This window comes from Streptomyces sp. NPDC051576, from assembly GCF_040681835.1.
In the GTDB taxonomy this organism is placed as follows: Bacteria; Actinomycetota; Actinomycetes; order Streptomycetales; family Streptomycetaceae; genus Streptomyces.
The window spans coordinates 620889-674934 of record NZ_JBFAZO010000004.1; the positions used below are offsets into that span (position 1 = coordinate 620889).

Annotated in this window: 59 protein-coding genes, 1 tRNA gene and 2 pseudogenes (1 of these 62 running past the window's edge); 29 read left to right on the forward strand and 33 right to left on the reverse strand. The window is 70.3% G+C overall.

Features of this window, described 5'->3' with window-relative positions; genetic code table 11:
* Both AB0M63_RS16480 and AB0M63_RS16485 read left to right on the forward strand, forming a co-directional pair.
* A protein-coding gene (locus tag AB0M63_RS16480; RefSeq protein ID WP_366019837.1) for an amino acid adenylation domain-containing protein crosses the window boundary here: on the forward strand, nt 1-1505 show its 3' end. Its footprint begins 1786 nt before the window's first position; the window shows 1505 of its 3291 coding nt (coding positions 1787-3291); the start codon falls outside the window, past its left edge; it ends in the stop codon at nt 1503-1505.
* Between the two features lie 4 nt (nt 1506-1509).
* Nucleotides 1510-2346, forward strand: coding sequence for a leucyl/phenylalanyl-tRNA--protein transferase (locus tag AB0M63_RS16485; RefSeq protein WP_366019838.1), 837 nt, complete (start codon nt 1510-1512; stop codon nt 2344-2346).
* Nucleotides 2347-2363: 17 nt separating this feature from the next.
* On the opposite strand, the gene AB0M63_RS16490 is transcribed toward AB0M63_RS16485, so the two are convergent.
* Nucleotides 2364-2437 (reverse strand) — tRNA-Thr (locus AB0M63_RS16490).
* Nucleotides 2438-2673: 236 nt separating this feature from the next.
* Here AB0M63_RS16490 and ugpC point away from each other — a divergent pair.
* From ugpC to AB0M63_RS16505, 3 genes are all read left to right on the forward strand, one after another.
* A complete protein-coding gene (gene ugpC / locus AB0M63_RS16495; RefSeq protein ID WP_355910176.1) occupies nt 2674-3810 on the forward strand; it encodes a sn-glycerol-3-phosphate ABC transporter ATP-binding protein UgpC in 1137 nt (378 codons plus the stop codon).
* A 206-nt stretch (nt 3811-4016) separates the two neighbouring features.
* Nucleotides 4017-4472: a hypothetical protein gene (locus AB0M63_RS16500; protein WP_355910173.1), complete on the forward strand. Its 456-nt coding sequence runs from the start codon at nt 4017-4019 to the stop codon at nt 4470-4472.
* A 96-nt stretch (nt 4473-4568) separates the two neighbouring features.
* Nucleotides 4569-5300 (forward strand): nucleotidyltransferase family protein, encoded by a 732-nt coding sequence (locus tag AB0M63_RS16505; protein ID WP_355910170.1) that lies wholly within the window; start codon nt 4569-4571, stop codon nt 5298-5300.
* 139 nt (nt 5301-5439) lie between these two features.
* Here the strand turns inward: AB0M63_RS16505 and AB0M63_RS16510 are convergent, their stop codons facing one another.
* The 7 genes and pseudogenes from AB0M63_RS16510 to AB0M63_RS16540 all read right to left on the reverse strand — a co-directional run bounded on the left by AB0M63_RS16510 (nt 5440) and on the right by AB0M63_RS16540 (nt 12364).
* Nucleotides 5440-7080, reverse strand: a complete 1641-nt coding sequence (locus tag AB0M63_RS16510) for a DoxX family membrane protein (RefSeq protein WP_366019839.1) — start codon at nt 7078-7080, stop codon at nt 5440-5442.
* A gap of 283 nt (nt 7081-7363) precedes the next feature.
* Nucleotides 7364-7523: pseudogene (locus AB0M63_RS16515) on the reverse strand (23S rRNA (guanosine(2251)-2'-O)-methyltransferase RlmB); the annotation flags it as partial.
* Nucleotides 7524-7801: 278 nt separating this feature from the next.
* Nucleotides 7802-8746 (reverse strand): 23S rRNA (guanosine(2251)-2'-O)-methyltransferase RlmB, encoded by a 945-nt coding sequence (gene rlmB, locus AB0M63_RS16520; protein WP_355910164.1) that lies wholly within the window; start codon nt 8744-8746, stop codon nt 7802-7804.
* A 121-nt stretch (nt 8747-8867) separates the two neighbouring features.
* A complete protein-coding gene (cysS, locus tag AB0M63_RS16525) occupies nt 8868-10268 on the reverse strand; it encodes a cysteine--tRNA ligase (protein ID WP_366019840.1) in 1401 nt (466 codons plus the stop codon).
* A gap of 88 nt (nt 10269-10356) precedes the next feature.
* On the reverse strand, nt 10357-10854 hold the full coding sequence (gene ispF / locus AB0M63_RS16530; RefSeq protein WP_355910158.1) for a 2-C-methyl-D-erythritol 2,4-cyclodiphosphate synthase: 498 nt from the start codon (nt 10852-10854) through the stop codon (nt 10357-10359).
* Nucleotides 10844-11596 (reverse strand): 2-C-methyl-D-erythritol 4-phosphate cytidylyltransferase, encoded by a 753-nt coding sequence (gene ispD / locus AB0M63_RS16535; protein ID WP_355910155.1) that lies wholly within the window; start codon nt 11594-11596, stop codon nt 10844-10846. Before ispD ends, ispF begins: the two co-directional genes overlap by 11 nt.
* A gap of 285 nt (nt 11597-11881) precedes the next feature.
* Nucleotides 11882-12364, reverse strand: coding sequence for a CarD family transcriptional regulator (locus AB0M63_RS16540; RefSeq protein ID WP_003953493.1), 483 nt, complete (start codon nt 12362-12364; stop codon nt 11882-11884).
* 611 nt (nt 12365-12975) lie between these two features.
* On the opposite strand from AB0M63_RS16540, the gene AB0M63_RS16545 reads away from it, so the two are divergent.
* Complete coding sequence (locus tag AB0M63_RS16545) at nt 12976-13608, forward strand: DUF461 domain-containing protein (protein ID WP_355910152.1); 633 nt, start codon at nt 12976-12978, stop codon at nt 13606-13608.
* A 94-nt stretch (nt 13609-13702) separates the two neighbouring features.
* Here AB0M63_RS16545 and AB0M63_RS16550 read toward each other — a convergent pair whose 3' ends face one another.
* Both AB0M63_RS16550 and AB0M63_RS16555 read right to left on the reverse strand, forming a co-directional pair.
* Nucleotides 13703-14383 carry a response regulator transcription factor gene (locus AB0M63_RS16550; RefSeq protein WP_009340348.1) on the reverse strand — a complete coding sequence of 227 codons (681 nt, stop codon included), beginning with the start codon at nt 14381-14383 and terminating at the stop codon, nt 13703-13705.
* Nucleotides 14380-15633: an ATP-binding protein gene (locus AB0M63_RS16555; RefSeq protein ID WP_355910149.1), complete on the reverse strand. Its 1254-nt coding sequence runs from the start codon at nt 15631-15633 to the stop codon at nt 14380-14382. The genes AB0M63_RS16550 and AB0M63_RS16555 overlap by 4 nt, the downstream gene beginning before the upstream one ends.
* 260 nt (nt 15634-15893) lie before the next feature.
* On the opposite strand from AB0M63_RS16555, the gene phoU reads away from it, so the two are divergent.
* The 5 genes from phoU (at nt 15894) to AB0M63_RS16580 (ending at nt 19346) form a co-directional block, all read left to right on the forward strand.
* Nucleotides 15894-16583: a phosphate signaling complex protein PhoU gene (phoU, locus tag AB0M63_RS16560; RefSeq protein WP_366019841.1), complete on the forward strand. Its 690-nt coding sequence runs from the start codon at nt 15894-15896 to the stop codon at nt 16581-16583.
* A gap of 251 nt (nt 16584-16834) precedes the next feature.
* The gene (locus tag AB0M63_RS16565; RefSeq protein ID WP_355910143.1) at nt 16835-16990 is read left to right on the forward strand and encodes a hypothetical protein; all 156 of its coding nucleotides are present in this window, start codon (nt 16835-16837) and stop codon (nt 16988-16990) included.
* A 249-nt stretch (nt 16991-17239) separates the two neighbouring features.
* Nucleotides 17240-17488: an SCO4226 family nickel-binding protein gene (locus tag AB0M63_RS16570; protein ID WP_355910140.1), complete on the forward strand. Its 249-nt coding sequence runs from the start codon at nt 17240-17242 to the stop codon at nt 17486-17488.
* 127 nt (nt 17489-17615) lie between these two features.
* A complete protein-coding gene (locus AB0M63_RS16575) occupies nt 17616-17801 on the forward strand; it encodes a hypothetical protein (protein ID WP_366019842.1) in 186 nt (61 codons plus the stop codon).
* A 165-nt stretch (nt 17802-17966) separates the two neighbouring features.
* The gene (locus AB0M63_RS16580; RefSeq protein ID WP_366019843.1) at nt 17967-19346 is read left to right on the forward strand and encodes a S53 family peptidase; all 1380 of its coding nucleotides are present in this window, start codon (nt 17967-17969) and stop codon (nt 19344-19346) included.
* A gap of 67 nt (nt 19347-19413) precedes the next feature.
* Here the strand turns inward: AB0M63_RS16580 and AB0M63_RS16585 are convergent, their stop codons facing one another.
* Nucleotides 19414-20010 carry a hypothetical protein gene (locus AB0M63_RS16585; RefSeq protein ID WP_366019844.1) on the reverse strand — a complete coding sequence of 199 codons (597 nt, stop codon included), beginning with the start codon at nt 20008-20010 and terminating at the stop codon, nt 19414-19416.
* Nucleotides 20011-20113: 103 nt separating this feature from the next.
* Here AB0M63_RS16585 and AB0M63_RS16590 point away from each other — a divergent pair, with 103 nt between their 5' ends.
* The gene (locus AB0M63_RS16590; RefSeq protein ID WP_366019845.1) at nt 20114-21388 is read left to right on the forward strand and encodes a lanthionine synthetase LanC family protein; all 1275 of its coding nucleotides are present in this window, start codon (nt 20114-20116) and stop codon (nt 21386-21388) included.
* On the opposite strand, the gene AB0M63_RS16595 is transcribed toward AB0M63_RS16590, so the two are convergent.
* On the reverse strand, nt 21371-21574 hold the full coding sequence (locus tag AB0M63_RS16595) for a hypothetical protein (protein WP_366019846.1): 204 nt from the start codon (nt 21572-21574) through the stop codon (nt 21371-21373). The genes AB0M63_RS16590 and AB0M63_RS16595 overlap by 18 nt on opposite strands.
* Nucleotides 21575-22044: 470 nt before the next feature.
* Entirely contained in the window at nt 22045-22806 is a 762-nt protein-coding gene (locus AB0M63_RS16600; RefSeq protein ID WP_355910119.1) for a phosphoglyceromutase, read from the reverse strand.
* Nucleotides 22807-22975: 169 nt separating this feature from the next.
* Here AB0M63_RS16600 and AB0M63_RS16605 point away from each other — a divergent pair, with 169 nt between their 5' ends.
* Nucleotides 22976-24256 (forward strand): MFS transporter, encoded by a 1281-nt coding sequence (locus AB0M63_RS16605; protein WP_366019847.1) that lies wholly within the window; start codon nt 22976-22978, stop codon nt 24254-24256.
* Nucleotides 24257-24334: 78 nt separating this feature from the next.
* On the opposite strand, the gene AB0M63_RS16610 is transcribed toward AB0M63_RS16605, so the two are convergent.
* Both AB0M63_RS16610 and AB0M63_RS16615 read right to left on the reverse strand, forming a co-directional pair.
* Nucleotides 24335-24544, reverse strand: coding sequence for a hypothetical protein (locus tag AB0M63_RS16610; protein ID WP_355910113.1), 210 nt, complete (start codon nt 24542-24544; stop codon nt 24335-24337).
* Nucleotides 24545-24884: 340 nt separating this feature from the next.
* On the reverse strand, nt 24885-25322 hold the full coding sequence (locus AB0M63_RS16615; protein WP_366019848.1) for a DUF2000 domain-containing protein: 438 nt from the start codon (nt 25320-25322) through the stop codon (nt 24885-24887).
* Between the two features lie 49 nt (nt 25323-25371).
* On the opposite strand from AB0M63_RS16615, the gene AB0M63_RS16620 reads away from it, so the two are divergent.
* Together AB0M63_RS16620 and AB0M63_RS16625 are read left to right on the forward strand one after the other, a co-directional pair.
* On the forward strand, nt 25372-26196 hold the full coding sequence (locus AB0M63_RS16620; RefSeq protein ID WP_355910107.1) for an AraC family transcriptional regulator: 825 nt from the start codon (nt 25372-25374) through the stop codon (nt 26194-26196).
* Between the two features lie 18 nt (nt 26197-26214).
* Entirely contained in the window at nt 26215-26859 is a 645-nt protein-coding gene (locus AB0M63_RS16625; RefSeq protein ID WP_366019943.1) for a class I SAM-dependent methyltransferase, read from the forward strand.
* Nucleotides 26860-26870: 11 nt separating this feature from the next.
* Here AB0M63_RS16625 and AB0M63_RS16630 read toward each other — a convergent pair whose 3' ends face one another.
* The 3 genes from AB0M63_RS16630 to mshA all read right to left on the reverse strand — a co-directional run bounded on the left by AB0M63_RS16630 (nt 26871) and on the right by mshA (nt 30455).
* Complete coding sequence (locus AB0M63_RS16630; RefSeq protein ID WP_366019849.1) at nt 26871-28499, reverse strand: glycosyl hydrolase family 28-related protein; 1629 nt, start codon at nt 28497-28499, stop codon at nt 26871-26873.
* A gap of 110 nt (nt 28500-28609) precedes the next feature.
* Nucleotides 28610-29125, reverse strand: coding sequence for a YbjN domain-containing protein (locus AB0M63_RS16635; protein WP_355910101.1), 516 nt, complete (start codon nt 29123-29125; stop codon nt 28610-28612).
* Entirely contained in the window at nt 29118-30455 is a 1338-nt protein-coding gene (mshA, locus tag AB0M63_RS16640; RefSeq protein ID WP_355910099.1) for a D-inositol-3-phosphate glycosyltransferase, read from the reverse strand. Before mshA ends, AB0M63_RS16635 begins: the two co-directional genes overlap by 8 nt.
* Nucleotides 30456-31051: 596 nt before the next feature.
* Between mshA and AB0M63_RS16645 the strand changes: the two genes are divergently transcribed.
* From AB0M63_RS16645 to AB0M63_RS16665, 5 genes and pseudogenes are all read left to right on the forward strand, one after another.
* The gene (locus AB0M63_RS16645; RefSeq protein WP_355910096.1) at nt 31052-31267 is read left to right on the forward strand and encodes a hypothetical protein; all 216 of its coding nucleotides are present in this window, start codon (nt 31052-31054) and stop codon (nt 31265-31267) included.
* A gap of 261 nt (nt 31268-31528) precedes the next feature.
* Nucleotides 31529-31642 (forward strand): annotated as a pseudogene (locus tag AB0M63_RS16650) (hypothetical protein); the annotation flags it as partial.
* 74 nt (nt 31643-31716) lie between these two features.
* Nucleotides 31717-32529, forward strand: coding sequence for a class I SAM-dependent methyltransferase (locus AB0M63_RS16655; RefSeq protein ID WP_355910093.1), 813 nt, complete (start codon nt 31717-31719; stop codon nt 32527-32529).
* Nucleotides 32530-32774: 245 nt separating this feature from the next.
* Nucleotides 32775-33848: an NlpC/P60 family protein gene (locus tag AB0M63_RS16660; protein ID WP_355910089.1), complete on the forward strand. Its 1074-nt coding sequence runs from the start codon at nt 32775-32777 to the stop codon at nt 33846-33848.
* A 282-nt stretch (nt 33849-34130) separates the two neighbouring features.
* On the forward strand, nt 34131-35558 hold the full coding sequence (locus AB0M63_RS16665) for a fused response regulator/phosphatase (protein WP_355910086.1): 1428 nt from the start codon (nt 34131-34133) through the stop codon (nt 35556-35558).
* 31 nt (nt 35559-35589) lie between these two features.
* Here the strand turns inward: AB0M63_RS16665 and AB0M63_RS16670 are convergent, their stop codons facing one another.
* From AB0M63_RS16670 to AB0M63_RS16680, 3 genes are all read right to left on the reverse strand, one after another.
* Nucleotides 35590-35925 (reverse strand): DUF2516 family protein, encoded by a 336-nt coding sequence (locus tag AB0M63_RS16670; RefSeq protein ID WP_355910295.1) that lies wholly within the window; start codon nt 35923-35925, stop codon nt 35590-35592.
* A gap of 130 nt (nt 35926-36055) precedes the next feature.
* Nucleotides 36056-36712, reverse strand: coding sequence for a hypothetical protein (locus AB0M63_RS16675; protein WP_355910083.1), 657 nt, complete (start codon nt 36710-36712; stop codon nt 36056-36058).
* A gap of 56 nt (nt 36713-36768) precedes the next feature.
* Nucleotides 36769-37209 carry a helix-turn-helix transcriptional regulator gene (locus AB0M63_RS16680; RefSeq protein ID WP_366019850.1) on the reverse strand — a complete coding sequence of 147 codons (441 nt, stop codon included), beginning with the start codon at nt 37207-37209 and terminating at the stop codon, nt 36769-36771.
* Nucleotides 37210-37296: 87 nt separating this feature from the next.
* On the opposite strand from AB0M63_RS16680, the gene AB0M63_RS16685 reads away from it, so the two are divergent.
* The 4 genes from AB0M63_RS16685 (at nt 37297) to AB0M63_RS16700 (ending at nt 39511) form a co-directional block, all read left to right on the forward strand.
* A complete protein-coding gene (locus AB0M63_RS16685; RefSeq protein WP_366019944.1) occupies nt 37297-37809 on the forward strand; it encodes an NUDIX domain-containing protein in 513 nt (170 codons plus the stop codon).
* 81 nt (nt 37810-37890) lie between these two features.
* Complete coding sequence (locus AB0M63_RS16690; protein ID WP_366019851.1) at nt 37891-38487, forward strand: nucleotidyltransferase family protein; 597 nt, start codon at nt 37891-37893, stop codon at nt 38485-38487.
* Nucleotides 38488-38585: 98 nt separating this feature from the next.
* Nucleotides 38586-39041 carry a DUF6228 family protein gene (locus AB0M63_RS16695; protein ID WP_366019852.1) on the forward strand — a complete coding sequence of 152 codons (456 nt, stop codon included), beginning with the start codon at nt 38586-38588 and terminating at the stop codon, nt 39039-39041.
* Nucleotides 39038-39511: a hypothetical protein gene (locus AB0M63_RS16700; RefSeq protein ID WP_366019853.1), complete on the forward strand. Its 474-nt coding sequence runs from the start codon at nt 39038-39040 to the stop codon at nt 39509-39511. Before AB0M63_RS16695 ends, AB0M63_RS16700 begins: the two co-directional genes overlap by 4 nt.
* 57 nt (nt 39512-39568) lie before the next feature.
* Here AB0M63_RS16700 and AB0M63_RS16705 read toward each other — a convergent pair whose 3' ends face one another.
* Nucleotides 39569-40690, reverse strand: coding sequence for an NAD(P)/FAD-dependent oxidoreductase (locus AB0M63_RS16705; protein WP_366019854.1), 1122 nt, complete (start codon nt 40688-40690; stop codon nt 39569-39571).
* 53 nt (nt 40691-40743) lie between these two features.
* On the opposite strand from AB0M63_RS16705, the gene AB0M63_RS16710 reads away from it, so the two are divergent.
* On the forward strand, nt 40744-41436 hold the full coding sequence (locus AB0M63_RS16710; protein ID WP_366019855.1) for a TetR/AcrR family transcriptional regulator C-terminal domain-containing protein: 693 nt from the start codon (nt 40744-40746) through the stop codon (nt 41434-41436).
* Between the two features lie 37 nt (nt 41437-41473).
* Here AB0M63_RS16710 and AB0M63_RS16715 read toward each other — a convergent pair whose 3' ends face one another.
* Complete coding sequence (locus AB0M63_RS16715) at nt 41474-42031, reverse strand: DUF6817 domain-containing protein (RefSeq protein WP_366019856.1); 558 nt, start codon at nt 42029-42031, stop codon at nt 41474-41476.
* A 226-nt stretch (nt 42032-42257) separates the two neighbouring features.
* Here AB0M63_RS16715 and AB0M63_RS16720 point away from each other — a divergent pair, with 226 nt between their 5' ends.
* Nucleotides 42258-43208, forward strand: a complete 951-nt coding sequence (locus AB0M63_RS16720; RefSeq protein ID WP_366019857.1) for a LysR family transcriptional regulator — start codon at nt 42258-42260, stop codon at nt 43206-43208.
* On the opposite strand, the gene sigJ is transcribed toward AB0M63_RS16720, so the two are convergent.
* The 3 genes from sigJ to AB0M63_RS16735 are packed head-to-tail and all read right to left on the reverse strand — an operon-like array spanning nt 43153 to nt 45370.
* Nucleotides 43153-44061, reverse strand: coding sequence for an RNA polymerase sigma factor SigJ (gene sigJ, locus AB0M63_RS16725; protein ID WP_355910033.1), 909 nt, complete (start codon nt 44059-44061; stop codon nt 43153-43155). The genes AB0M63_RS16720 and sigJ overlap by 56 nt on opposite strands.
* Nucleotides 44062-44068: 7 nt before the next feature.
* Nucleotides 44069-44845, reverse strand: coding sequence for an NAD(P)H-binding protein (locus AB0M63_RS16730; RefSeq protein WP_366019858.1), 777 nt, complete (start codon nt 44843-44845; stop codon nt 44069-44071).
* A gap of 60 nt (nt 44846-44905) precedes the next feature.
* Complete coding sequence (locus AB0M63_RS16735; RefSeq protein WP_366019859.1) at nt 44906-45370, reverse strand: GNAT family N-acetyltransferase; 465 nt, start codon at nt 45368-45370, stop codon at nt 44906-44908.
* An 80-nt stretch (nt 45371-45450) separates the two neighbouring features.
* Between AB0M63_RS16735 and AB0M63_RS16740 the strand changes: the two genes are divergently transcribed.
* Nucleotides 45451-46503 carry an aminoglycoside phosphotransferase family protein gene (locus AB0M63_RS16740; protein ID WP_366019860.1) on the forward strand — a complete coding sequence of 351 codons (1053 nt, stop codon included), beginning with the start codon at nt 45451-45453 and terminating at the stop codon, nt 46501-46503.
* 29 nt (nt 46504-46532) lie between these two features.
* Here AB0M63_RS16740 and AB0M63_RS16745 read toward each other — a convergent pair whose 3' ends face one another.
* Both AB0M63_RS16745 and AB0M63_RS16750 read right to left on the reverse strand, forming a co-directional pair.
* Nucleotides 46533-47018 (reverse strand): HAD domain-containing protein, encoded by a 486-nt coding sequence (locus AB0M63_RS16745; RefSeq protein WP_355910024.1) that lies wholly within the window; start codon nt 47016-47018, stop codon nt 46533-46535.
* A 42-nt stretch (nt 47019-47060) separates the two neighbouring features.
* Complete coding sequence (locus AB0M63_RS16750) at nt 47061-47684, reverse strand: RraA family protein (RefSeq protein WP_366019861.1); 624 nt, start codon at nt 47682-47684, stop codon at nt 47061-47063.
* A gap of 189 nt (nt 47685-47873) precedes the next feature.
* Here AB0M63_RS16750 and AB0M63_RS16755 point away from each other — a divergent pair, with 189 nt between their 5' ends.
* Nucleotides 47874-48707 carry a nitroreductase/quinone reductase family protein gene (locus tag AB0M63_RS16755; protein ID WP_366019862.1) on the forward strand — a complete coding sequence of 278 codons (834 nt, stop codon included), beginning with the start codon at nt 47874-47876 and terminating at the stop codon, nt 48705-48707.
* Nucleotides 48708-48718: 11 nt separating this feature from the next.
* Here AB0M63_RS16755 and AB0M63_RS16760 read toward each other — a convergent pair whose 3' ends face one another.
* The 4 genes from AB0M63_RS16760 to AB0M63_RS16775 form a co-directional block, all read right to left on the reverse strand.
* The gene (locus tag AB0M63_RS16760; RefSeq protein WP_366019863.1) at nt 48719-49822 is read right to left on the reverse strand and encodes an aminoglycoside phosphotransferase family protein; all 1104 of its coding nucleotides are present in this window, start codon (nt 49820-49822) and stop codon (nt 48719-48721) included.
* A gap of 23 nt (nt 49823-49845) precedes the next feature.
* Nucleotides 49846-50889: a phosphotransferase gene (locus tag AB0M63_RS16765; RefSeq protein WP_366019865.1), complete on the reverse strand. Its 1044-nt coding sequence runs from the start codon at nt 50887-50889 to the stop codon at nt 49846-49848.
* A 127-nt stretch (nt 50890-51016) separates the two neighbouring features.
* Complete coding sequence (locus AB0M63_RS16770) at nt 51017-51751, reverse strand: HAD family hydrolase (protein ID WP_366019866.1); 735 nt, start codon at nt 51749-51751, stop codon at nt 51017-51019.
* On the reverse strand, nt 51751-52629 hold the full coding sequence (locus AB0M63_RS16775) for a GntR family transcriptional regulator (protein WP_355910007.1): 879 nt from the start codon (nt 52627-52629) through the stop codon (nt 51751-51753). The genes AB0M63_RS16770 and AB0M63_RS16775 overlap by 1 nt, the downstream gene beginning before the upstream one ends.
* Before the next feature lie 166 nt (nt 52630-52795).
* Between AB0M63_RS16775 and AB0M63_RS16780 the strand changes: the two genes are divergently transcribed.
* Nucleotides 52796-52984, forward strand: a complete 189-nt coding sequence (locus AB0M63_RS16780; protein WP_019062567.1) for a hypothetical protein — start codon at nt 52796-52798, stop codon at nt 52982-52984.
* Nucleotides 52985-53030: 46 nt separating this feature from the next.
* Here the strand turns inward: AB0M63_RS16780 and AB0M63_RS16785 are convergent, their stop codons facing one another.
* The gene (locus tag AB0M63_RS16785) at nt 53031-53864 is read right to left on the reverse strand and encodes a winged helix-turn-helix domain-containing protein (RefSeq protein WP_366019945.1); all 834 of its coding nucleotides are present in this window, start codon (nt 53862-53864) and stop codon (nt 53031-53033) included.
* Nucleotides 53865-54046: the final 182 nt, after the last annotated feature.

Consider the following 54046-nt stretch of genomic DNA (forward strand, 5'->3'; position numbering starts at 1 on the left):
ACCGTCCGGTGCCGCAGGGGATGGCCCAGTTGTGGGGCCAGATCCTGGGTGTGGAGTACGTCCGTCCGCACGACGACTTCTTCGAGCTGGGCGGCAACTCGCTGCTGGCCATGGAGATGCTCGCCCGGACCCGCGTCGTCTTCGGCATCGGCGTCGGCCAGATCCGCGACCTGACCCGTTCACTGCTGCGGCATCCGACGCTCACCGCGTTCGCCGAGTCCGTGCGCCGGGCACGGGCCGGCACCCTGGCCCACCCGGACGGCGGGAACGTCGACTTCGCCGCCGAGACCGACCGGCGCGTCCCGGCGGTGGGCCGTGAAGCGCCGGCTCCGCTCCCCGGCAACCCCGGCGACGTCCTCCTCACCGGGGCGACCGGGTTCTGCGGCGCGTACATGATCGACGAGCTGCTGCGCAGGACGACGGGACGGATCCTCTGCCTGGTCCGGGCCGACGACGAGCGGCACGCCATGGAGAGGATCCGCGGGAGCCACCGGCGGTACGTCGGCAGCGATCTGTCGAGCGCGCGCGTCAAGCCGGTCGTCGGCGACCTGGGCAAACCAGGACTGGGGCTGTCATCGGGCCGGTTCGACGAGTTGGGATCGACCGTCGACGCCGTCTACCACTTCGGCGGACAGGTCAACTTCATCTACCCGTACCACGAGTTGCGCGCGGCCAACGTCGACGGAACGTACGAGATCATCCGCCTCGCCGCCCGCAGGGCCGTCCCCGTCCACTTCACCTCCAGCATGGCGGTGTTCGCCGGATTCGGGCCGGCCGGCGTGCACGAGGTGACGGAGAGCACGCCGCCGCGCTTCCCCGACTATCTGTCGGTGGGATACGTGGAGACCAAATGGGTCGCCGAGGCGCTGCTGAAGAAGGCGTCCGACGCGGGCCTGCCGGTCACCGTCTACCGCCTGATGGACATCACGGGCGGCAGCGGAACCGGCGTGATGAACACCAGCAGCGAGATGGCCGCCCTCATCGACTTCATCGCGCGGACCGGGCTGTGCCCCGAAGTCCGGCTGTCGCTGGACTTCCTGCCGGCCGACCACCTCGCCCGCGCCATCGGGCACATCTCCACCCGCCATCCCGCTCGCGGCGAGGCCTACCACCTCACCAACCCCCGTCCCGCGCTGCTGGAGTCGCTCGCCGAGCGCCTGCGCCAACGGGGTCACCCGGTCCGGCAGATCCCGTACGCCGAGTGGATCGCCGATCTGGTGAAGTACGCGGCCGGGCACCCCACCGACCCGATCACCCCGTTCGTCCCGCTCTTCGTCGACCGGTGCTCCCGCGCCGACATCACCGTGAGCGAGATGTACTTCCAGGGCGTCTTCCCGGAGTTCGCGCGCGCCAACGCGGAACGAGCACTGAGCGAGGCCGGCATCGACGTACCGCCGATCGACGCGGAAGTGATGGACCGCCACATCGACTTCCTCCAAAAGGCGGACTATGACCGGCCGGTGGAGAGCGGAGAGCACGGAGCGGCCCGAACGGCACGGTGGTGAGCCGATGCCCGGCTGGGAGGAGCTGGACGTGCAGGACGCGGCGCCCGACGGTCCGGTGGCCTTCTGCGCCGACCTCAGCCCCGCCGGTCTCCTGGCGGCGTACCGCGCCGGCGTCTATCCGTTCCCGGCATCCGACGAGTACACCCGCGCCCTCAACGAGGTGGTCTTCGCCGACCAGGTCCGGGACGGCCGCATCCGGCTCGTGGAGAAGGACGCGGGAAGGGACGCGGGACAGGACTCAGAGGAGGACCCGGAGGAGGACCCGGCCGACCCCTACGCCGTCTCCTGGTGGTCGCCCGACCCCAGGCCGGTGCTGCCCGTCTCGGCCGCGCACCTAGGCCGGAGCCTGGCCCGGCGGCTGCGCAACCGGCTGCCCTGGTCGACCAGCCTGGACCGCCGGTTCGAGCGGGTCGTCCGCGAATGCCGCGTCGGCCGCACCCCCCGATGGCTCACCGAAGAGCTGATCGCAAGCCTGGTCCGCCTGCACGAACTGGGCCACGCCCACAGCGTCGAGGTGTGGGAGGACGGCGAGCTGATCGGCGGCGTCTTCGGCCTCCGGGTCGGTTCGGTCTTCAGCATGGACTCGATGTTCTTCCACCGTCCCGGTGCCTCGAAAGTCGCGGTGACCGACCTCGCGGCCCGCTTCGCACAGGCCGGCGGCGTCTTGCTCGACGCACAGCGGGACAGCCCGCACGTCCGCGCCCTGGGCGGCATCCTCCTACCGCGGGAGCAGTACCTACGGCACCTCCGCCGCACCGCGCACGACACCTTCCCGATGCCCACCGCCGCCCTGCCCGCGCACCGCCTCGCCCCGCCAGGAAACCCCAGGCCAAAGCCCTGACCTGGGGTTCACCACGGAGCCCCCTGTCGGATTCGAACCGACGACCTACGCATTACAAGTGCGTTGCTCTGGCCATCTGAGCTAAGGAGGCCTGCACGAAATGACCACGCGCGATGATCACGCGCGCGATCACGTGCCCGTGCAGTGTACCCAGGTCCCCAGCGTGCCCTGTCGAAAATTTCCGCGAAGTTCACATGCCTTCGGGTACTGACAGACCGGGCGAACGCCAGGTACCGTCCGTATCCAGTTCACTCGTGTGGACTACACCACCACCTTCCTACAACGGATCGTCCGGCACGTTCCTGCCGGTAGAAGGGGGCCCTCACCATGGCCACTGTTTCGTTCGACAAGGCGACCCGGATCTACCCGGGCACCGAGAAGCCCGCCGTAGACGGACTGGAGATCGAGGTCGGGGACGGCGAGTTCCTCGTCCTCGTCGGTCCGTCCGGCTGTGGCAAGTCGACCTCGCTCCGGATGCTCGCGGGGCTCGAGGACGTCAACGCGGGCGCCATCCGCATCGGTGACCGCGACGTCACGCACCTGCCGCCGAAGGACCGGGACATCGCCATGGTGTTCCAGAACTACGCGCTGTACCCGCACATGACGGTCGCCGACAACATGGGCTTCGCGCTCAAGATCGCCGGCGTCAACAAGGCCGAGATCCGCCAGAAGGTGGAGGACGCCGCGAAGATCCTCGACCTCACCGAGTACCTCGGCCGCAAGCCCAAGGCCCTCTCCGGTGGTCAGCGCCAGCGTGTGGCGATGGGTCGCGCCATCGTGCGTGAGCCCCAGGTCTTCCTCATGGACGAGCCGCTGTCGAACCTCGACGCCAAGCTCCGTGTCTCGACCCGTACGCAGATCGCCTCGCTCCAGCGCCGCCTCGGCATCACCACCGTCTACGTCACCCACGACCAGGTCGAGGCCATGACGATGGGCGACCGGGTGGCCGTGCTCAAGGACGGTCTGCTCCAGCAGGTCGACAGCCCCCGCAACATGTACGACCGCCCCGCGAACCTCTTCGTCGCCGGCTTCATCGGCTCCCCGGCCATGAACCTGGTCGAGGTCCCGATCACCGACGGCGGTGTGAAGTTCGGCAACTCGGTCGTCCCGGTCAACCGCGACGCCCTCAAGGCTGCCACCGACAAGGGTGACCGCACGGTGACCGTCGGCGTGCGCCCCGAGCACTTCGACATCGAGGAGCACAACGGCGACGCCGCGAAGTCCCTCACCAAGGACACCGAGGACGCCCCGGCCGGTCTCGCGGTCTCCGTGAACGTCGTCGAGGAGCTGGGCGCCGACGGCTACGTCTACGGCAGCGCCAAGGTCGGCGACGACCTCAAGGACCTGGTCGTCCGCGTCAGCGGCCGCTCGGTGCCGGAGAAGGGCTCGACGCTGCACGTGGTGCCGCGTCCGGGCGAGCTGCACGTCTTCTCGACCTCCACGGGCGAGCGCCTCACCGACTGATCAAACGTTCCCAGGAAGGGCCCCGCGGTCGTCCGCGGGGCCCTTTCCGTTGGGAAAAGCCACTCAGCCATGTCGACAAATACCCCGGCAGACCCGTCATTTCGAGCAGTGTTCGTCAACGCCCTACCCAATTCGGGGCACCAAGCCATCCCCCGAATTGGTGACTAAATGTCGCCAAATCATTACCGGACGCTACCCTCACACGCGTGAAGCACTCCAATAACCAACAGCCGCGACGCGGCCGGGGCCCCGCTCGCCGGGTCGGCCGCACCCTCGCCCTCGTCCTGCCCGTCATGATGGTGCTCTCCGGGACCCTCGCGGTCACCCGGGTCAACTGGTCGGGGAGCCCCTCCAGTTCGATGCTCACCGCGACGGACGTCACGGCGGCCGGAGCCTCCTCCAGGGCGGCCGCGCGCGCCCCGCAGGACATCCTGCGCGACCAGCTCATGTCCGAACTCCAGGACAAGAACCCTGGCGTCGTCCTGACCCACCTCCAGGAGGCGGTCAACGGCCACCCGTCACTCGCCACGCACTGCACCTCCATCGCCCGCGCACTGGGCCGCGCCGCGGTCCGTATCTACGGCGCGGCGCGCGCCCAGTCCTACGCCCGCCCCGTGTGCGACACCGCGTTCGCCTCCGGGGTCATGGCCGCGCACAGCTGACCGGAGCCGGTGCCCGGAGTAGGAGGTCGGTAACGGCTGATTAAGGAACGGTCGCAGCCGAAAGTCGCGGTGGGGCCGCCACGTACAGTTCGGGTCATGACCGATCCGAACGCCGCGTCGCGCCCCACCCAAGCCGTGATCCTGGCCGGTGGCCAGGGGTCCCGGCTGCGCCCGTACACCGACGACCGGCCCAAGCCGATGGTCGAGATCCCCGGCACGGGGACGCCGATCATCGGCCATCAGCTCGGCTGGCTCGCCGAGGAGGGTGTCACCGATGTGGTCGTCAGTTGCGGCCATCTCGCCGAGGTACTGCAGGACTGGCTGAAAACAGCCGATCTGCCTCTCGATGTGACCACGGTCGTCGAGACGGAGCCGCTGGGCCGCGGCGGCGGCCTCAAGTACGCCGCCGCGCGTCTGCCCCGCCCGGACAGCGCCTGGTACGCCACCAACGGCGACATCTGGACCCGCTTCTCGCTCCGCGACATGGCGGACTTCCACACCGAGCGCGACGCCGTCGCCACGCTCGCGCTGGCCCGGCCGCGGATCCCCTGGGGCGCGGTGCAGACGGACGGCTTCGGGCACATCACCGACTTCATCGAGGCCCCGCCGACGACGTACGAGATCAATGCCGGTGTCTACGTCTTCTCCCCCGAGTTCGCCGGTCTGCTGCCGGAGCGGGGGGATCACGAGCGGACCACGTTCCCGCATCTCGCACGGGAGTTGAGGCTGGCCGGGTTCCCGATCCCACAGGGCGCGTACTGGCGGGCCATCGACACCGCGAAGGACCTCAGGGAAGCCGCCAAGGAGCTTGCCGCGCTGGGGCGTTAGAGACCGGCCTGGTACGCCCGTCCAGTACGACGGTTCCAGTACTACGACGAGAGGGTCCCGCACGGATTCGTGCGGGACCCTCTTTCGTGTCGGTGTCAGCCGGTGGGCGACTGCTTCAACAAGCCGCCCACCGGCCCAGCTACCCCAACAGGCCGCCCACCAGGCCCGGCTGGCCGGAGGAGGACGAACCCCCGGTGCTGGAGCCGCCGCTTGAGCCGGTGCCGCCCGTGCTACCGCCGCTCGACGTGGGACCGGAGGTCGTACTGGGGGCCTGGCCGGCCGGAGAGGACTGCTGGGGCTGCGTACGACCCGCGGTGCCCTGTGTCTGGCTGGGCGTGCCGCTGGTGGCCGTACCGGAGGAGTGGGTCGCGCCCGGGGTCGTCGCGGCGTGCGACGGGGTGGGCGAACTTGCGTGATGAGAAGGGGAGTTGACCGCAGAGGGGCTGCTGCTGCGGTGATCCTTGGTCGGTTCGCCGGGGAGCGGGGCGCCGGGCAGTTCGTTGCGCGGGGCCTCGCCGGGGCCGGGGACGACCACGCGGCTGGAGTCGCGGACCGCGCCGCCGAGCAGCGAGCCGATGAGCAGGGTGAGGCCGATGGAGACGGCCGTGACGAGGGCGCCGCGGCGCAGCACGTAACGGCGCAACTCCCAGATGTCGGCACGGGGTCCGAGGCGGCGCCAGGCGCTGCCCGCGAGCCGGCCGTCGACGGAGTAGACGGGGGCGCCGGCGATGATCAGCGGGGACCAGGCGGCGAGGTAGATGATGTCGGGGGCGTCGTAGGCGGGAACGGTCTTCCAGCTCACGGTGACGATGAGCGCGGCCGAGAGCAGCGCGCCGCCGACCGCCGCGACCCGCTGCCACAGGCCGAGGATCGTGAGGACGCCCACGATGACCTGGGCGAAGGCGATGACGAGGCCGGAGCCGACGGGGTGCTGGAGCGCGAACTGCCGTAGTGGCTCGGCGACTTCCCAGGGGTGCAGGGTGTTGAGCCACTTGACCATGGAGCCGCGTTTGCCGCCGTCGAAGTAGACGGGGTCGCACAGCTTGCCCATGCCGGCGTAGATCGAGATGAAGCCGAGGAAGATGCGGAGGGGGAGCAGGACGACGCCGAGGTTCATCCGGCGACCGGGGTAATAGGCGTGCCGGACAGGGTCGTTGCCGTACCGCTTGGCGCTCCGGTCCCGCTCCGCGTCCGTCTCGTCCGCGTCGATGCCCTCGAACTCCCCTCCCCCGTACGCGGGTTCGTCGTAGGCGCTGCCCACGGTCCGCATCTGGGGCAGGAGTCGGTTCTCGCCGGTGTCGTGGTCGTGGCCGCGCTGGGCGCCGACGATGGGGGTTTCGAGGGTCTGCGCGGTCAGGTCGCCGCCGTAGCCGCCGTCCTCGATGCGCGGGATGACCTGCGTGGCCCCGGCGTCGCCGGCCGGCTGCTCGCCGTGGCGGACGCCGCTGCCCCGCACGGCCTGGAGGAGCCGGTGGGCGCCGGTGTCGTCCGGGGCGGACTTGCCGCTCCAGACGACGGGCCGTCGGCGCGCGGCGCCGGCACCGACCGCGGGCATCCGGGCGGTGTCCTCAGCGGCGCTCAAGTGCCGTGCGAGGCGCGGGTTTCGGGTGCGCGTCGAGGCGCCCAGCTGCACGCGGAAGCTCGCATGATTGACGATGACCTGGGCCGGATCGCTCGGCACCTTCACCATGCTCAGCGCGGGAGCGTCGTCCAACCCGGACTCGAATCCGGACGAGCGGTCCCCCGTGGGTGTGCGGGGTGTTCTGGTGTCCACACTCATCTAACCGAGTGACGTGTGTTTAGGACACTGCTTTGACTTGCCGGATGTGTCCGGACAGCGTCAAGCTCGCCCTCGACACCCAGATTGCCCCGAGTGGGTGACCCCGCCGAACGCCCGTTCAGGAGCGCCCGTCGGCAGCGCCTCGCAGGGGACGCCCCCGGCCACGACACCTGCGCCGGGCGCCTCCACTGCGCCGACCTCCGACCGACAAGCTCCGCCTGCCCGCACCAACTGCCGTCGGAACCAACGCCGAACCGCCACGAGGAACACGGCTCCGGCCGTCAGCCCGCCGACGAGCCGCCTCGTAGAGCACGATCCCCACCGCGACACCCGCGCTGAGCGACTCCGCCCTCCCCCGGCACCGGGATCCGTACCTGGTAGCCGCAGGCCACCTCGCCATCCGCCCTCGCACGCTTCACGACGCCTGCGCCGCCGGCGCCGACCGGCGGGCTCCGCCTGCCCAGCCACGCGGCTCCCGCCGGCCCCGCCCAGGAGTTACCCCGCAGAGCACCATCCCGGCCCAACGCCCGCGCAAAGCGACCCCGTTACGCCGACCTCCGACCAGCGGCCAACGCCCGCCGAGGCCGCAGCAACTCCCGCCGGCCCACCCGCAAGCCACCCCGCAGAGCACCACCCCGGCCCCAACACCCGCGCAAAGCGCCCCCGTTACGCCGGCCGCCGACCAGCGGCCAACGCCCGCCCAGCCGCGCCGCACACCCGCTCAGGAACGCTTACGCGCCGCCTCGTAGAGCACGACCCCTGCCGCGACACCGGCGTTGAGCGACTCCGCGCCGCCTGGCATCGGGATCCGTACCCGGAAGTCGCAGGTCTCGCCCACGAGTCGGGACAGGCCCTTGCCCTCGCTGCCTACGACGATGACCACCGGGCCTTCCAGGGCGGCCAGTTCGGTGATGTCGGACTCGCCGTCGGCGGCGAGGCCGACGATCGCGATGCCGGCCTTCTTGTACGCCTCCAGGGCGCGCGTCAGGTTGGTGGCGCGGGCGACCGGGGTGCGGGCGGCGGTGCCCGCGGAGGTCTTCCAGGCGCCGGCGGTCATGCCGGCCGCGCGCCGCTCGGGCACGAGGACGCCGTGGCCGCCGAACGCGGAGACGGAGCGGACGATCGCGCCGAGGTTGCGCGGGTCGGTCACCCCGTCGAGGGCGACGATCAGCGGGTCCTCGCCCTTGTCGTAGGCCGCGTTGGCGAGGTCCTCGGCGTGCGCGTACTCGTACGGCGGGACCTGGAGGACCAGGCCCTGGTGGTTGAGGCCGTTGGTCATACGGTCCAGCTCGGGGCGCGGGGCCTCCATGAGGTGGACGCCGCCGCGCTCGGCGACGAGCTGGAGCGCCTCGCGCACCCGCTCGTCGTTGTCGATGAACTGCTGGACGTAGAGCGTGACCGCCGGAACGCCCTCGCGCAGCGCCTCCACGACCGGGTTGCGCCCCACGACCATCTCGGACGTGCCCTTGCCGCCGCGCCCGCGCGCGACCGGCGCCCGGCGCTGGAGCTGCTTGGCCTTGGCGTTGGCGACGCGGTTCTTCTTGTGGCCCTTGCGCGCCTCGGCGGGCGGGGTCGGCCCCTTGCCCTCCAGGCCCTTGCGCCGCTGGCCGCCACTGCCGACCTGCGCGCCCTTCTTGCCGGACATGCGGCGGTTGTTGGCTGCCATGACCTACCTGTCTGTGCGATGCGATGAAGTGCGATGAAGTACGTACGTCTATGCAGTGTGCCGCCCGGAGGGCCGGGCGGCACAGTCGATCTTCGTTGACCAGGGTGTGACCGGGGTGGGCTCAGCGCGGGCCGAGGGTCCAGCGCGGGCCTTGCGGGCCGTCCTCGATGGACAGGCCGGACTGGTTGAGCTGGTCGCGGATGGCGTCCGCGGTGCCCCAGTCCTTGCGGCCCCGGGCGGCCTCGCGCTGGTCGAGGACCATGCGGACCAGGGTGTCGACGACGCCGTGCAGGTCTTCGCCGCGGTCGGTCTCGCCGGCCCACTGCGGGTCCAGCGGGTCGAGGCCGAGAACGCCGAGCATGGCGCGCACCTCGGCGAGGCGGGCCACGGCGGCTTCCTTGTCGTCGGCGGCCAGCGCGCTGTTGCCCTGCCTGACCGTGGTGTGCACGATGGCCAGCGCCTGCGGTACGCCCAGGTCGTCGTCCATCGCCTCGGCGAACGCCGGCGGCACCTCGGCCGCGGGCTCGACCGCTCCCCCGGCCTTCTCCACCACCCGCTGCACGAAGCCCTCGATCCGCGCGAACGCGGACTCCGCCTCGCGCAGGGCCTCCTCGCTGTACTCGATCATCGAGCGGTAGTGCGGGGTGCCCAGGTAGTAGCGGAGCACGATCGGCCGCCACTGCTTGACCATCTCGCTCACCAGCACACTGTTGCCGAGCGACTTCGACATCTTCTCGCCGCTCATGGTGACCCAGGCGTTGTGCACCCAGTACTGCGCGAAGTCGTCGCCGTAGGCCTTGGCCTGGGCGATCTCGTTCTCGTGGTGCGGGAAGATCAGGTCCAGGCCGCCGCCGTGGATGTCGAAGGCGGGGCCCAGGTACTTGTGCGCCATCGCCGAGCACTCCAGGTGCCAGCCAGGACGGCCCCGGCCCCACGGGGTCTCCCAGTCCGGCTCGCCCGGCTTGGTCGCCTTCCACATCGCGAAGTCGCGCGGGTCGCGTTTGCCGGTGATGCCTTCCTCGGAGGGCTGGCGCAGGTCGTCGATGTCCTGGTTGGACAGCTGGAGGTAGTCCGGGTAGGAGCGCACGTCGAAGTAGACGCTGCCGTCGGCCTCGTAGGCGTGACCGCGCTCGATGAGACCGCGCATCATTTCGATCATCTCGGGGACATGACCGGTCGCGCGCGGTTCGTACGTCGGCGGGAGGCAGCCCAGCGCCTGGTAGCCGTCGTTGAACGCGCGCTCGTTCTCGTACCCGATGGACCACCAAGGGCGGCCCTGGTCACGGGACTTGGCGATGATCTTGTCGTCGATGTCCGTGACGTTGCGGATGAACGTGACGTCGTAGCCGCGGTACTCGAACCAGCGGCGCAGGATGTCGAAGTTGAGGCCCGAGCGGATGTGGCCGATGTGCGGGGCGGCCTGCACGGTGGCACCACACAGGTAGATCGAGACACAGCCCGCGGTGAGCGGGTTGAAGTCGCGAATCTGCCGGGCGCTGGTGTCGTACAGACGAATGGTCACCACACCAGGGTAGTGGGCGGTGGGTAGTGCCCCGCGACCCTTCCCGCCCAAGGGGCACGTATTCGTGACATTCGCACGTGGGGGTGGTTCAGGCGGTCCTGACCACCAACGCCGTCGCCACCGCCATCAGCCCCTCGTCGCGCCCCGGGAAGCCGAGCCCGTCCGTCGTGGCGCCGGACACCGACACCGGCGCACCGACCGCCTCCGACAGCAACTTCTGCGCCTCGTCCCGCCGCTTGCCGATCTTCGGTCGCGGTCCTACGACCTGTACGGCGACGTTGCCGATCGTGAAGCCGGCCTCGCGGACGATCCGGGCCGCCTCCGTCAGCAGGGTCACGCCGGACGCGCCGGACCACTCGGGTCGGCCCGTGCCGAAGTGTTGACCCAGGTCGCCGAGTCCGGCGGCCGAGAACAGCGCGTTGCACGCGGCGTGCGCGACGACGTCCGCGTCGGAGTGACCGGCCAGACCCGGGCCCTCGCCCTCCCACTTCAGACCGGCGCACCACAGCTCGCGGCCCTCCTCGAAGGCGTGGATATCGGTGCCGATGCCGACCTGGGGCAGGACCATGACGGGCTCAGAAGCCATCGTTCAGCCTCCTGCGGGCCAGGACCGCCTCCGCGAGGACCAGGTCCAGGGGGCGGGTCACCTTGAAGGCCTCCTCGTGGCCGGGGACGACCACGACCCGCAGGCCGAGCTGCTCGACCATGCTCGCGTCGTCGGTCACGTTGTCCGTGACCGTCTCGTGCGCGCGGATCAGCGTCGCCCGGTCGAAGCCCTGCGGTGTCTGCACGGCACGCAGGCGGGCCCGCTCCGGGGTGGCGACGACCGGCTCCGGCGCGCCCGGGGTCTCCGCGGGCTCGACCTGCTTGACGGTATCGGCGAGGGGCAGCGCCGGTACGACGGCGGGCGCTCCGTCCCGTACGGCCTCGATGACCGCGTCGACCGTGTCGACGGGGACGAGCGGGCGGGCCGCGTCATGGACCAGGACGATGTCGTAGCCGGGGGGCAGCGCGTCCAGGCCGAGCTTCACGGACTCCTGGCGGGATTCGCCGCCGGGGACGACCAGGAAGTCGGTGCGCTCGGGCAGCGCGTGCGCGCCGAGGAGGGCCTTGACCTCGGCGGCGCCGTCGGGCGGGGCCACGACCACGACCAGGGAGACCGCGCGGGACGCGGCCAGTGCGCGGACCGCGTGGATGAGCATGGGGGTGCCGTTCAGCGCGCGTAGTGCTTTGGGGGCGCCCGGACCGAGGCGTACGCCCCGGCCGGCGGCCGGAATGACGGCTGCGGCGGAAGACTGCGCCTGCGAAGGGCGCGAATCGTCAGACATCGGTTCCTGTCAGGTTTGTGTGCTCGACCTACGTGGGTATGGCCTGAGGAGTGCCGGGCGCGACGCCTTGACCGGACCCTTCCGTGACACCGGTCGAGCCTGCTGCCCGGGCCCGGCACACCATTATCGGGGGACGTTTCTCCGGCGTTCGACGGAGGTCTTCGACGAAGTCGTCGACGGGGTCGTGAAATCCCCCGAACATGCCGAAGCGCCCGGCGACAGACGGGCTGTCATCGGGCACCACGGCATTTCACAGTGCTGAGCAGGGCGTACCAGTCGCCTGCGTCAGGACGCGAGAACCTCGTCGAGCAGGGCCTCGGCCTTGTCCTCGTTCGTGTTCTCCGCGAGCGCGAGCTCGCTCACCAGGATCTGGCGAGCCTTGGCGAGCATGCGCTTCTCACCTGCGGAGAGTCCGCGCTCGCGCTCACGACGCCACAGGTCACGGACGACTTCCGCGACCTTGATGACATCGCCGGAGGCGAGCTTCTCCAGATTTGCCTTGTAACGACGCGACCAGTTCGTGGGCTCCTCGGCGTACGGAGCGCGCAGCACCTCGAAGACCCGGTCCAGCCCGTCCTGACCGACCACATCACGCACGCCGACGAACTCCGCATTGTCCGCTGGCACACGCACCGTCAGATCACCCTGGGCGACCTTCAGCACCAAGTAGGTCTTGTCCACGCCTTTGATCTGGCGAGTTTCGATAGCCTCGATCAGCGCGGCCCCGTGATGGGGATAGACCACGGTGTCGCCAACCTTGAACGTCATGTGACAGGTACCCCTTCCGTGGCTATCCAGGGTAACACGGAAACTGCGTGTTCTGAATGGCGTTTTCGCAGGTCAGGGCATATCTCGGGGCTTGACAACAGCAACAGGAACGTGCTGCGGACGCCGAGCGGAAGAGGGTATTCGCAGGTCGGAGCGGCTCTCCGGGCGAGGTGAAACGCGTACGTTACACACATCCGGAGGCGCCTCCAAGTGGGCGAACGTCCACAAATGTCTGGTTCCAAGTGCTCGACTTCCGCTACTCCGTTCGGTGGCCGGAGCCCGGTACGAGGTGAATCCGGAAATTGATCACCGACACCGGACGAGCGGCCCGTGATCAATTTCCCGGGGTGCCGTGCATTCTTCACGGAAAAACCCCTGACGGAAGCCCGGGCCTCTTATGTGAATGCAGGACGAGTGGCGGGCGAAAGTGACCCGTGAGTCACTTGTGGCACCCGGACACCCCCCTGCACGAGCGAAGCCGGTGAGGTTGGGGAGGGTCGGGTGCGATGGCGCGGGAACGGCTCGGTAACCTAAGGCCGCTGACAGACACTTAGGGCGGCTTTATTCGGGAGTCGCCCTGCTCCGCCCACGTTCAAGGAGTAGCCGCCGCCGTGAGCAGCAGCCTTCGACGCGGCGCCCTCGCCGCCGCCGCCATCGCGTTCTCGATCGCCTCGCTCGCCGCGTGCGGCGCCGGCAACGACGCACAGACGCTGGAGGTCAAGCCGGACAACGCGGCCGTCTCCGTCGGCGTCATCAAGGTGCAGAACGCGCTCGTCATCACCCAGCCCGACGCCGAGTCCAACGGTCCCGCGGTCATCTCCGCGACCGTGTTCAACACCGGCACCACGAACCAGACCCTGGACTCCGTCAGCATCGACGGCGCCGGCACCGCCACGCTCACCCCCGCCAAGGGCAAGGGCAAGCTGGTCGTCCCGGCCGGGGGCTCGCTCGTCCTGGGCGGCAAGGGCAACGCCTCGGCGGCCCTGACCGACTCCGGCAGCATCAAGGACGGCAACGTCCAGAAGATCACCTTCACCCTCAGCACGACCGGTGGCGTGAGCCTGAGCGCGTTCGTCGTCCCGGCCGACAACTACTTCACCAAGTGGGGCCCGACCGCGATCCCCTCGGCCACCGCGAGCACCTCCCCGAAGCCGGGCAAGAGCACCTCGCCCTCGGCCACCCCGACCGACTCGGCCTCGGCGAGCGCCACGGCCAGCGAGTCGGCCACCGGCACCACCGGCTGAGCGAGCCGCCGTACGGCGAAGGGCGGGACCTCACACGGAGGTCCCGCCCTTCGCCGTAGAACAGTCGTGGAGCCGCTGATGCGGTGATCGCGGTTTACGGCTCGAACTTGTAGCCCAGGCCCCGCACCGTCACCAGGTACCTGGGCGCCCCCGGGTCCGGCTCGATCTTCGCGCGCAGGCGCTTGACGTGGACGTCGAGGGTCTTGGTGTCGCCCACGTAGTCGGCGCCCCAGACCCGGTCGATGAGCTGCATGCGGGTCAGTACGCGGCCCGCGTTGCGCAGGAGCATCTCCAGCAGGTCGAACTCCTTGAGGGGCAGGTCGACCTTGGAGCCGGAGACCGTGACCACGTGGCGATCCACGTCCATGCGGACCGGACCGGCTTCGAGGGCGGCCGGGGTGACCTCCTCGGGCTCGCCGCGGCGGCGCAGGACGGCCCGGATACGGGCGACCAGTTCGCGGGACGAGAAGGGCTTGGTGACGTAGTCATCGGCTCCTATTTCCAGGCCTACGACCTTGTCGATCTCACTGTCCTTGGCCGTCACCATGATGACGGGGACGTTGGAACGGCCGCGCAGCTGGCGGCAGACCTCCGTGCCGGGCAGCCCCGGCAGCATCAGGTCGAGCAGGACGAGGTCGGCGCCGTTGCGCTCGAACTCGTCGAGTCCGTCGGGCCCGGTGGTCGCGATGGCGACCTCGAAGCCCTCCTTGCGGAGCATGTACGACAGGGCGTCGGAGAAGGACTCCTCGTCCTCGACGACGAGCACTCGGGTCACGGAAGGACCTCCGGGGCGGGAAGCGGTTCGTACGGGGATGGATCAGGGGACCCCTCGACCTCGTCGTCGAGGTCGGGGTGCTGGTGAGCGCGGTCGCGGGCCGCACCCGCCTCCGGCAGCCTCAGGGTGAAAGTGGAGCCCTGTCCCTCGGAACTCCACACCGTGACCTCCCCGCCGTGCGAGGCGGCCACGTGCTTGACGATCGCCAGCCCGAGACCCGTACCGCCGGTGGCCCGTGAGCGGGCCGGGTCGACACGGTAGAAGCGCTCGAACACGCGCTCCTTGTCCTTCTCGGATATCCCGATGCCCTGGTCGGTCACGGCGACCTCGATGTGGTCGCCGCCGGCCGCGGTGAGCCGACGGGCGGCTATGCCGACTCGGGTTCGGGCGGGCGAGTAGTTGACGGCGTTCTCGACCAGGTTGCCGAGGGCGGCGGCCAGTTGGCCCCGGTTGCCCCAGACGTGCAGGTCGGCGGTGCCGCCGGCGGCCATGGTGATCTGCTTGGCGCCGGCCTGGTGCCGGCAGCGGTCGATGGCCTCGGCGACCAGTTCGTCGACGCGGACGGGTTCGGCGTCTTCGAGCGGGTCGTCGTTCTGGACCCGTGACAGGTCGATGAGCTCCTGCACGAGATTGGTCAGGCGCGTGGCCTCGATCTGCATCCGGCCGGCGAAACGCTCCACCGCCTCAGGATCGTCGGAGGCGTCCATGACCGCCTCCGACAGGAGGGAGAGCGCGCCGACGGGGGTCTTCAGTTCGTGGCTGACGTTCGCCACGAAGTCTCGTCGTACGGCCTCGATACGGCGGGCCTCGGTGAGGTCCTCCACGAGGAGCAGGACGAGCCGGGAGCCGAGGGGGGCGACGCGAGCGGACACGGCGAGTGCCTCGCCGCGTCCGGTGCCCCGCCTGGGCAGATCCAGTTCGACCTGGCGTATCTCGCCGTCGCGCCGGGTGTCCCTGGCCATCTGGAGCATCGGGTCGACGGAGAGCTTTCCGCCGCGGACCAGTCCGAGGGCGTACGCCGCCGAGCTGGCCTTGACCACGGCGTCCGCCTCGTCGAGGACGACGGCCGAGGAGCGGAGCACCGAGAGCACGGTGTCCACACCCGGCGGAAGCACCGGGTCCGTATGCAGGGAGGTCCTGGTCGGTCGCTTCTGGTCGCGTTCGCTCCAGCGGAACGCCAGCATGGCGATGACACCGGTGAGTACCCCGGCGATCGCTGCCGCTGCGGCGACCGCCGCGTTCACGTCCATGCTCCCAGGTTAGGCATGGGATACCTCCTGGCCACAGCCATCGGAGTGCGACCTCGAACACTCGTCGCCCAGAGTTCACCTTGGAGCCAGTATTGATTCATTTGGGGTGGCGGAAACAGTCGCGTAGGAGCGGGAACGTGGGAGCGTGGGGTGGAAGGGCCGGTTTTCAGTCGTACCAAGTCGTACCAAGAGGCCTTTCAGTCACACCGACAGGCCGGGCCACCTGAGCCCACGAAGCAAACGTAGGAGAGGGAACCCTGATGCGGGACGCGTACCACGAGGAACTTGACTCGATCGGCGACGGTCTGGTGGAGATGGCCCGGCTGGTCGGGTCGGCGATCGGACGCGCCACGACGGCCATCCTGGACTCCGACCTGAAGCTGGCCGAGAGCGTCATCGAGGCCGACAAGAAGGTCGACGATCTCCAGCACGACCTGGAGGCCCGGGCCATAGCCCTGCTGGCCCGCCAGCAGCCGGTGGCGACGGACCTGCGCATCGTCGTGACATCCCTGCGCATGTCGGCCGACCTGGAGCGGTCCGGCGACCTCGCCCAGCACGTGGCGAAGCTGGCCCGGCTGCGCTTCCCGGAGCGCGCGGTGCCGCACGACCTGCACGCGACCATCCTGGAGATGGGCCAGCTCGCCCAGCGCCTGATGGCCAAGGCGGCCGAGGTCATCATCACGAAGGACGTCGACCTCGCCCTCCAGCTGGAGGCGGACGACGACGCCATGGACCTCCTCCACCGCACGCTCTTCCAGCACCTGCTGGACGACAAGTGGCAGCACGGCATCGAGACCGCGGTCGACGTGACCCTGCTCGGCCGCTACTACGAGCGCTTCGCCGACCACGCGGTGTCGGTCGCCAAGCGCGTGGTGTTCCTGGTGACGGGCGAACACGCGGACGAGATCCAGCCGGACATCCAGCCGGTCACGGGGGCTGAGGGGGCGTAGGCCTCCGGCGGTGGGGCGGGGGGGCTAGCGTTCGGTTGGCTTCGGGCGGGGCGGGGCTTGCGTTGGGTCTCGGGCTGGAGGCTTGGTTCTGGATTGGCAGCGGGGGATGTCCCGGATACAGGGGAGGGTTCTCCGCGGTGGGGGCGTAGGTCCCCGGGCGAGGGGATCGCGGTGGAAGCCTCCATGCGCCGTTGATGCGCCTGGCGGAGTGGGCATCCAATGGGGGCAGGCACCAGCCTCCAGGAGGACGCATGGCCGAATCCCCCGGTACGACCCCCGACCCGACGCAGGAGCGCGAGACGCAGCAGCCCGCCGAGATCAAGAGCCTTCCGCTCTTCGGCGCCTGCGGCTGCGGCTCGGGCTGCGGGTGCGGATGCCAGTCCGGCAATCCGTGTCAGTGCGGCTGACCGACACGTGATGCCATGAGAGGGGCCCCGGCGCGGCAAGCGCCCGGGCCCCTCCGCACACCCCGACGTCCAGGGCCTCCCGCGCCGGAACGTCGCTCCCCGCACAGGCCCGGGCGTCCCCGAACGGATTCCCCCTCGTCCCCCGTACCCCCGTGATCGTTCCGCACGGTAGCCGCCGGCGCCGAACGGGCGCAGCATGAAAGAGGAAGAAGTGAGGGCGGGCGAGCGCACGGAAGGAGGTGCGCGGCCATGGCTCAGTACATGGACGTACACCACGGAATGAAGGGCATCACGGCCGACCAGCTGAAGGAGGCCCACAAGGCGGATCTCGCCGTGGAGAAGGACGAGGGCGTGCACTTCGAGCGGGCCTGGGCGGACCCCGACTCCGGGACCGTCTACTGCCTGTCGGAGGCGCCGTCGTCCGAAGCGGTCCAGCGGGTCCACGAACGCGCGGGGCACCGGGCGGACGAGGTGCACCCGGTGCCGTACTCGATCTGACGCCGTGCCAGGGGTGGAGCCAGCCCCACCCCCGATCGGGTGGGGCGCTCCATGGTCGCGGTGGGCGGGCGAAGGCATCGTGGAAGCCGTCACCGACAGCCGATCGTCCGCCCGGAAGGAACGTCCCATGGAATCAACGCAGTTCACGAATCCGGCCGAGGTCCCCGGCGAGAACGCCCTCGTCCCGCTGCTGGTCGCGTGGGACCTGGCGCATCCCTCCGTGGGTGATCCCGAGTGGCGGCACCTGCTGGACGAGATCGCGCATCCGCGGACCACCGAGGCGTTCCGGCGTCTCGCCGGGGCCGCAGTCTGAGTCAAGAGGGGGGCGGGCCCGGGTCGTTCGATCATTGAGTGCTGGTTGGGCAAAAGGTTCGGCATCGGCAGTTCAATAGTCTTGTCCTGTGCATGTCTCACTGGGTGAGATGCACGCAGACCATCGCGTCCTCGCGTGCAACTCAGGATCACCCAGGGGGGATTCATGCACATAGCCCGTACCAGACGTGGCCTCGCGGCTTCCACGGCCGCCACCGCCACCCTCGCCGCCGCCGCACTCGCGACCGCCCCGCTGGCCGGTGTCGCCGGCGCCTCGTCCGCCACCGTGCCGCAGACGAAGGCCGTCCCGGCCATCACCGGACACACCCTCGCCCGTGACGTGCCCAGCCCGCTCTCCAGCGCGGAGTGCGAGGCCAAGTGGCAGATCGCCTGCTACAACCCGCTCCAGTACCGCACCGCGTACAACCTCAACTCCCTTTACAAGAAGGGGATTACGGGCAAGGGGCGGACGATCGTCATCGTCGACTCGTTCGGCTCGCCGACGATCCAGCACGATCTCGACGTCTACAGCAAGCAGTTCGGGATGCACAGCGCCAAGGTCAACGTGGTCAAGTGGGGCAAGGTCCCCGTCTTCGACCCGAAGAACGCGGACATGACCGGCTGGGCGGGCGAGACCACCCTGGACGTCGAGATGGCCCACGCGGTCGCGCCCGACGCGAAGATCGTGCTGGTGGAGACGGCGGTCGCCGAGACCGAGGGCGTCACCGGGCTGCCGGAGATGATGGACGCCGAGAAGTACCTGATCGACCACGGCGTCGGCGACGTCATCACCCAGAGCTTCGGCGCCACCGAGAACACCTTCCCCGGCTTCGACCAGGGCGACTTCTCCAGCATCAAGAAGCTGCGCTACGCCTTCCAGGACGCGAACCGCAAGCACGTCACCGTCCTCGCCTCCTCCGGCGACGGCGGTGCCACCGACTACAACGCGGACGGCTCGGCCTTCTACGACAAGCCGGTCAACTCCTGGCCTTCTTCGGACCCGTTGGTCACGTCCATCGGCGGCACGCAGCTCCACCTGGACGACAAGGGCGACCGCGTCACCCCGGACAGCGTCTACAACGACTACGGCGCGGGCGGCGGCGGCCAGTCCCACGTGTTCTCCCGCCCGTCCTTCCAGAACGGCGTGAAGAGCGTCGTCGGCACCCAACGCGCCACCCCCGACGTGTCGATGGCGGCCGCGGTCAACGGCGGTGCCTGGACGTACTCCAGCTTCGACCCGACCGCGATCGGCTGGGACGTCTACGGCGGCACGAGCGAGGCCAGCCCCCTCTTCTCGGGCATCGTCGCCCTCGCCGACCAGGCGGCGGGCCACCGCGTGGGCAACATCAACGAGGCGCTGTACGCGCTGGCGAAGCACGGCGCCGCCCGCAACGGCATCGTCGACGTCAACGACGGCACCAACAACTCGTACGCGGGCGTGACCGGTTACACGGCCGTCAACGGCTACGACATGGCGACGGGCGTGGGCACGGTGGACGCGCTGCGCTTCGTCCCGGCGCTGGCGAAGGCGAGCCGGCGGCACTGAGTTCGTACATCGCGTCTACGGCGGCCCGGGTTCCGTACCCGGGCCGCCGTTCGCCTGTTCCCGCCGCTCACATGCTGATCGACTGGGCGTACGTGACCTGGTTCAGGATGTGGAAGACCTGGTCGCGGGATTGCACCGGGACCATCGTGGAGTGGTGCCGGCCGCCACTGTTGACGCTGACCTGCACGAAGCCGGTGGTGACGCGCTCCTTCATCAGGAGGAACAGCAGCCCGACGAAGCAGAGCAGGAAGAAGACGATCGCGAGCACGATCGCGTACGGCGGGATCCGCTCCTCCGTACGCGACTTGTCGGTGGCCGTCCAGATCGCGCCCCTGAGCGGCATCGGCCCGGCCGGGCTCACGATCGTGTCACCGTTGACCGCGATGTCCCCGAGGGTGAACATCGGCCCGCCGAACGGGGGTTGGTGGGGCTGGGGCTGCGGTTGCGTCTGCGGCTGCTGCGGTACGGCTTGCGGGTAGCCGTAGTTGGGCTGCGCGGGATAGCCGTAGCCGCTCTCGCCGTACGGGCCGCCGGTGGGCGGAACCGTGGGCGGGACCGTAGGCGGACCTGTGGGCGGGCCTGTGTACGGGTTCTTCCCGAACGGCTGGTCGGACGGCTGGCCGGGCGGCTGTTCCGGAGGTGGTCCGGGGTACTGGTTCGCCATGGGTGCTCTTCCCCCCGAGAGTGCGTGCAACGTGCCGTTCATCCTCTCAGTGCGATCACCTGCTGTATGCACGCAAGGACAACAATCATGCGACAGTGGGCCCATGACGGCACCCGAAGTCACGGTCGACGAGGTCGAGGAACTCGCGGTGGAGGGCCTGCGCTGGCTGACCGGGACGGCGCGGGAAACCCCGGGCGGAGGCCTCGCCTGGCCGACCAGACCATCGGACGCCGAACTCAACTCCTCGCTCTACAGCGGTACGGCCGGAATCGTCCCCGTACTCCTGGAGGCATGGCGGCACTTCGGTGACGACTCCTACGCCGACATGGCCCTGCGCGCGGGCCGCAGCCTCGCGGACTCCGCCGCCGATCTCGACGAACTCGCCGACGACTCCCTCTACTTCGGCCGCACCGGAACGGCGCTCGCCCTGCGGGCACTTCACGACCAACTCGGCGACACATCCGCGGGCGCCGCGGCCGACAATGCTCTACGACTCGTCCGGTCGCGCTTCGACGGAACCCGCTGGGGCGAGCTGTTCGAGCTGATGGGCGGCAACGCGGGGATCGGCCTCGGCGCACTCCTGGCCGGCGACGCCGAGTTGGCCGTCCTCGCCGTGGAGCCGTATCTGCGGACGGCGGAGCGGACTCCGGCGGGCGTCCACTGGGCCCACCGCCCGGGCATCGACGCCCGTCTGCACCACATCTCGCACGGCACGCTGGGCATCGTCCTGGCGCTGGCCCGGATCGGCGACGCGACCGGCCGCGCGGACCTGGTCGAACTGGCGCTGGCCGGCGCGGCGGACGTCGTGGCGCGCGACGAGGCGGGCCCGGAGGGCTTCCTGGTCCCGCACTCCACCCCGCAGTTCCGCCCCGACGTGATCGCACCCGTCAGCTACGGCTGGTGCCACGGCCCGGCCGGCGACGCCCAGGTCTTCCGCACCCTCCGCGACATCACGGCCGACCCCGTCTGGTCCACCCTCACCGACCGCTGCTGGCACACGGTGACCCACTCCGGCCTCCCCCGCCGAGAACACCCGGGCTTCTGGGACAACAACGGCCGCTGCTGCGGCACGGCGGGCGTCCTGGCCCTGGCCTGCGACCGCCTCGCCGAACAGACCGGGGAACCGCACGACTTCGCCCACGTCCTCGTCACGGACCTCGCCGCACGCGCGATCCGCGACAACACGGGCGCGCGCTGGTCCAACGTCGAACACCGGGTCACCCCTGGCGACTTGGAACCATGCACCGGCTGGGCGATGGGCAACGCGGGCATCGTCCGGGAGTTGCTGCGCTTCGTGCGGGTGAGCCGAGGGGGCGAGCCCCGGTACACGTTCACCTGGCCCGATCAGGTCCAAGTGGCGTCATTCCAGGGCGCGTAGACCGCGTCCCCGAAAGTAGTGCCGCCCCGCACGGAGGGTCAGGACCACCGTGGTGACCGCCAACCCGAGGTTGAGGGTGTCCATGACCATGACGAGGGCGTAGGGCGCGTGCAGCAGGCGCGGCAGATTGCCACCGATCACCCCCAGCCCGATGAGAAGCGGCAGCCACGCCCAGAAAAACCGCACACCCTGCTCAGAACCAGCGGCCCCCTTCGATCCAACTGCTTGATCGTGACAGGGGAGCGGCGGCTTGCCTACTGGTCCCAGAGGCGACGGCGTTGTCAGTGGCGGCTGTTGGCTTCCGTGGCAGAGTTCTCCTGACTTTGGCCGGGCCCCTGTGAGTCGGCGGCGTTTCAGCGATCGAGTCGAGCTGCCTACGCGCTCGTACGCTCCCGATCGGAGAGGGATGGGGAGAGCATGGGCAGTCGAGTACTTCTTGCTGGTGTGCGATGACGTGCCCACTGACGTCGTGCTCACTGACGCCGGCGCCCGTCAGTCACGGCCCTACGCGCTGCGGGAGCGCAGGCGGAGACGAGGGAACAGCCGGAGCCGGGTTTCCCGAAGTCCTGAGGACGGCCCGATCAACCGGCCACCACAACGACAACACGCCCCCTGCCCGCGAGGAACCCGCGGGTAGGAGGCGTGAAGCGTGCCGCCTACTTCTTCTTGCCCTGGTTCTTGACCGCCTCGATCGCAGCCGCGGCCGCGTCAGGGTCGAGGTACGTCCCGCCCGGCTTGACCGGCTTGAAGGACGCGTCGAGTTCGTAGGACAGGGGGATGCCCGTCGGGATGTTCAGGCCCGCGATGTCGGCGTCGGAGATGCCGTCGAGGTGCTTGACGAGGGCGCGGAGGCTGTTGCCGTGGGCTGCTACCAGGACGGTGCGGCCCGCGAGGAGGTCGGGGACGATGCCGTCGTACCAGTAGGGGAGCATCCGGACGACGACGTCCTTCAGGCACTCCGTGCGGGGGCGGAGCTCCGGGGGGATCGTCGCGTAGCGCGGGTCGTCCGACTGGGAGAACTCCGTGCCGTCCTCAAGGGGCGGGGGCGGGGTGTCGTAGGAACGGCGCCACAGCATGAACTGCTCCTCGCCGAACTCCGCGAGGGTCTGCGCCTTGTCCTTGCCCTGGAGGGCGCCGTAGTGGCGCTCGTTCAGGCGCCACGAGCGGTGGACCGGGATCCAGTGGCGGTCCGCCGACTCCAGCGCGAGCTGCGCCGTGCGGATCGCTCGCTTCTGGAGGGACGTGTGGACCACGTCGGGGAGGAGATCGGCGTCCTTCAGGAGTTCGCCACCGCGGACTGCCTCCTTCTCGCCCTTCTCGTTCAGGTTGACGTCCACCCAGCCGGTGAACAGGTTCTTAGCGTTCCACTCGCTCTCGCCGTGGCGGAGGAGGATCAGCTTGTACGGTGCGTCGGCCATGCCCCAGAGCGTAATCCACGCATTCGGGCCATGACCTGGCGCCTGCCTCCCGGTCCGACAGTTGACGGCATCTGTTAATTGAGTGGTCCGCCCGGGCCCCGCGTTCGTAAGTTGTGCTCGTAGCCGTTGCCGCTTACATGCCTGCCGTCCGACCGTGGGGGATCGATCCATGTCACTCGCCGCCCTGAGACGCGCCGCCCGGGAATCCGTCTCCGGTCTGCCCCGCGAGTTCTGGTGGCTGTGGACCAGCACCCTCGTCAACCGGCTCGGGGCGTTCGTCGCCACCTTCATGGCCCTGTACCTGACCCTCGACCGCGGCTACTCCGCCACGTACGCCGGTCTCGTCGCCTCGCTGCACGGGCTCGGCGGGGTCGTCTCCTCGATCGGTTCGGGTGTGATGACCGACCGACTCGGCCGGCGGCCCACCCTGCTCATCGCCCAGTCGTCGACCGCCGCGGCCGTGGCCCTGCTCGGCTTCATGCACGATCCCGTCGCCATCGCCGGCGTCGCCTTCCTCGTCGGGATGGCGAGCAACGCCTCGCGCCCGGCCGTGCAGGCGATGATGGCCGACATCGTGCGGCCCGAGGACCGGGTCCGCGCGTTCTCCTTGAACTACTGGGCCATCAACCTCGGCTTCGCCGTCTCGTCCATGGCCGCCGGGTTCATCGCCGAGGTCAGCTACCGCGCCGGGTTCCTGCTGGAGGCGGGGATGACGGCGGTCTGCGCGGTCGTCGTCTTCCTGAAGCTGCCGGAGTCACGGCCCGCCGTCGTCACGAGCGACGACGGGAAGAGGGCCGTGGACGCGGTCGGGCTGGGGACCGTACTGCGCGACGGGCGGTTCATGAGCGTCGTCGGGCTGTCCTTCCTCGTCGCCGTCGTCTTCCAGCAGGGCTCGGTCGGGCTGCCGGTCGCGATGGGCGAGGCCGGGTTCACGCCCGCCGACTACGGCACCGCGATCGCCATCAACGGCTTCCTCATCGTCGCCCTTCAGATCCCGGTCACCCGTCTCATCGAACACCGCGACGCCAAGCGCCTGTTGGTCGTCTCCTCACTCCTCGCGGGCTACGGCTTCGGGCTCACCGCGTTCGCCGGCTCAGTCGGCGTCTTCGCCCTCACGGTGTGCGTGTGGACCCTCGCCGAGATGATCAACGCGCCCACACAGACCGGGCTGGTCGTCCGCCTCTCACCGGTCCAGGGACGCGGGCGCTACCAGGGCATGTACACCCTGTCCTGGTCGCTCGCCGCCCTGGTGGCACCCCTCATGTCCGGGTTCGTCATCGACCGGTTCGGGGCCGCGTGGCTGTGGGGGACGTGCGCGGCCGTCGGCACGGTGGCGGCCGTGGGGTACGGGGCACTGATGCGGCGGGTGCCGGACGGGCAGCCGGCGGGGGCGAGGGCGGAAGCGGAGCCGGCGGTGGGCGACGCGGAGGCGGACGTCACGGCGGCCTGATCATGGCAGCAAGCCCTCCACCAGCGGAGAACCGCAGGTGGAGGGCTTGTCGGCGTAGGCGGTCGGACGCCTGCCGATTCAGATGCCGACGGTCACGCTGACCTGGGGGAGCTGGGCGACGGTGCCCAGGGCCAGGTCCTTGACCGAGGCGACCTGCGCCAGGACGTCCGCGCTGGTGATCGAGGTGTCGCCGGCGGTGAGGCCGATCTGCGGGCACAGGCCGCCCGAGACGGTGTCGAGCTCGGCGTCGGAGATCTCAAGGGTCTGAACCTGGGGAGCGGAGTTCATGAGGAGACTGCCCTTCGCGTGGATCACGGATGGTGCACGTGGTGCACTGGGGGGAGAGCGGCTCCGCTGGGGGGCAGGCGGTAGGCCGCGGTGCGCAGGATCAAACCACGCCCCGTGCCGGGCATCCACTCCGTCCCTGTTCCCGAAAGGCAGTTGAGTGGATCGGGGGCCGAACCGTGTGGACGCGCACACGAGTTGGGGCCGGCTTCTCTACACGCGGCGCCGCACAGGGAGTCCACAGACGGTGCCCCCGCCGAGCCGAACCGGACAACTCCGCACCAACAGCACCCGCTCGCCCCACGATTGCGCAGCCACTGTGCAGATTCGGTCGTAGCCGCGGTCACGGGTGCATCCGCGCCCCTTTCACCACCTTGTCCACCCCATTCCGCGGCCCGTACACAGCCAGCCCCACCACATCCAGCTCAGCCGTGGCCACCGCCCGCACCGCCGCCCGGTTGTCCCGGTCGTTGCCGGTGCCGAACAGGTCGGACGTGAAGATCGCGCGCGGCAGGGCGCGGGACAGGGCCCGTGTGTGGGCCGCCATGAGCGTCTCCTTCGTGGCCTCCAGGACCACCACCGGCTGCCGGAACATCGGCAGATAGGCCACCCCGTCCGCGTCCTCGTACGGCTCCCCGATCACCTCGGGAACCTGTGCGCCCAGGCCGCTGACCAGGAAGGACGTGACGTTCAGGCGCTGCCAGGGCTCAAGGTCCTCGCGCAGCAGGACGGCGATCTTGGTGTCGAAGCGGATCGGTTCGCCCGTGATGTCAGTGCTCATGGATCGAGACTGCCGACCGCCCCGCGCCCTCGTCTTGTACGTTCTTTGCATGGCCCCGCAAACCGGCCCACCGCGCCCCCAGCAGGAGGTCTCCGCGTGGCGGCCCCGTATCCCCGGTGTCGTCGAGGTCTTCCACGCCCACTTCACCGAGTACGCGTACCCCATGCATGTGCACGACGCCTGGACGCTGCTGATCGTGGACGACGGGGCCGTACGGTACGACCTCGACCGGCATGAGCACGGCACCCCGCACGACACGGTCTCCCTGCTCCCGCCGCACGTCCCGCACAACGGCTCCCCCGCCACCCCGCACGGCTTCCGCAAGCGCGTCCTCTATCTCGACGGCACCCACCTCCCGGACGGCCTCATCGGTTCCGCCGTCGACCGGCCCGACCTCCGTGACCCCGAACTCCGGCTGCGGGTGGGCCAGTTGCACACCGCGCTCGACCACCCCGGCGACGAACTGGAGGCCGAGAGCCGCCTCACCCTCATCGCCGAACGGCTGCACGCCCATCTACGGCCGTCCGCCCCCGCCCCCACCGGGGACCCCGCCCTCGCCCGCACCCTCCGCGAACTCCTCGACGAGCACGTCACCGACGGCATCGCCCTCGACGAGGCCGCGCGGCTCGTGCACGCTCATCCGGCCCATCTGGTACGGGCGTTCAGCGGCGCGTACGGCATCGCACCGCACCAGTACCTGATGTCCCGCCGCGTCGACCGCGCCCGCCGGCTCCTCCTCGACGGCCGCCCACCGGGCGAGGTCGCGGCGGCCACCGGCTTCTACGACCAGTCCCATCTCACCCGCCATTTCCGGAAGTTGGTGGGGGTGACGCCGGGGCGTTATTCACGCGACAGGCGTCAACACCGCGGCTAGATTCCGCACATGGAGCGCATCGACTGGCACGAGTGGCACAACGCCTACGACTCCCCCGACTCCTACCTCAGCGAGCGCCTGGCCCTCGTCCAGGAACGCGTCCGGTATGCCCTCGACGCCGCCCCGCCCGGCCCGCTCACCGCGATCAGCCTCTGCGCCGGACAGGGCCGCGATCTCATCGGCGTACTGGCCGACCATCCTCGCGGGGCCGAAGTCCGGGCGCGGCTGGTCGAGTTGGACGAGCGGAATGTCGCCGACGCGAGGCGGGCCGCGCGGGACGCCGGCCTCCCCCGCGTCGAAGTCGTCGCCGGAGACGCCTCGTTGACGGACGCCTACACCGACCTCGCGCCCGCCGACCTCGTCCTCCTGTGCGGTGTGCTCGGCAACATCATCGACGCCGACGTCGAACGGCTCCTCGACCACTGCACCGCCCTGTGCCGGACCGGCGGCACGGTCGTATGGACCCGCAACCGCAAGGCCCCGGACCTCGTCCCCCGGATCTGCGCCTGGCTGGAGGAGCGCGGGTTCGAGCGGCTCTGGGTCTCCGAACCCTCCCGCGCCGCCTCCGTCGGCGCCCACCGCTTCACCGGCGAGAACCGCCAACTCCCGCCCGGCACCAGCATGTTCGACTTCATCGGCTACGACACCCTGTGGCGGACCTGAGCGGACCCGGCCTACAGCTCCCGCTGCGCCTCGTACAGGTTCCGCGGCCGTACGACATCCGTCGTGCCGTAGAGCTCCAGGCGTGAGTGCGGGTCGCCGGTGAAGTCGGGGACGTCGGTCTGGTCGAACTCGGTGACCGTGTTGAGGCCCACCGTGGCGCTGTACGGGGCCAGTTGGTCGATCTTCATCAGGCCGGCGCGGCCGTTCGTCACGCGGACGTTCCAGTGGGTGAAGCGGGCGCCGAACAGCGGGCCGGCGCTGGCGTCACCGCCGTGGCGGCCGTTGTTGTTCACCGTGATGTCGGTGCGGACGTTCGCGAAGGGCAGGCCGCGGTGGCTGTCGAAGGTGCCCATGCGCATGTCGCCGCGCGACCAGACGTTGTACGAGGACAGGCCCTCGACGTTGATGCCGTGGAGCTGAGTGTTGGCCGGGGCCGGGACGGTGCGTTCCTCGATGGTGAAGTCCTCGATGAGGTTGTCGTGCGAGCCCTCGCGGCAGAAGTAGGGGTGGTGGGAGCCGCGACCCGCCACCGTCGTACCGCGCAGGGTGCATGCCGAGGCCGCCACCAGGCCGAAGCCGTTGTCGACATGACGGACCGTCACGTCGTCCAGCCAGCAGTCGTAGGCACATTGGAGGACGACCCCGTTGTAGCCCTTGTCGAGGAGGTGCGGTTGCTGTGGGGCCTCCACTGCCTCCAGGGTGAGGCCCTCGACGCCCGAGCCCGTCAACTCCTCTACGTGGGTGGTGAGTTGCGGGTTCCATTCGGGGCGGATGTCGAGCGGGAGCGGGCGTTCCAGGGTGACCTCGCGGCCGTGGACGCGCGCGATGCGGACGGGCCATTCGTAGGGGACGTAGGACAGCAGTTTCGTCTTGTCGTCCCAGTAGTACGCCTCGGGGCCGGGGCCGCCGCCCGCCATGTGCTGAAGGAGGGTGTGGCCGGGGTCGTCGGCGAGGCGGAGGAGGACCAGGGTGCCCGGCCTCAGGTGCGAGGCGTCCGCGACCGTCACCGTCCAGGAGCCTTGCCGGGCCGGCTCGACCGTCGTCAACTGCCGCCATTCGTCACGCCTGTTGCCGGTCCAGCCCTCGAAGGGCCAGGCCTTCGCCCTGATCGCGGCGACCAGTGAGTCCAGGCGGGCCGCCGGAGCAAGCCAGATGAGGCCGCCCGCCCAGGACCAGGAGGACTTGTCGCCGCCGTAGCGGGAGCCGTAGACGCCGATCAGTTCGGTGAGGTTCTTCGTCGCGTAGAGCTTCGTACGGTCGCTGCCCGCGCCTCTGACCACCACGTTCGAGTGGCCCACACGGATCACGTCGTCGATGCGGAAGGTGCCGGGCGGGATGAGAACCGTGCCACCGCCGGCCCCGCCGGCAGCGGCGATGGCACGGTTGATCGCGGGGGCGGAGTCGGTCGTGCCGTCCGCCACGGCGCCGTAGCCAAGGACGTCGAACACCCGTGAGTGCCGGGGGTGGCGCCGTGCGCCCGCCTTCCCGACGTACGGGATCTGCGGGTGGGTGAAGGGGGTTCGGGTGAACTCCCGCCAGAGGGACGGGACTTGACCTCGCGGTGTCCCTGTCGGCAGGGGGGCCGCCAGGGCCAGCGTGCTTCCGAGCAGGGTTCGTCTGGTGAGGCGGGTGCGGCTCATGTACGTACGTCCTCCCACGCAGATTTTCATGGATGTGAACGCTGTTCAGAAATGTGCTGGCGGTGAGCATGCCACGACGGCCGGTCGCGGCGAAAGGGGTCAGCAGGAGATCAGTCGGTGGGGCGCTGAGTCAGGTGAGTGAACGCGTCCAGGTTCCGCGTCGACTCCCCGCGCGACACCCGCCACGCGTACTCCTTGCGGATCGCGGAGGCGAAGCCCAGCTCCAGCAGGGTGTTGAAGCTGCCGTCGGCGGCCTCCAGGACCTGGCCGAGGAGGCGGTCGATCTCGGCCTCGGTGACGGCGGAGAGGGGCAGCCGCCCGGTGACGTAGACGTCACCGAGCTGGTCGACGGCGTAACTCACGCCGTACAGCTTGAGGTTGCGCTCCAGGAGCCAGCGCTGGACGGCCGTCTCGTTCTCGTCGGGGTGGCGGATGACGAAGGCGTTGAGCGAGAGGGAGTGGCGGCCGACGATGAGGGAGAGGGTCGTCGACAGCTTGCGGGTGCCGGGGAGTTGCACGACGTAGGTGCCCGACTCGGGGCTCTCCCAGGCGAGTTCGGCGCTCTTGAGGAAACCCTCGATGACCTGCGCCGCCCGCTCCTGGTCCGCTGCCGCTGCCTCACCCATGGTGCGAGCGTACGTGACGGCGGTGGGCCTGCGCGGCGGCCGCGTAGACGTCCGCCGTGGCGGCGGCCGCGGTGTCCCAGCCGAAGCGCTGGGCGTGCCGGGCGGCGGCCTCGCCCATGCGGGGCGCGAGGTGCGGGTCGTCGGCGAGGTCGCGCAGCACGCGCGCGTAGGCCGCGGGATCGTGGCCCTGGACGAGGAACCCGGTTTCTCCGTCGCGCACGGCCACCGGGAGGCCGCCGACCGAGGCCGCGAGCACCGGCGTACCGGCAGCCTGCGCCTCTATGGCGACCAGGCCGAACGACTCGCTGTACGACGGCATGACCAGCACGGACGCGGCCCGGAACCAGTCCGCGAGCTGCTCCTGCCCGACCGGCGGCCTGAACCGTACGACATCCGCGATGCCCAGCCGCGCGGCTAGTTTCTGCAGGCCCTCCGGCTTGGCGAGGCCGCTGCCGCTGGGGCCGCCGACGACGGGGACCACGATGTTCGAACGCAGTTCGGGCCGCTCGTCGAGGAGCACGGCGACCGCGCGCAGGAGCACGTCCGGCGCCTTCAGGGGCTGGATGCGGCCCGCGAAGAGCGGGATCAGCGCGTCCTGGGGCAGGCCGAGGCGGGCGCGGGCCGCCGCTCGGCCGTCCGCCGGGCGGAAGCGGTCGAGGTTCACGCCGGGGTGGACCACGGCGACCTTGGCGGGGTCGGCGGCGTAGTGCCGTACGAGTTCGTCGGCCTCCTCCGCCGTGTTGGCGATGAGGCGGTCGGCGGCGGCGACGATCTGGGTCTCGCCGATGACGCGGGCGGCCGGTTCGGGGGTATCGCCGTCGGCCAGGTTGGCGTTCTTGACCTTGGCCATGGTGTGCATGGCGTGCACGAGGGGGACGCCCCAGCGCTGGGCGGCGAGCCAGCCGACGTGGCCGGAGAGCCAGTAGTGCGAGTGGACCAGGTCGTAGTAGCCGGGGCGGTGGCCGGCCCAGGCCTGCATCACTCCGTGGGTGAACGCGCAGAGCTGGGCGGGGAGTTCCTCCTTGGCGAGGCCCTCGTAGGGGCCCGCGTCCACGTGCCGGACGAGCACGCCCGGGGCCAGCTCCACCTTCGGGGGGAGGGCCGCCGTGGTCGCGCGGGTGAAGATCTCGACCTCGATGTTGATCGCGGCTAGGCGCTGGGCCAGCTCCACGATGTAGACGTTCATGCCGCCGGCGTCGCCCGTGCCGGGCTGGTGCAGCGGTGAGGTGTGCACGGAGAGCATGGCTACACGGCGGGGTTTGCGGTGCAGTCGCAGCCGGGCGGGCGTGGCCGCGGAGCGCCGCCCGAGCCTGCTGACGTACTGGCTCACGTGGCGTCCTCCTTGCTGCGGGCATGCCTGAGGGCGGGCGTGGGGTTCCCTCCAGGGGAGCCAACGCCGGAGCGTCCGATTCCCATTCCGGGGCGGCGGGATTTTGCCGAGCCATTACCGTGCGTCGCTCAACCGTTCGAGCGGCTACTGCGTGGCCCATGGTCGCGCTGGGCGGGCCGCCGGAACGGTCCGGCCGCCCACCGGTCCGTTTGCCCGAACGGTCGGCCCGCATGCCCATGACCCGCTCGTGACCACCCGCGAGGCGGTCGCCGATCACTTCTTCGTCGACTCAGCGTGTACATCGAGCTGAGCCAGCCCGGCGGGGATGGCTGATCTGCACCGAGACGATCGCCCGTCCGACCACCGAGGGCGTCAGCGTCGACTTCGCCCCCAGGGCCTGTACCTCGGTCAGGCCTTCCGGGTGCATGTGAAGGCGGGCGACCAGGTCGACGGGGACATCACACCGAACGTGGTGGTGCCGGACATGACGTGCGGGGCTTCGTCGTCGGCGCAGGCCTCCGTGCCGGCTTCGTCGTCGCCGCAGCCCTCCGGCTCCGGCTCGTCAGGGCTCCTCCGGCTCCTCCGGCTCCTCCGGCTTGTCCGACGACTCCGCCCCGACCGCTGCCGAGAGCAGCAGCCCCGTGCCCGCGGCGAGCAGCGCCCCGTCGCCCGCGGGTGGCGGCACCCACCTCGCCGAGACCGGCGCGAGCAACGGCGCCACCGCGTTCGCGGCCACCGCCACAGCCCTGATCGCGCCCGGCGCCGGCCTCGTCCTCACACTGCACCGCAGGGCAACACGCGCCTCGCGCTGACCGAGGTCCCGCCTGGAGGGTCCAGCGGGCGTGGAGGGTCCGCCGGCCACCGCGCCGACAATGGAGGTGTCCCACTCCACATCCCGCCGGCCACGCTCCCGCACCGGTCCCACCGCGCCGCCAACGCACGCGCGCCCTCCACCCCGGCGCCGGGCCCCCAACTCCCAACCCGAACCCCCGACCACGGAGGACCGCGAGCGCCGTTCGGCCCGGACAAGGCCTTAACAGCGCCCCGCGGGCGACGCCACCCACCTCGCCCAGACCGGCGCGAGCAACGGCACCCCCGCGTTCGCGGCCACCGCCACAGCCCTGATCGCGCCCGGCGCCGGCCTCACCCTCACACTGCACCGCAGAGCGACACACACCTCACGCTGACCGGGGTCCCGCCTGGAAGGCCTGAAGAGCCCGCCCGGCCACCGCGCCGACACCGCCCGCATACCCTCGTAGCCATGACTGCCCGCGCGACAACCCGCCCCGTGGGAACGGTGACGCGCGGGACGACCAACCCCAACCGGCTGCGCCGCATGGACCGCTGGATCGCGGCGACGCACGGCGCGGAGTTGCGGCGGGCCGTCGAGCCGGTCGCCGTCGACCTCGGGTACGGCGCGGCGCCCTGGACCGCCGTGGAGCTGCTGCAACGCCTCCGGACCGTCGCCCCGCACGCGCGCGTGGTCGGTGTCGAGATCGAACCGGCCCGGGTCGCGGCGGCGAAACCGTACGAGCGCGAGGGGCTGGTCTTCCGGCACGGCGGCTTCGAGGTTCCCGTCCCGCAGCGGCCGGTGCTCATCCGCGCGGCGAACGTGCTGCGGCAGTACGACGAGGCGCGGGTCGCCGAGGTCTGGGCGCGGCTGTGCGGACGGCTCGCGCCGGCCTCCGCGCACTCGCGGGGCGGGCTGCTCGTCGAGGGGACCTGCGACGAGATCGGGCGCCGGCATGTGTGGGTCGCGCTCGGCCCGGAGGGACCGCGCACGGTCACCTTCGCTACCCGGCTCGGCTCACTGGAGCGACCGTCCGACCTCGCCGAGCGCCTCCCCAAGGCCCTCATCCACCGCAATGTGCCCGGCGAACCGGTGCACGCCTTCCTCCGCGACTTCGACCGCGCGTGGGCGGCCGCCGCGCCCTACGCCTCCTACGGCGCCCGTCAGCGCTGGATGCGGGCGGTGCGGGACCTCACGGCCGACTGGCCGGTGACGGACGGGCCGGTGCGGTGGCGGCAGGGCGAAGTGACCGTGGCCTGGGGGGCGTTGGCCCCGCGCGGGTGAACCCTGGCGGGCGCGCGGCCCGCGGGGGACGGCAAGGGAACGATCTCCGGCGGCCGTTCGTCACACGGGCGGAGAGATCACCACGGCACGCACGCCCAGGTCATGACCTGGAAGGAAAGGAGAGAAGTACGGGAAGTACTGCCTCTGTCGTTTTGTGTGCGGGCATGGCACGATCCCTCAGGCGTCCGTAAGTTACTGACGGTCAATCAGATACGTCGGGCATGTACAGATGTGGGGGCAGGGGTATGGGAGCGGGCAGGCGAGCCCTGATCACGACGGCCGTGGCGGTGGTCTGCGGGGTCACCGTACTCGCGGCACCCGGCACCGCGTTCGCGAGCCCGACGCCGACCCCGTCGACTACGGCCTCCTCGACTCCCGTGACCAACAAGGACCTTGAGGCCGTACGCACGAAGCTCGACAAGCTCTACCACGACGCCGCCGTCGCCACCGACGCCTACAACGCGGCCGAGGAGCAGACGAAGAAGCAGTCCGCCGAGATCGTCGAGCTGGCCAGGAAGATCGTCCGGGGCCAGGCGAAACTGGACGAGTTGAAGGACCGAGCCGGTGCCGCGGCCCGCGCCCAGTACCGCACGGGCGGGCTTCCGGACGAGGCGCAGTTGATGCTGAGCGACAATCCGCAGGAGTTCCTGGACGGTGCCGGGCGGGTGCTCCAGGGCGAGCGCGCCACCAAGGGCCTGATCGCGGAACTGACGCGCACCCAGCAGGACTTGAGGCAGTACACCGCCGACGCCTCCGCGCAGTGGCAGCAGTTGGAGAAGAACCGCCAGGCCAAGGCCACCGCCAAGAAGAAGGTCACGACCCAGATCGCGGCGGCCGAGAAGCTCGAGTCCCAACTGGAGAAGCAGGAGAAGGAGCGCCTGGCCAAGCTGGAGCAGCAGGCCGCGCTGAAGGCGCAGACCGCGTGGCTCGACTCCGGTGTCCTCAAGGACATCAGCGGCAAGGCGTCCGCGGCGGACAAGGCGGCGGTGGCCTACGCGACGGCCCAGCTCGGCAAGCCGTACGAATGGGGCGCCGAGGGCCCGTCGTCGTACGACTGCTCGGGGTTGACCTCGCAGGCCTGGGCGAGCGCCGGCGACCCGATCCCGCGCACCTCGCAGGAGCAGTGGAAGCAGCTCAAGCATGTCGACGTCAAGGACATGCGCCCCGGCGACCTGATCATCTACTTCGACGACGCCAGCCATGTCGCGATGTACATCGGCGACGGCGCGATCATCCACGCCCCGCGGCCGGGGCGGACCGTGACGATCGCGGGGGCCGGCTCGATGCCGATATTGGGTGTTGTGCGACCGGATGCGTAATTTGCCCACCCGGTAGGCGTGATGCCGTCGGGGTGACCCCAACCACGTGACGCAGCGCACGCACCACCCGCCCCAAACCCCCACCGGGCGTGACCTTCGTCATTCCGACCCCACCGCCATCCTGCCCAACTGCGGTACGGATCACGGCATATGACAGTGGCCACCTGCCAAGCGACCTGCCTCACACCATTCCTTTACGGCGCCGACTACCGCTATGGTCCCCGTCGGTGGGTCGAGGTCCCTCGCCCCGCCGCCCTCGGGGGGAGGGAAGGAAACAGGACGATGCCCGCACCCATACCGCGGCAGAGAGCGATCCCGGCCGTGGAGAGTGGTCAGGCGCAGGCCGCACCCGCGGCCGACGGCCCCTCCGGAGGCAGCTCGGGAGACACCGCACGAGGTGGCTCCCCGGCCACCGAGGCCCCGCGCACGCAGGACCCGGTCGACGACGACACCGTCACCGGCGACAAGGACGGCACCGGCACGGCCGAGGCCGCGCCCCGCGCTGCCCACGGCACCCCGGCCGGCCACCTCACCCTGCTGATGATCGAGGACGATCCCGGCGGCTCGCCGATCGTGCCCGAGCTGCTCGACCCGACCGGCAAGCCGATCCGGATCCGCACCGCCCGCAACCTCACCGAGGCCGAGCGGCTGCTCACCGACGACGTCCACTGCATCCTGCTCGATCTCGCGCTGCCCGCCCCCGGCCGGGCGGCGGAGGGCGCCGACGGTGTCGTGGACGAGCTGGCCGTGCTCAAGCACGTGCTGAGGATCGCGCCGCACCACGCCGTCCTCGCCCTCACCGCGTCCGGCGACACCGAGCGCGGCGCCGAGGCGGTCCGCGTGGGCGCCCAGGACTATCTCTTCCGCGACGAGCTGGACGGCCGGCTGCTCAGCCGCGCGATCCGCTACGCGGTGGAGCGCAAACGCTCGGACCGGGCGGAGCGCAAGCTCACCGAGTCCAAGCTGCGCGCCCAGGAGAACGCCCGCCTGGAACGCGGCCTGCTGCCCACACCCCTCCTCGACGGCTCCCCGCTGCGCTTCGCCGCCCGCTACCGCCCCGGCCGCTCCCGCGCGCTGCTCGGCGGCGACTTCTACGACACCGTGCGCACCCCCGACGGCACGGTGCACGCCATGATCGGCGACGTCTGCGGGCACGGCCCCGACGAGGCCGCGCTCGGCGTGGAACTGCGCATCGCCTGGCGCGCGCTCACCCTGGCGGGCCTGTGCGGCGACGAGCTCCTCGGCACCCTGCAACAGGTCCTGGAGCACGAGCGCCCCGACGACGAGATCTTCGCGACGCTCTGCACGGTCGACATCGCACCCGACGGCCGCCGCGCGGGCCTGTGCCTGGCCGGCCACCCGTCCCCGCTGCTCGCCCGCCCCGGCCGCCCGGCCGAACTCCTCCCCTACGACAACAACGGCCCCGCCCTCGGCCTGCTCCCCGGCGCCCGCTGGCCCCGGATGCAGGTGGAACTGGGCGCCGAGTGGAGCCTGATGCTCTACACCGACGGACTGATCGAGGGCCGGATCGGCGAGGGCCGCCGCGAACGGCTCGGCCAGGACGGCATGGTGGCCATGGTCCGCCGCCAGCTCGCGGAGGGCCTGCGGGGCGAGGAACTGCTCCGGGCCGCGGTGAACGAGGTCCGCGACCTCAACGGCGGGGAACTGACGGACGACGTGGCGGTACTGCTGCTGGACCGGGCGCCGTAGCCCGGTCCCTGCCGGGGGTGGTCGTACGGCTTCAGCGGCCGCCGTTGTACGGGCCGTAGGGGCCGTCGCTGCTGGAGCCGCCTCTGCGGCTGCGGCCGCCGCCGGGGAGGCCGCGGAGGGCCGGGCGTACGTCGACCATGTACACGATCGTCGCGACGAGGCCGATGATCGGCAGGAACGACAGGATGTTGAAGATCAGGTTCACCACGAAGGCGAGCCCGAGGATGATCAGCCAGAACGGCTTGGTCTTCTTGTCCGCCGCGCGATAGGCGTCCTCGCGACGCGTGGCGGCGTCGACGAGCGCGAAGCCGCTGAAAATGATCAGGGCGGTACTCAACAGCCACATGAACCCCGTGAAGCCCTGCATCAGCACTACGTCCACCACCCGACTCGGCTAGTCCTACGCGGTCACCGTACCCGCAACCGGATTCCCGCTACCCGAAGAACGGGCCGGGCACTCATGGAGTGCCCGACCCGTCACCGATCACCCGTTCGTGTCACTTCGCGGGCGGGGTGGTCTTCTTCGCGGTGGTCTTGCGGGCCGGCGCCTTCTTCGCGGCGGGCTTCTTCGCCGGAGCGGCGGCGGCCGGGGCGGCCGGGGCCGGGGTCTCGGCCTTGACCACGACGGGCTCGGACACCGGCTCGGGGTCGGGCTCGACCGCGACGGCCAGCTCCTCGATCTCGTCGGCGGCCTCGCCGCGCCAGGTCTTCACGGCCTGCTCGCCGTGCTCGGCGACCTTCTCGTACGCCTCGCGCGCCTTGACGGCGTACTCGGCGGCGACGCCGACACCGCGCAGCGCGAAGTCCTGGGCGGACTCGCCGAACTTCTTCAGGTCGGCGTCGAGCGTGCTGCCGAGCTTCTTGAGGTCGCCGTCGAGGCCGGTGATGAAGTCGTTGACCTTGGTCTGGAGGTTCTCCTGCGCCTCCTTGGCCTTGGCGCTCGCCTCCTTCGCGCGGGCGGCGGCCTTCTCCTGCACGGCCTTCGGGTCGGTACCCCGCACGGCGTCGATCCGGGCCGGAGCCTCGGCACGCAGCTGCTCCACCAGACCGGGCACCTTCTTGGCCTGCTGGAGCGCGAGGTCGGCGGTGCCGGCGGCGAAGTAGAGGGGGGTGGGGTCGCTCAGGGTCTTACGCAGGTCATCGGTGATGGCCATGGTGATGGTCCTCCCGGTTGCTATCAGCTGAGGGTTTTGTGATGTACGTCCGCGGGTCAGCCGGCCGTCCCGTCCCGCGGTTCGGCGTCGCTGCCGTCGGCACCGTCGGTCGCGGACGGTTCGCTCTCCTCGCCCCCGTCGGCGATCTCGAACCCGTTCTCCTTGCGGAAGGACTCGTAGATCTGAAGCAGCACCTGCTTCTGCCGCTCGGTGAGCGTGGGATCGGCGAGGATGACGGCACGCGTCTCGACCTCGTCCCGATCACGTTCGGCGTCGAGAATGCCGGCCCGCACGTACAGCGTCTCGGCGGAGATCCGCAGCGCCTTGGCTACTTGCTGCAACACCTCCGCGCTCGGCTTGCGCAGCCCGCGCTCGATCTGACTCAGATACGGATTCGACACCCCGGCGGCATCGGCGAGCTGCCGCAGTGACAGTTGCGCGTTGCGCCGCTGGTCACGCAGATACTCCCCGAGATTGCCGACGTTGAGCGTTGCCATACGTCCACCTTGCACCACCCGCGCTAACTATTGCAAGCACCCGCTTGCAAAAGTGCGCCATGCCACTCGGGGGTGGGGTCTGCCAGGGTGTGCGTCGTGGACGAACTGGTGGAGCGTGTCGACGATCAAGATCGTGCCGTGGGGATGGTGGTCAGCCGCCGGCAGGCCGTCCGGGAGGGTTGGCTGCACCGGGTCGCCGTGACGGTGTGTCGTGATGAGGGGGGCCGGATCCTCGTCCACCGGCGGTCGGAGCAGGTGTCGCGCTTCCCCGGGCTCTATGAGGTCGAGGTCGGTGGCGCCGCGAATGTCGGCGAGTCCTACGAACAGGCCGCCGCACGGGAGCTGACCGAAGAGCTGGGCATCCGCGTGCAGCCGCGCCTGCTGTTCACGTTCCTCAACCGCAGCGGTCTGAGCCCTCACTGGCTCGGCGTGCACGAAGCCGTGGTGCCGGACGCCGTGACCGCCGACCCCGATGAGGTCGCCTGGCACGGCTGGCTGACCGAGCCGGAGCTGCGGTCGGCCCTGCTGGAGTGGCGCTTCACCCCCGACAGCCACGAAGCCTTCGGCCGGTATCTCGCGTTCAGGACCGCGCGGTCCTGAACTTGGCCGCCTCGCGGGCTGCGGCGGCCAGTCGCGGTCAACGCGCCTTGTCAGAGCGGCTGTTCGTGATAGGGAGGACGGATGTTCGGTCGACTCCCACTCGCTGAGCAGCTCGATGGCCTGCGGTCCGTTCTCTCCCAGAACGAGGTCCTGGCCGACGTGCTGACCAGGGCAGCGACGCTGGAACTGCCCGGCTGGTATGTGACGGCGGGCTGCCTTTTCCAGACGGTGTGGAACGTGGTCACCGACAGGCCCCCGACCAGTGGCATCAAGGACTACGACATCTTCTACTTCGACGGCACCGACCTGTCCTGGGAGGCGGAGGACGCTGTGATCAAGGCGGGGCAGGAGATGTTCGCCGGACTGCCGGCCGAGGTGGAGATCCGCAACGAGGCCCGTGTGCACCTCTGGTACGAGCAGAAATTCGGCGTACCCTGCCCGCCTCACGAGTCCACCGAGGCGGCGATCGACTCGTTCGCCGCGACGACGTGCTGTCTGGGGGTGCGGCTGGACCCCGACGGTGGGTGGCACGTCTATGCGCCCCACGGGCTCTCCGACGTGTTCAACCTGGTGGTCCGGCCGAACCCGGTGCTTGCCCCGCGGGAGGTCTATGAGGCCAAGACGGCACGCTGGAGGGACGAGTGGCCGGAGCTCACGGTGCTGCCGTGGCCGGGCTGACGCTCGGACATCGCGCCATCCGCCAGAACGCCGTGGAACACCCCACCGGAGGCGAATCCCGATACCGCCGAACGCGGTGCCGGCCTAGCGTTCCACCCATGACCTCCCTGGGTGCCGACACCGACGACGAGGCCGGCGTGACCGTCCGCTGCCAGGACAACCCCTCCGTCGGCGTGACCTTCCGCGACCGGTTCAGCCCCGACCCGGACTCCGTGCACTATGCCGTCGAGCTGCGGGCCCCGGGCCTGACCGCGCGCGTCGACGAGGTCGTCGCCTGGATCTGGGACAGCGATCTCACCGTGTTCCTGGAAGAACTCGCCGCGGACTACCGGGGATGGGACGGTGCACGGAGCTGGTACACCAACGACCGCGACCTGACGGTGTCGGCCGTCTTCCGGTCCGGCGGTCATGTCGGGCTGACCTGGACCGTGCGCCCCTGGCCGCGGGCCGTCGGCGGCTGGAGCGCCTCGGTGACCACGTGGCTCGAAGCCGGCGAGCAGATGACTGCCCTGGCCGCCGACATCCGGCGCTTCCTCGCCGAGGAGCACCAGTGACAACCGGCATGCGCATCACCTGGGTACTGGAGGCACACGGATGGGCCGACTGCACCCTTGAGGATCAACACACCAAGGCCGAGCTCACCGCGTCCTACATCACCAGCGCGCCCGAGGAGTTCCTGACCGCGGTGGCCCGGCTCGTCGCGGGGGAGACGGAGACCCGTGTCCAGTTCGACGCCGAACCGACCGCCTACCGCTGGGTGTTCTATCGCGAAGGCGACGACATCTGGATCCGCGTGCTCGAACTGCGCGACGGCGGCGACCACGACAAAGAGGGAAGCGAGATCTGGTCGAGTCAGCTCGGCATCGACCAACTCGCCCGCGCCGTGATCCGCTGCTTCGACGAGGTCGCACAGACCTACGGCGAGAGCGCCTACCGAGGCAAGTGGGGCGACCACTTCCCCCGAACCGAACTCGAAGCCCTCAGACGCCTATGGCTCACCCACCAGCATCCCCAAGGCACATAGCCCGGACAGCGCACTTCTCAGGTCGAGCGAGACGGGACAGGAGCGAGCCAGCCCCGATCAGGACGCCTGAACCTCGTCGAAGAGCGCGACGGCATCCGCGGGATCCGGGCTCATCAGGCGCTCCAGACCCGCCGTAGTGATCTTCGCCCACTTCCCGGCCCGTGCCCACATCTGCTCCTCGAAGGCGCGGACGGCGTCGTCCGGATCCGCGGAGCCGACAGTGGCGATGGACTCGGCGAGTTCGGCGCCCTCCAGCATCGCGAGGTTGGCGCCCGCGCCCAAGGGGGGCATCAGATGGGCCGCGTCGCCCAGGAGCGTCACCCCGGGGACATGGGTCCAGGTGTGGGAGACGGGCAGGACGTAGAGGGGGCGGTGGACGAAGGTCGTGCCGTGGCGGAGGAGTTCGAGGACGGGGGCGGCCCAGCCGTCGAACAGGGCCAGCAGGCTCGATCGGACGGCCTCGGGGTCGGCCAGGTCCAGGTGCGCGTGCCAGTCCAGCGTTGCGCGGAACTGGGCGTGCGCCTTGACGTGGCCGCCGCTGTTGCGCTGGGCGACGAGGGCACGGTTCACGCCGTACACCGCCATGGAACCGTCGCCGATCAACCGGGCGAGGTCGGGGTGGCGGGTGTCGACGTCGTCGAGGGAGGTCTCGACCGAGGTGACCCCGGTGTAGCGCGGCGTCGCCGGCGAGACCGCCGGGCGGGTCCGGGACCAGGCGCCGTCCGCGCCGACCACGAGGTCGTACGCCTCCTGTCGCCCGTCGGAGAAATGGATCAGTACGCCGTCCGGGGTCCCCGGCACCACCCGCGTCACGCCCCGCCCCCACTGGACGTCGAGCGGGCCGAGCAGCAGGTCACGGAGTTGTCTGCGGTCGATCTCGGGATTGGCCAGGTCGTCCGGGCGGGGCCGCCAGTCGCGCAGGACCGTCCCGTCCGGGTCCAGGATGCGCATGGCCTGCCCCTCGGGGCGGGACAGCGCACGGAACTCCGCCAGCAGCCCCGCCTTGTCCAGCGCGAGTTGGCCCAGCCCTTTGTGCAGGTCCAGCGTGCCGCCCGGGGGACGGGCATCGGGGGCGGGATCGCGTTCGAGGACGGCGACGGGGTGGCCGTGGCGGTGCAGGACACGGGCGAAGGTGAGGCCGGCGGGACCGCTGCCGACCACTGCGATACGACGTCTCATGGCGATACACTGTATTGGTTCATTACAATGTATCGCAACGGTACGGTGTGACCATGACTGTCTGGGACCGGCCGGAGCCGCCGACTCGACCCGTGCCGCTCGACCGGGAGCGGATCGTCGCCGCCGCCGTCGCGCTGGCCGACGAGGGCGGGCTCGAGGCGGTGTCCCTGCGCAAGGTCGCCGCCCGGCTGAACGCCGGCCCGATGCGGCTGTACGGATACATCGCCACCAAGGAGGAGCTGTTCGACCTCATGGTGGACGAGGTTCAGGCCGAGATCCTCCCCGAGGAGCGACCCGGCGACTGGCGGGAGGCGCTGCGCGGTCTCGCCCGGCGCACCAGGCAGACCGCCCTCCGTCACGAATGGCTCGCCGACCTGCTCGGCGGCCGCCCGATCCTGGGCCCGAACGGTCTCGCCGTGGCCGAAGCCACCCTGTCCGCCCTCGACGGCCTCGCCGACGTCGACACCGTCATGCGTGCCGTGGAGACGGTCAGCGCCTACTCCACCGGCGCGATCAGACGCGAGATCGCCAACCTCCGGGCCGAGCGCGCCACCGGCCTGACCAAGCGCGACTGGCAGCGCGCCCACGGCCCGCACCTGACGAGGATGCTGGCCACGGGCCGCTTCCCGGCCCTGACCAAGGCCGTCCACGACGGCACGGACGTGGACGCCGAGACCTCCTTCACCACCGGCCTGGACTGGGTCCTCGACGCGGTGGCCGCGAAACTCGACGGGCCGTCGACGTGACGCTCAGCTCCTGCTGTCCTGCTGACCCGCGATCGACTCAGCCCCGCCGAGAGCCACCCTCCGCAAGCACCACCCGGCACTCCCCCCACGCCGATTCACTCAGCAACGGCCGCAACCGGCTGAACAGCGCGAGGAGTTCGGCACCCCACCGCGCACGAAAGACCGGGTCGACGCGGGCGAGGTCGAGTTCGTTGGCGGAGGACAGTTCGGCGAAGTCCCGTCGTGGTCCCAGCTCCGGCGTGCGCACCCGGCCGGTGAACCGGTCATGGAAAGAGGCGTCGGCGTCCGTGAGCGTCGGGTAGGTGGCCCTCCGGTCGCACGAGGCGTAGAGGTACACGATGCTCTCCGCCTCGGCGCCGATCACCTCGGCGAGTTCGTCGCGGCGGTCGAGGGAGAGCGGTGCGACGGGGAAGCCGTCGGTGCCGTAGAACGCGTGGCACAGGCCCGCGAGTTGGAGGGCGGGACGGGCGTTCCAGGCGGCGAGTCGTTTCTGGACGCGCTGGAGGTGTGCGAGGAGGGTGCCGCCCGGGTGGGCGGTCTCGGCGGCACCGAGTTCGCGCAGGAGCGCGACGGCCCGAACGGAAGCGTCAGCCACGGAGAAACCCGGCACGGTCGGGATCCTTACGTCTCGTCTCGTCTTGCCTTGTCTCGTCTTGTCTCGTCTTGTGAGGTCGGCACCCGTCCGCGCGTTCGCCGGTGGTCCGGACCCCGGGAAAGCGCGGACGGGTTGCCGCCTGGGCCCTGCACTGATCCTCGGGGACCCCGTCACCCCAGTCAATCCTATGGATTTCTCCCCAACTCCAAGCTTTAACTTGGCAGTTATGACTCTGGAGGATCTGCGTGTCTTCGTGGCCGTGTGCAGAGCGGGCAGTCTGAGCGCTGTCGCCCGTGAGCTGGGCCGCACCCAGTCGGCGGTGAGCCAGCATGTGAAGCGGCTGGAGCGGGAGGCCGGTCTGAGCCTGCTGGAGCGGCAGCCGCGCGGGGTCGTCCCCACCGACGCGGGGCGTGTCCTGTGCGAGGCCGCCGCGGACAGCATCGCCGGACTCGATCTCGCCATGCGCCGGCTCGGGGACCTCGTCAACGGCGACACCGGCTCCGTGCGCGTCACCACCGGCGGAACCACCGTGCGGCACTTCATGGCCGAGGCCGTCGTCGCCTTCCGGCAGCGCTGTCCGAAGGTCAGCCTGGAGTTCCGGACGGAGACATCGAGCCGCGCCTGCTTCGACGCCCTCATCACCGGTGACCTGGACCTCGCCTGGGTCACGATCGCCGGTTCGGTACGGGGAGTCGAGCAGCGTCCCGTCGTAGCCCTGCCGTGGGTGCTGGCCGTACGCGCCGACGATCCGCTCGCGGGCCGGGCCCAGGTCGGCCCGGCCGAACTAGCCGGCACCAGCCTCATCCGCCTCCCGCCGAACTCCACCTCGGGTGCCCGACTCGACGCCGCCCTCGCCGACCTCGGTGTCCGCGGCGGCTCCGACACCAGTGTGGCCGACTGGGACACGGCCCTTCTGTTGGCGGAGCTGGGCCTCGGTCATGCCGTCGTGCCCGTCCTCCCCGGCTGGGAGGTGCCCGGCGACGGCCCCCTCCGCCTCGTCCCCCTCCCCGACCTGCCCCCGCTCCCGGTCGGCTGGGCCGTCCGCCGCTGGGACGCCCTCACCCCGCTGGCCCGGACCTTCGCCGACACCGTCGCCCGCAGTTGCGCCGAGAAGGCCGCCCTCACGCGTTCCACGCCCGCAGCTTGTCCGGATCGACCACCATCCACAGCTCGGTGATCAGCCCGTCCCGCACCTCCGCCGCCACCACGCCGAGCGTCGTCCCGCCCATCCGCACCGACACTCCGGGCAGGCCGTTGACGTCGTCCTCGACGAGTTCGACCCCGGGTTCCCGGCGCAGGAGGCCGAGGAGGAAGCGGGCCACCTTGTCGCGGCCGACGATCGGGCGCAGGGCCGTCCGCACCTTGCCGCCGCCGTCGCTGCGCGAGGTGACGGCGGGATCGAGGAGGGCGACGAGGGTGTCGAGATCGCCGGTCTCGCAGGCCTCGCGGAACGCGGAGACGACCCGCCCGTGTTCCGCCGCCGTACCGCCGCCGGACGGCCTCTGGGCCAGTCGCCGGCGCGCGGAGGAGGCGAGTTGGCGGCAGGCCGCGGGGGTACGGCCCACCGTCTCGGCGATCTCGGTGAACGGCATCCCGAACACGTCGTGGAGCACGAAGGCGACGCGCTCCGCCGGAGTCATCGAGTCGAGCAGCACCAGCATCCCCATGCTCACCGACTCGTCGAGGGTGATCCGGTCGGCGGGATCGTCCGCGCCCGCGCCACCCGTACTGGTCCACGCGGCCCCGTGCCGCACCGGCTCCGGCAGCCACTCACCGGCGTACCGCTCCCGCCGGGCCCGCGCCGAACCGAGCTGGTCGAGGCAGATCCGCGAGGCGACCCGGGTCAGCCACGCCATCGGCACCTCGATCGCCCGCTGCTCCGCCTCGGACAGGGCGTACCAGCGGGCATACGTCTCCTGTACGACGTCCTCGGCATCCTGCACCGAACCGAGCATCCGGTACCCGAGGTTGAGCAGCCGTCGCCGCTCGGCCGTGAGAGAACCGAGGGTCGGGTCGTCATGGGCGGCCACGGCGCGGTCATCCTCCCCGGGCGATGCGGCCCTGTGCGACCTGCTGCGCGAGCCATTCGTCGTACGTCTGGACACCGCGGGGCCCGGTCTCGCCGGCAACCGGCAACAGCCCGTCCCCGTTCATTCCCGCCCCGACCGCCCCCGGCATCCGCACCGGCAGCACCAGCCGCCGCTCGTGCCGGGCGCGCAGCAACCGCCGTACCATGTCGACGAGTTGCTCGACACGCGGACCGGCGAGGTCGGGGGCCATGCCCTGCGCCGGACCTGTCGCGAGCCGCACGAGGTGCTGGGCGACCTCGCGTGCCGCGACCGGCTGGGTCCGCATCCGGGGCACCACCGCGAGGGGTTTCGGAACCCGGTCGAGCGTCTGCCCCGCGAACTCGTGGAACTGGGTGGCCCGTAGCACCGTCCACGGCACCGGTCCCTCCTTCACCACGGCCTCCTGCCGGAGCTTGCCCTGGTAGTAGCCGAGGCCGACCCGGTCGATGCCGACGATCGACAGCACCACGTGATGCCGTACGCCGGCCCGCGCGCCCGCGTCGAGCAGGTTGCGGCCGACGGTGCCGAAGAAGGCGGCCGACTTCCGCGCCCCCACGGTCGTCACGTTGCTCACGTCGACGACCGCCTCGACCCCGTCCAGCGCGGCATCGAGCCCCGCGCCCCCGACGAGCAGGTCCACCCCCCTCGACCGGCTCAGCACCACCGGCTCCTGCCCGCCCGCCACCAACTCCTCGACCACATACCGCCCGACCAGCCCCGTACCACCCGCCACCGCGACCCGCATACCGATCCTCTCCTTCACCGGTTACCACATACGTCTACGACGACGCAGCCCCCGCGTATGTCAGGGCGAGCCTCGATCCGGCGTCTCCCGCACCATGAACACGTCCACCTCGTCCTCGCTCTCCACGACGAACCCGTGCCGCTCGTACAACCGCCGGGCCGGGCTCCCCCGCAGCACGTCCAGCCGGACGACGGGGACACCGTCACGGTCGCACCGCTCCAGCAGCTCCCGCAGCACGGCGGAACCGATCCCGCCGCCCTGGAGACGCGCGGCCAGATAGAAGTGCTCCAGCCAGTGGCAGCGGGCGCCCTCGTCCGGCCGTAGCGCCACACACCCGGCGAACTCACCGCCCACCTCGATCACCCACGTGTGCGCGGGCTCGAACCTGTCGAGCAGCCGCTGCCGCACGCGCCGCGCGTCGTACCGCCCGAGCCGTTCCAGATCGGCCCGCATCACCTCCGCGCGCAACTCGGCCGCGGCCTCGACGTCCGCCGCCCGCGCGGGCCGTATGTCCCAGTCAGCCATGATCGGCACGCTACCGCGCGCACCTTCCACCGCACGGAAATCCGATGGAATCCCGGCGGCTCCGCTGCTGGAATGACGCGATGCGCGAAGACACATCGACCGTCGACGACACCTCGGTCATCGTTGACCGCGGACAGTACGCGGACACCAAGACGCCCTGGGACCACGCAAGTTGGCGGGAGTCGGCTCTCGACTGGGCGGGCCGCGAGCTGGCGGCGCGGGGCCTGCGCGCGACCGGCCGCCAGAGGGTACGGCTGCGCCCCTGGTCGGTGCTGGTCCGTATCCCGGTAGAGGCAGACGCCACCACTCCCACCACCATCGTGTGGCTGAAGGCCAACCCGCCGGCCGGCGCCTTCGAGGCACCGCTCACCGCCGCGCTCGCCCGATGGGTACCGGAGCACGTCCTTGAACCCCTCGCCGTGGACGCCGAGCGCGGCTGGTCGCTGCTGCCCGACGGCGGCGCGCTCTTCCGGGACGTCCTCGACCACGGCCCCGCCGAACAGCGCGCCTGGGAGGAACCACTGCGCCAGTACGCGACCATGCAGCGCGCCCTGATCCCGTACACCAAAGATCTCGAACAACTCGGCGTCCCCAGCGCCCGGACGACGAAACTCCCCCAAGTCTTCGACCGGACAGTGGAGTTCATCAGGTCCGTCACCTCGACCGCCTCCGTCGACCCCGCGAGTCTGCGCGCCCTACGGCCGCGCCTGCTGGACTGGTCGCAAGAACTCGCCGACTTGGGCATCCCCGACTCGCTCGACCACTCCGACCTGCACGACGGCCAGGTGTTCAACCCGGAGCCCGGCCGCTTCGTCTTCTTCGACTGGGGCGACGCCGCCGTCTCGCACCCGTTCTGCAGTTTCCTGGTCCCCGCCGGCCGGGTCGCCGAACGCTACGGATCAGAGGCGCTGCCCCGCCTGCGGGACGCCTACCTGGAACCCTGGACGTCAAACGGCCTCACCACAAAGGAACTTCACCGCGCGCTCGCCCTGGCGACACGGCTCGGTGTCATCGGCCGCGCGGTCTCCTGGGGCCGGCACTTCCCCGGCGCGACCGAGGCGACCCGCGCAGCGGGCGCGAGGGCAAGCGCCGAGTGGCTGCTGCGACTGACGTCGGACGAGCCCCCGTTCTGAGCGGATCTCCGTCAACTACCCACGGCCCCCTACCGATTGACGTCCAACCACTCCCGCACCGCATCGAGATCCGCACCCGTGATCCCATACCGGTGGTCGACACGCCGCAGCAGCGCCCGTTCGGGGTGATGGGCGCTCACCCAGTCGCGGTCGGCGTCCCCGATCTCGTCGTCCAGCCACACGAAGGCCCGCCCGGCCGCCCAGTCGACGAGCGGCCGGGTCTTCCAGTGCAGTCCGCCGGGGGCACCCTCGGCGGGGTCGGGCCAGTCCACCAAGGGGAGTTGGGGCAGTCCGAGCCAGGGCGAGACGCACACGTTCGCGTCGTCCATCCAGGTCGTGGCCCACACCAACTCACAGCGCAGCGCGGCCAGTCGCGGCCCGAGCGAGGGGTCGATGCGGGTCAGCAGCGGCGGGGCGTCGGCCGTCGGCCGAGCGAAGGCCGGTTCGTACACCGGGTACGGCCGCGACGCACCGAAGGGGAGCAGCGTCCCGTCGACATCGAGGAAGAGGAGCATCGGCACCAGGATCGGGCACTCTCCGCTGCTACGCCACGCACATCACCCCTCGAATCCGCCCGCGCCGAGGATCTCGTCGACCCGGGCCCGATGCGCCACCTCCCACTCGTCGAGGCTCTCGGCGGCCTCCTTCTCCAGCCGCGCCCGCGCCCCGGCGAGCACCTCCGCGCGCCGCCCGCCCGGCACGACGACGACCCCGTCCTCGTCGGCCACCACGACATCCCCGGCGTCGACGGCCACTCCCCCGCACGTCACCCGCTCGTTCAGCGGCAGTACGGCCTTCTTGACCCCCGGGATCGGCACGACGCCCCGGGCGACCACGGGGAACCCCGCCTCCCGCACCTCGCCCACGTCCCGGATCACCCCGTCCAGGACGAACCCGGCGATGCCGCGCCGCTGGGCGACGGCGCAGACGTTCCCGCCGGCGAGCGCGTACTCCACGTCCCCCGACTCCACGACGAGGACCGAACCGGCCTCGGCGCGGTGGATCGCCGCATGCAGCATGAGGTTGTCGCCGGGAGGACACCGCACGGTGAAGGCCGGCCCTGCGAGCCGCGGCATCGGACCCCACAGCGGTCGGATACCGAGGTCCATCACCTGCCGGCCGCCGAGCAGGTCGGCGAGGGTGGTCGTGGGGATGCTCCGAAAGTCACTGGCGTCAGTCATACGCCGGACGCTACCGTCCCCTCTTATGACTGCCGGGTCGGCCTTGTGCCGTGAACGAGTCGGGTACCCGGCCTCCGAGTGAGGCCGTGGCGGGCCAGGGGCCCGCCATCTGTCACTGCATCCAGAAAATCGGCGTCACCGCCCTCCACGGACCAGCAGCGACAGAGAACAAGGAGCCTTACCCACCCCATGCCCAACGACTTCAACCAGCATGTCATCGACGAGTTCCGCGCCAACCGGGGCCGCGTGGGCGGCTACTTCGAGGGCGCCCGCCTACTCCTCCTCACCACCACCGGCGCCCGCACCGGCACCCCGCACACCACCCCCGTCGGCTACCTCCCCGACGGCGGCGACCGAGTCCTCGTCATCGCCTCGGCGGGCGGCTCGCCCCGGCACCCCGACTGGTACCGCAACCTCCTCGCCCACCCCCAAGTCACCGTCGAGACCGGCACGTTCACCTACGAGGCACGAGCCGTGGCCCTCACCGGCGCGGAACGCGACGAGGTCTTCGCCCGAGCCGTGGAGGCGGACGCGGGCTGGGCGGCGTACCAGGAGAAGACCGACCGGGTCATCCCGGTCATAGCCCTCCACAGCCTGGCGCAGGGCGGCCCGGGACAGATCAACGCACCGTCCTTCGGCGAGGCGATCAAGGCGGTTCACGACGCGTTCCGCCACGAACTGTCCCTGATCCGCGCCGAGTTGACCACCGGCACCACCACCCTCGGCGCCCAACTCCGCGTCAACTGCCTGACCTTCTGCCAGGGCCTGCACAACCACCACACCGGCGAGGACCTGGCCCTGTTCCCGCACATCTCCGAGCAACACCCGCACTCCGCACCCGCGTTGGCCCGCCTGCGCGAGGAGCACGAACGGATCGCGGAGCTGATGGACGAGTTGCGCGAGGCGCTCACCGCCGAGGACGCGGACCCGGGGGGCGTCCGGGACGAGGTGGAGCGGCTGACGACGGCGTTGGAGGCGCATCTGACGTACGAGGAGGAGGAGTTGATCCCGCTTCTCGGCTGATGCGGGCCACGTCACCCCTCTCGGGCGGTGAGCCGTGATGTCCGCCAGCGCAGGAGGATCCGCTCGATCTCGCCCGGCTCCGGTAGGTGCCGGAGCCGGAGCGGTTCCGCCGCTGCCTCCAGGGCCCGGCTCACCGCCGGCACGGCCGCTTCGAGGCGGCTGGGGGCGAGGTCCTCCGGGAGCAGCGACTGCGCGGCCCGCATCACGTCCGGATAGACGGACTGGGCCCGCTCGAAGTCGAGGTAGTGGCGCAGATCCTCGGCGTACCCCCGCACAGCCGCCGGACGCACCCTCGCCATCGCCTCCTCCCAGGCGCCGGTCAGCTCGGCCCACTGGTGGTGCGGGTACCGCATACGCACCAGGTGTGTGGCGAGGTCGTGCAGCGGGTCCCCGTAGGTGGCCAGCTCCCAGTCCACGCAGATCAGGGGCGGCTCGCCGGCGTACGGCAGGATCAGGTTGTCGCGGTGGAGGTCCGCGTGCAGCAGGCTGTACGGGCGCCGGGTCATGAGGGGAACCCGTTCGCGGAACCGGGCCAGGGCGTCGTCCGGCACCCCGAGCGCCGCGAACAACCCACCGAAGGCTGCCTGGTTGGGCCGACGGATCTGGCGGTCAGCCTGGTCGACCAGCGTGCGCAGCAGCTCCTGGCTGTCCGTGTCGTCGCTCGGCCAGGCGCTCGGCAGCGGCGGCAGCGCGTCCCGGCGGACCCGGGCCATCCCGGCGAGCAGAGCGGCGAGTTCCGTGACGAGGCGGGAATCGACCGGCTCTCCGTCCGCGCACACGCTGGAGAGCGGTACGCCGTCCACATAGCTGTGGATCGTGAACTCCCGGCTCCTCATGAGGCATTGGGGAACATGAGGCAGTACGGCGCCGACGGCGTCGAGGATCGCGGCCTCGTCCCGCCAGGTCCGGATCACCACCGCCAGGGCATGGGCACGCCGTCTCCGCAGGAGCACGGATGTGCCGACAGGCCGCTTCACCAACCGCGCCATGTCGTCGTCCGTCACGATCAGCACGTAGCTCTGGTTGTGGTACCCGTTCGCCGCCTGTCGCGGCTCGGGGGCGTGTGCCAGGAGCGAGCTGAGGGAGGGGATGTCGGGATCACCCGGTGTGCCCATGGGGTGCTTCGCCGCCGGAGGAGCTAGCGGACGAGCGCCGACGCGATCCGGGATCGGCTCGGCACCTCGGTCAGGCCCAGGGGGCGGGCGGCGGCCGTCATGACGGCCTGTAGTTTCCGGACCGCCGCCGGAAGCCGGACCCAGTTGAACCCCGACCCGTCACGCAGGGACAGCGACACCCGGATGATGTCGGTGAACACCGACTGCGCCTTCTTGAAATCGATGAGGCGCTCCAGGTCCTCTTCCCAGCCGCGTGTGCTCTCCGGGCGTACACCATGGACGACCCTGAACCACTCCTCCGCCATCCGGCGCTTCTGGTCCGCCGGGTACGACATCAGATAGAGGTGCGTCGCCAAGTCGTAGAGCGGGTCCCCCACCATCGCCAACTCCCAGTCGATGGTCCAGAGTTGGTTGAGCGGGTCGAGGACGAAGTTCTCGCGGTGCAGATCGGCGTGCAGGAGGAAGAAGTCGCGTTCCGTCAGCCCGGAAACGTTCTTTCTGAGGTGATCGAACGCTTCCTCGCCGATACCGAGGTCTTCGAAAAGTCTCCCGAATCTGAGGTGGTTGTCCTTGTAGACCTGGTCTTCCACGAAGACGATCAGACGTTCCAGGAAGCCGTCGCAGTCACCGTTCTCGGCGCGGTCCTCGGGCTCGCAGCGCCGGCCCACGTCGAGCGTGTCCTGCGTGATCCGCGCCAGCTCCTCGAACAGGCCGACGATCTGGTCGAGGACCACCGGCGAGACCCGCTTGTCCTCCCAGGGACGTGGCTTGAGCGTCCGGCCCTCGATGAACACCTGCAGCGCCATGCCCTCGGCATCGTAGACATCGGGGATGCGGCTGACCCTCCCGTGCAGCGCCCGGAGCAGCTCCTCCTCCGAGTGGAAGCACCTGCGGTCGAACCACAGGATCCGATCGCGCGGCTCCCGGAGCTTCACGATGCGTGTCTCGCCGGGCAGGGACAGGACGTACGTCTCGTGGTGGTAGCCCTTCAGAGGGCCTTTGACCACGCCGTTGGCGCCGCTCAGTTCGTCGGCTCGCTGCCGAACGCCGATGAGATCGGATGTCATTCGCTGGGTTCAGCCCGTTCCGGTGGAGCCGATGGTGTAGAGGAGGCGCACGTTACTCCACCAGCTTCGGGGATCGATGAAGAACCCGCTCATTGAACCGCCGCGGGCGAGGGCACGTATGTCTGAGCTACACCTGCCGCACAAATTCCAGCAAGGGCTCCAGTGAGTCCACGACCGCCTCGGCCCCCGCCCTGCGCAGCAACGATTCTTTGTCGTGGTTACGCGCGTAACCGAGGAACGGAACGCCCGCCCGACGTGCCGCTTCGCAGTCCGAGGGAGTGTCGCCGATCATCAGGGCGTCGCCGGGGGCGGCGCCCATGGCGCGCAGGGCCCGGTTCAGGCAGTGCGGGTTCGGCTTCAGGAGATCGAGGTCGTTCGTACGGCCGTAGATGTGCGGGGTGAAGCACTCCAGCAGGCCCCGGCCGTGGAGGTACTCCGTCACCGTGCGCGGGGAGTTGTTGGTGGCGACGGCGAGGTGGATGGCGGTGGCGCTCCAGGTGCGTATGAGGGGATCCGCCCACGGGGTGGGGAACGCCGAGTCGACGGCCTTGAGTTCGTGCTGGGTGAGCAGCTCCTCCAGCTCCTCCACCAGGTCGCTGCGCGGATGCCGTTTGTTGACCGCGTTCAGGACGACGTGTGGATCGGGATGTTCCCGCTCTCTCTGCGTCAGCAGCCCTCTCAGTCCCTGCCGTTCCAGCCAGGACACCAGGTCCCTGGCCACGCCCTCCGCCGAGAGCCCTGCGAACAGGCGGCAGACGGGGCCGTCGAAGTCGAAAAGGACGAAGCGAGCACCGGTGATCAGTTCGCGCACGTTGCCTGTCTCTTCTGTCACCGGAACAGTCTGCGCCGTATCAGGAGTCACTAGGAGAGTGTCAGGTCCGTCGTGATGGTTTCCCAGAGGGCGTCGAACCACTTCTGCGATTGCTCCACGAACGCGGCGTCCCGCTCGCCGGTCTGGCGCAGGAAGGAGAAGAGGAGGGACTGGGAGCCCAGTACGTCGTACATGTCCAGGGTCTGGCTGCCGTACTCCTCCTCCCGTCTCGTGAGCATGTAGTAACCGAGCAGCGCCTCCTCGCCGTTGAGGAGATACAGCTTCACCGGTGGGGTGAAGGGGAGGGCGCGGAAGGTGACCTTCACCTCCATGCCGTGGGTGGCCTTCAGGGACAGCAGGTTGTGCTGGAGCACCTGGCCCTGGGCGTTGCGCATCGACAGCCAGCGCTTGTGGACCGAGTCGTCCTCGCCGGTGTCGTCGACCGGGACGGGGAAGGCGAGGGTGATCTCCCGGGACGGGACCAGGATGCGGACCTCGATCGACCGGGGGCCGAGGCGGCCCTCGTGGATCTGGCGGAGGGGTTCGCCGATGGCCACCATCAGTGTCTCGGCGGTGTGGCACACGACGTCTATGCGCACGTCCGGCACCGAGAACGCCTCGGTCAGCCGCGGTGCCAACCCCACCATCGTCGGCTGGGGATCCTCCGGCGCGGGGGACCGCTCCGCGATCCGCGGCGGGCTCCCCTTGCTCACGTTCGTCAGCAACCCCGCCTCCTGGAGAACCCGCAGCGCCTGGCGTACGGTCCCCCGCTCCACCCCGAACTCCTCGGCCAGGTCGGCCTGGGTGGGCAGGCGGTCGCCAGCCTTGAGGTCGCCGGTGCGGATGCGGTCGCGCAGGGTGTCGGCGATCTCCTGGGGCGAGAAACTTCTGCTGCCGTTCACTGCCACGTTCTCCTGGGTCACGACCAAACGGTATAACTCTGCCCCATCTAAGGGGAGTTGTTTGGAACTTGATTGTAAGTAGGTGTGAGTAGGTGCCAATCGGGAACAACTTAAGCAGAGTTGGCTGCCAACTTCCTGGAGTTGATTCAAGTTGGTGGAAGTTTTGCTTCCGCAGCCCGAAGGGGGAACCACCGTGCCTGCCATCGCCCTCCTCTCCGCCGTCTTCGTCGTCGGCTTCGAGCAGATCGTCCAGTGGAAGTACGGCGCCACCGGGATCATCGGCCTGCTACTGCTCTCCATCGGCATCAAGGCCAAGAGTCCGGCCATCAGTTCCATCGGGGCCGTCGTCCTGGCCCTGCTGGTCACCGGACCGGCTCTATGACCCGAAGGCCGCCACCGCCCTTCGGGTCAGCCACTGCGGGAGGCGATCAGCTCGTCAGCGTCAGCTCCGAACTGATCGTCTCCCACAGTGCGTTGAACCACAGTTGCGACTGTTCCACGAACGTCGTGTCCCGCAGCCCCACGCCCTGCTCGAAGGCGAACAGCATCGACTGGGTGCCCTCCGCGTCGTACAGCTCCACCTGTTCGTGGCCGATCTCCGCCTCGCGCTGGGTCAGCGTGTAGTAGGCGAAGAGCGCCTCCGAGCCGTTGAGCAGGTACAGCTTCACCGGCGGTGTGAAGGGGAGCGCGCGGAAGGTGATGTGCACATCGATGCCGTGGGTCGCCCGTAACGCGAGCAGGTTGTGCTTCAGCACCTGACCCTGGGCGTTGCGGTGGGCCAGCCAGCGGCGTTGCAGCCGGCCGTCGGCCGGGGCGTCCACCCGGGAGGGGAAGGCGAGTTCGATGTCGCTGCTCGGCAGCAGCACCCGGACGTCGACCTTGGCCGGTTTCAGCTGTCCGGCGTGGATCTGACGCAGCGGCTCGCCGATGGCCAGCGTGAGGGAGACGGCCGTCAGACACAGCGCCTCGATCTCCACGTGCGGCTGCGCGAAGGCTTCCGCTATGCGCGGCGCGAGGCCCTGCATCGTGGGCTGCGGTGGCGCTCCCGGGCCGGTCAGGGCCATGGTGAGGTCGGGGGCCACGGTCGCCGGGCTCCCCTTGGACACATTGGTGAGCAGCTGCTCGGACTGCAGGATGCGCAGCGCCTGCCGTACGGCCCCGCGCTCGACGCCGAACTCGTCCGCCAGCCTGGCCTGCGTGGGCATGCGCTGGCCGGGCCGCAGCACACCGGACTTGATCCGGGTGCGCAGCTCGTCGGCCAGCTCGCGGTGCGACCACTGGGCGTGTTCGGCGTCCACGACCAAACACTACAACTTCCCGCCATCTTCTGGCAGTTCATGGAAAGGTGGTTATGAGACGCACCCAAGAGGAGATAACCAGAGAAGAGTTGGTAGCCAACTTGGCCAACTTGGCGGACCGGGTCTCTCTCCTGGAGGGGAGCCGA

Bases quoted from the DNA above. Each gene is read 5' to 3' on its own strand.
- rlmB (WP_355910164.1), bottom strand. From the start codon at position 8,746: ATGGCAGCCAACAACCGCCGCATGTCCGGCAAGAAGGGCGCGCAGGTC.
- AB0M63_RS16485 (WP_366019838.1), top strand. From the start codon at position 1,510: ATGCCCGGCTGGGAGGAGCTGGACGTGCAGGACGCGGCGCCCGACGGT.
- AB0M63_RS16730 (WP_366019858.1), bottom strand. From the start codon at position 44,845: ATGCGGGTCGCGGTGGCGGGTGGTACGGGGCTGGTCGGGCGGTATGTG.
- AB0M63_RS16575 (WP_366019842.1), top strand. From the start codon at position 17,616: ATGGAATCAACGCAGTTCACGAATCCGGCCGAGGTCCCCGGCGAGAAC.
- AB0M63_RS16635 (WP_355910101.1), bottom strand. From the start codon at position 29,125: ATGGGTGAGGCAGCGGCAGCGGACCAGGAGCGGGCGGCGCAGGTCATC.
- AB0M63_RS16505 (WP_355910170.1), top strand. From the start codon at position 4,569: ATGACCGATCCGAACGCCGCGTCGCGCCCCACCCAAGCCGTGATCCTG.
- AB0M63_RS16600 (WP_355910119.1), bottom strand. From the start codon at position 22,806: ATGGCCGACGCACCGTACAAGCTGATCCTCCTCCGCCACGGCGAGAGC.
- AB0M63_RS16720 (WP_366019857.1), top strand. From the start codon at position 42,258: ATGACTCTGGAGGATCTGCGTGTCTTCGTGGCCGTGTGCAGAGCGGGC.
- AB0M63_RS16695 (WP_366019852.1), top strand. From the start codon at position 38,586: ATGACCTCCCTGGGTGCCGACACCGACGACGAGGCCGGCGTGACCGTC.
- AB0M63_RS16605 (WP_366019847.1), top strand. From the start codon at position 22,976: ATGTCACTCGCCGCCCTGAGACGCGCCGCCCGGGAATCCGTCTCCGGT.
- AB0M63_RS16610 (WP_355910113.1), bottom strand. From the start codon at position 24,544: ATGAACTCCGCTCCCCAGGTTCAGACCCTTGAGATCTCCGACGCCGAG.
- AB0M63_RS16710 (WP_366019855.1), top strand. From the start codon at position 40,744: ATGACTGTCTGGGACCGGCCGGAGCCGCCGACTCGACCCGTGCCGCTC.
- AB0M63_RS16510 (WP_366019839.1), bottom strand. From the start codon at position 7,080: ATGAGTGTGGACACCAGAACACCCCGCACACCCACGGGGGACCGCTCG.
- AB0M63_RS16670 (WP_355910295.1), bottom strand. From the start codon at position 35,925: ATGCAGGGCTTCACGGGGTTCATGTGGCTGTTGAGTACCGCCCTGATC.
- AB0M63_RS16740 (WP_366019860.1), top strand. From the start codon at position 45,451: ATGCGCGAAGACACATCGACCGTCGACGACACCTCGGTCATCGTTGAC.
- AB0M63_RS16540 (WP_003953493.1), bottom strand. From the start codon at position 12,364: ATGACGTTCAAGGTTGGCGACACCGTGGTCTATCCCCATCACGGGGCC.
- AB0M63_RS16615 (WP_366019848.1), bottom strand. From the start codon at position 25,322: ATGAGCACTGACATCACGGGCGAACCGATCCGCTTCGACACCAAGATC.
- phoU (WP_366019841.1), top strand. From the start codon at position 15,894: ATGCGGGACGCGTACCACGAGGAACTTGACTCGATCGGCGACGGTCTG.
- ispF (WP_355910158.1), bottom strand. From the start codon at position 10,854: ATGGCTTCTGAGCCCGTCATGGTCCTGCCCCAGGTCGGCATCGGCACC.
- AB0M63_RS16570 (WP_355910140.1), top strand. From the start codon at position 17,240: ATGGCTCAGTACATGGACGTACACCACGGAATGAAGGGCATCACGGCC.
- AB0M63_RS16735 (WP_366019859.1), bottom strand. From the start codon at position 45,370: ATGGCTGACTGGGACATACGGCCCGCGCGGGCGGCGGACGTCGAGGCC.
- ugpC (WP_355910176.1), top strand. From the start codon at position 2,674: ATGGCCACTGTTTCGTTCGACAAGGCGACCCGGATCTACCCGGGCACC.
- AB0M63_RS16660 (WP_355910089.1), top strand. From the start codon at position 32,775: ATGGGAGCGGGCAGGCGAGCCCTGATCACGACGGCCGTGGCGGTGGTC.
- AB0M63_RS16630 (WP_366019849.1), bottom strand. From the start codon at position 28,499: ATGAGCCGCACCCGCCTCACCAGACGAACCCTGCTCGGAAGCACGCTG.
- AB0M63_RS16750 (WP_366019861.1), bottom strand. From the start codon at position 47,684: ATGACTGACGCCAGTGACTTTCGGAGCATCCCCACGACCACCCTCGCC.
- AB0M63_RS16565 (WP_355910143.1), top strand. From the start codon at position 16,835: ATGGCCGAATCCCCCGGTACGACCCCCGACCCGACGCAGGAGCGCGAG.
- AB0M63_RS16745 (WP_355910024.1), bottom strand. From the start codon at position 47,018: ATGCTCCTCTTCCTCGATGTCGACGGGACGCTGCTCCCCTTCGGTGCG.
- AB0M63_RS16555 (WP_355910149.1), bottom strand. From the start codon at position 15,633: ATGGACGTGAACGCGGCGGTCGCCGCAGCGGCAGCGATCGCCGGGGTA.
- AB0M63_RS16765 (WP_366019865.1), bottom strand. From the start codon at position 50,889: ATGACATCCGATCTCATCGGCGTTCGGCAGCGAGCCGACGAACTGAGC.
- AB0M63_RS16680 (WP_366019850.1), bottom strand. From the start codon at position 37,209: ATGGCAACGCTCAACGTCGGCAATCTCGGGGAGTATCTGCGTGACCAG.
- AB0M63_RS16590 (WP_366019845.1), top strand. From the start codon at position 20,114: ATGACGGCACCCGAAGTCACGGTCGACGAGGTCGAGGAACTCGCGGTG.
- AB0M63_RS16665 (WP_355910086.1), top strand. From the start codon at position 34,131: ATGCCCGCACCCATACCGCGGCAGAGAGCGATCCCGGCCGTGGAGAGT.
- ispD (WP_355910155.1), bottom strand. From the start codon at position 11,596: ATGTCTGACGATTCGCGCCCTTCGCAGGCGCAGTCTTCCGCCGCAGCC.
- AB0M63_RS16580 (WP_366019843.1), top strand. From the start codon at position 17,967: ATGCACATAGCCCGTACCAGACGTGGCCTCGCGGCTTCCACGGCCGCC.
- AB0M63_RS16585 (WP_366019844.1), bottom strand. From the start codon at position 20,010: ATGGCGAACCAGTACCCCGGACCACCTCCGGAACAGCCGCCCGGCCAG.
- AB0M63_RS16760 (WP_366019863.1), bottom strand. From the start codon at position 49,822: ATGGGCACACCGGGTGATCCCGACATCCCCTCCCTCAGCTCGCTCCTG.
- AB0M63_RS16620 (WP_355910107.1), top strand. From the start codon at position 25,372: ATGGCCCCGCAAACCGGCCCACCGCGCCCCCAGCAGGAGGTCTCCGCG.
- AB0M63_RS16675 (WP_355910083.1), bottom strand. From the start codon at position 36,712: ATGGCCATCACCGATGACCTGCGTAAGACCCTGAGCGACCCCACCCCC.
- AB0M63_RS16755 (WP_366019862.1), top strand. From the start codon at position 47,874: ATGCCCAACGACTTCAACCAGCATGTCATCGACGAGTTCCGCGCCAAC.
- AB0M63_RS16655 (WP_355910093.1), top strand. From the start codon at position 31,717: ATGACTGCCCGCGCGACAACCCGCCCCGTGGGAACGGTGACGCGCGGG.
- AB0M63_RS16690 (WP_366019851.1), top strand. From the start codon at position 37,891: ATGTTCGGTCGACTCCCACTCGCTGAGCAGCTCGATGGCCTGCGGTCC.
- AB0M63_RS16705 (WP_366019854.1), bottom strand. From the start codon at position 40,690: ATGAGACGTCGTATCGCAGTGGTCGGCAGCGGTCCCGCCGGCCTCACC.